This window comes from Kitasatospora sp. NPDC058444 (assembly GCF_042721415.1).
Taxonomy (GTDB): domain Bacteria; phylum Actinomycetota; class Actinomycetes; order Streptomycetales; family Streptomycetaceae; genus Kitasatospora.
Genome location: NZ_JBHXLL010000022.1, coordinates 44,529 through 99,937, shown reverse-complemented (window position 1 = coordinate 99,937; position 55,409 = coordinate 44,529). Strand labels below are relative to the sequence as shown.

General features: G+C 75.0%; 53 protein-coding genes (1 of these 53 only partly in view). 30 read left to right on the top strand and 23 right to left on the bottom strand.

Annotated features, from left to right (window positions below; translation table 11 throughout):
* The 3 genes from ACFWP2_RS23110 to ACFWP2_RS23100 form a co-directional block, all read right to left on the bottom strand.
* Window positions 1-253 carry the 5' end (the start) of a TrmH family RNA methyltransferase gene (locus ACFWP2_RS23110; protein WP_380454317.1) on the bottom strand. 320 nt of this gene lie to the left of the window's left edge, so only the first 253 of its 573 coding nucleotides appear in the window; its start codon is at window positions 251-253; its stop codon lies beyond the left edge, outside the window.
* Window positions 250-894, bottom strand: a complete 645-nt coding sequence (locus ACFWP2_RS23105) for a class I SAM-dependent methyltransferase (RefSeq protein WP_380454315.1) — start codon at window positions 892-894, stop codon at window positions 250-252. Before ACFWP2_RS23105 ends, ACFWP2_RS23110 begins: the two co-directional genes overlap by 4 nt.
* A 187-nt stretch (window positions 895-1,081) precedes the next feature.
* Window positions 1,082-1,621, bottom strand: a complete 540-nt coding sequence (locus tag ACFWP2_RS23100) for a carboxymuconolactone decarboxylase family protein (RefSeq protein ID WP_380454313.1) — start codon at window positions 1,619-1,621, stop codon at window positions 1,082-1,084.
* Window positions 1,622-1,833: 212 nt separating this feature from the next.
* On the opposite strand from ACFWP2_RS23100, the gene ACFWP2_RS23095 reads away from it, so the two are divergent.
* Window positions 1,834-2,034 (top strand): hypothetical protein, encoded by a 201-nt coding sequence (locus ACFWP2_RS23095; protein ID WP_380454311.1) that lies wholly within the window; start codon window positions 1,834-1,836, stop codon window positions 2,032-2,034.
* Window positions 2,035-2,092: 58 nt separating this feature from the next.
* Here the strand turns inward: ACFWP2_RS23095 and ACFWP2_RS23090 are convergent, their stop codons facing one another.
* A complete protein-coding gene (locus tag ACFWP2_RS23090; protein ID WP_380454309.1) occupies window positions 2,093-4,840 on the bottom strand; it encodes a lysylphosphatidylglycerol synthase domain-containing protein in 2,748 nt (915 codons plus the stop codon).
* 314 nt (window positions 4,841-5,154) lie between these two features.
* Here ACFWP2_RS23090 and ACFWP2_RS23085 point away from each other — a divergent pair, with 314 nt between their 5' ends.
* The 5 genes from ACFWP2_RS23085 (at window position 5,155) to ACFWP2_RS23065 (ending at window position 9,572) form a co-directional block, all read left to right on the top strand.
* Window positions 5,155-5,421 (top strand): UBP-type zinc finger domain-containing protein, encoded by a 267-nt coding sequence (locus ACFWP2_RS23085; RefSeq protein ID WP_380454307.1) that lies wholly within the window; start codon window positions 5,155-5,157, stop codon window positions 5,419-5,421.
* Window positions 5,422-5,632: 211 nt separating this feature from the next.
* Window positions 5,633-5,902: a hypothetical protein gene (locus tag ACFWP2_RS23080; RefSeq protein WP_380454305.1), complete on the top strand. Its 270-nt coding sequence runs from the start codon at window positions 5,633-5,635 to the stop codon at window positions 5,900-5,902.
* 271 nt (window positions 5,903-6,173) lie between these two features.
* Window positions 6,174-7,451, top strand: a complete 1,278-nt coding sequence (locus ACFWP2_RS23075) for a serine hydrolase domain-containing protein (RefSeq protein ID WP_380454303.1) — start codon at window positions 6,174-6,176, stop codon at window positions 7,449-7,451.
* Window positions 7,452-7,598: 147 nt separating this feature from the next.
* A complete protein-coding gene (locus ACFWP2_RS23070; RefSeq protein WP_380454301.1) occupies window positions 7,599-8,687 on the top strand; it encodes a sigma-70 family RNA polymerase sigma factor in 1,089 nt (362 codons plus the stop codon).
* A gap of 393 nt (window positions 8,688-9,080) precedes the next feature.
* Entirely contained in the window at window positions 9,081-9,572 is a 492-nt protein-coding gene (locus tag ACFWP2_RS23065) for an NUDIX domain-containing protein (protein WP_380454299.1), read from the top strand.
* 54 nt (window positions 9,573-9,626) lie between these two features.
* On the opposite strand, the gene ACFWP2_RS23060 is transcribed toward ACFWP2_RS23065, so the two are convergent.
* The 4 genes from ACFWP2_RS23060 to ACFWP2_RS23045 all read right to left on the bottom strand — a co-directional run bounded on the left by ACFWP2_RS23060 (window position 9,627) and on the right by ACFWP2_RS23045 (window position 13,130).
* Window positions 9,627-10,385, bottom strand: a complete 759-nt coding sequence (locus tag ACFWP2_RS23060) for a Clp protease N-terminal domain-containing protein (protein WP_380454297.1) — start codon at window positions 10,383-10,385, stop codon at window positions 9,627-9,629.
* A gap of 80 nt (window positions 10,386-10,465) precedes the next feature.
* Window positions 10,466-11,209 (bottom strand): tyrosine-protein phosphatase, encoded by a 744-nt coding sequence (locus tag ACFWP2_RS23055; protein ID WP_380454295.1) that lies wholly within the window; start codon window positions 11,207-11,209, stop codon window positions 10,466-10,468.
* Window positions 11,210-11,410: 201 nt separating this feature from the next.
* The gene (locus ACFWP2_RS23050; protein WP_380454293.1) at window positions 11,411-12,199 is read right to left on the bottom strand and encodes a VC0807 family protein; all 789 of its coding nucleotides are present in this window, start codon (window positions 12,197-12,199) and stop codon (window positions 11,411-11,413) included.
* A gap of 157 nt (window positions 12,200-12,356) precedes the next feature.
* Window positions 12,357-13,130: a hypothetical protein gene (locus ACFWP2_RS23045; RefSeq protein ID WP_380454291.1), complete on the bottom strand. Its 774-nt coding sequence runs from the start codon at window positions 13,128-13,130 to the stop codon at window positions 12,357-12,359.
* A gap of 506 nt (window positions 13,131-13,636) precedes the next feature.
* Here ACFWP2_RS23045 and ACFWP2_RS23040 point away from each other — a divergent pair.
* The 3 genes from ACFWP2_RS23040 to ACFWP2_RS23030 all read left to right on the top strand — a co-directional run bounded on the left by ACFWP2_RS23040 (window position 13,637) and on the right by ACFWP2_RS23030 (window position 17,553).
* Entirely contained in the window at window positions 13,637-14,425 is a 789-nt protein-coding gene (locus ACFWP2_RS23040; protein WP_380454380.1) for an RNA polymerase sigma factor, read from the top strand.
* Window positions 14,422-15,507, top strand: a complete 1,086-nt coding sequence (locus ACFWP2_RS23035; protein ID WP_380454289.1) for a hypothetical protein — start codon at window positions 14,422-14,424, stop codon at window positions 15,505-15,507. Before ACFWP2_RS23040 ends, ACFWP2_RS23035 begins: the two co-directional genes overlap by 4 nt.
* Before the next feature lie 402 nt (window positions 15,508-15,909).
* Window positions 15,910-17,553 carry a protein kinase gene (locus ACFWP2_RS23030; RefSeq protein ID WP_380454287.1) on the top strand — a complete coding sequence of 548 codons (1,644 nt, stop codon included), beginning with the start codon at window positions 15,910-15,912 and terminating at the stop codon, window positions 17,551-17,553.
* A gap of 210 nt (window positions 17,554-17,763) precedes the next feature.
* Here ACFWP2_RS23030 and ACFWP2_RS23025 read toward each other — a convergent pair whose 3' ends face one another.
* The 6 genes from ACFWP2_RS23025 to ACFWP2_RS23000 form a co-directional block, all read right to left on the bottom strand.
* Window positions 17,764-18,477 (bottom strand): class I SAM-dependent methyltransferase, encoded by a 714-nt coding sequence (locus ACFWP2_RS23025; protein WP_380454285.1) that lies wholly within the window; start codon window positions 18,475-18,477, stop codon window positions 17,764-17,766.
* A gap of 370 nt (window positions 18,478-18,847) precedes the next feature.
* A complete protein-coding gene (locus ACFWP2_RS23020; protein WP_380454283.1) occupies window positions 18,848-19,372 on the bottom strand; it encodes an ion channel in 525 nt (174 codons plus the stop codon).
* Window positions 19,373-19,564: 192 nt separating this feature from the next.
* Complete coding sequence (locus ACFWP2_RS23015; RefSeq protein WP_380454281.1) at window positions 19,565-20,989, bottom strand: hypothetical protein; 1,425 nt, start codon at window positions 20,987-20,989, stop codon at window positions 19,565-19,567.
* Between the two features lie 184 nt (window positions 20,990-21,173).
* Window positions 21,174-21,461 carry a Sec-independent protein translocase subunit TatA gene (gene tatA / locus ACFWP2_RS23010; RefSeq protein WP_380454279.1) on the bottom strand — a complete coding sequence of 96 codons (288 nt, stop codon included), beginning with the start codon at window positions 21,459-21,461 and terminating at the stop codon, window positions 21,174-21,176.
* Between the two features lie 221 nt (window positions 21,462-21,682).
* A complete protein-coding gene (locus ACFWP2_RS23005; protein ID WP_380454277.1) occupies window positions 21,683-22,252 on the bottom strand; it encodes a methyltransferase family protein in 570 nt (189 codons plus the stop codon).
* Between the two features lie 238 nt (window positions 22,253-22,490).
* Window positions 22,491-24,041 carry an MFS transporter gene (locus ACFWP2_RS23000; protein ID WP_380454275.1) on the bottom strand — a complete coding sequence of 517 codons (1,551 nt, stop codon included), beginning with the start codon at window positions 24,039-24,041 and terminating at the stop codon, window positions 22,491-22,493.
* 110 nt (window positions 24,042-24,151) lie between these two features.
* Here ACFWP2_RS23000 and ACFWP2_RS22995 point away from each other — a divergent pair, with 110 nt between their 5' ends.
* Window positions 24,152-24,841, top strand: a complete 690-nt coding sequence (locus ACFWP2_RS22995; protein ID WP_380454273.1) for a TetR/AcrR family transcriptional regulator — start codon at window positions 24,152-24,154, stop codon at window positions 24,839-24,841.
* On the opposite strand, the gene ACFWP2_RS22990 is transcribed toward ACFWP2_RS22995, so the two are convergent.
* A complete protein-coding gene (locus tag ACFWP2_RS22990; protein ID WP_380454271.1) occupies window positions 24,831-25,148 on the bottom strand; it encodes a cupin in 318 nt (105 codons plus the stop codon). The two genes, ACFWP2_RS22995 and ACFWP2_RS22990, sit on opposite strands and share 11 nt — an antisense overlap.
* 171 nt (window positions 25,149-25,319) lie before the next feature.
* Here ACFWP2_RS22990 and ACFWP2_RS22985 point away from each other — a divergent pair, with 171 nt between their 5' ends.
* Window positions 25,320-25,586, top strand: a complete 267-nt coding sequence (locus tag ACFWP2_RS22985) for a hypothetical protein (RefSeq protein ID WP_380454269.1) — start codon at window positions 25,320-25,322, stop codon at window positions 25,584-25,586.
* Between the two features lie 70 nt (window positions 25,587-25,656).
* Here ACFWP2_RS22985 and ACFWP2_RS22980 read toward each other — a convergent pair whose 3' ends face one another.
* The gene (locus ACFWP2_RS22980) at window positions 25,657-26,814 is read right to left on the bottom strand and encodes an acyl-CoA dehydrogenase family protein (RefSeq protein WP_380454267.1); all 1,158 of its coding nucleotides are present in this window, start codon (window positions 26,812-26,814) and stop codon (window positions 25,657-25,659) included.
* Between the two features lie 272 nt (window positions 26,815-27,086).
* Here ACFWP2_RS22980 and ACFWP2_RS22975 point away from each other — a divergent pair, with 272 nt between their 5' ends.
* A complete protein-coding gene (locus tag ACFWP2_RS22975; RefSeq protein ID WP_380454265.1) occupies window positions 27,087-28,298 on the top strand; it encodes a TetR/AcrR family transcriptional regulator in 1,212 nt (403 codons plus the stop codon).
* On the opposite strand, the gene ACFWP2_RS22970 is transcribed toward ACFWP2_RS22975, so the two are convergent.
* On the bottom strand, window positions 28,299-28,640 hold the full coding sequence (locus ACFWP2_RS22970) for a hypothetical protein (protein ID WP_380454263.1): 342 nt from the start codon (window positions 28,638-28,640) through the stop codon (window positions 28,299-28,301). It lies immediately after the preceding gene.
* 269 nt (window positions 28,641-28,909) lie between these two features.
* On the opposite strand from ACFWP2_RS22970, the gene ACFWP2_RS22965 reads away from it, so the two are divergent.
* The 6 genes from ACFWP2_RS22965 (at window position 28,910) to ACFWP2_RS22940 (ending at window position 38,901) form a co-directional block, all read left to right on the top strand.
* On the top strand, window positions 28,910-30,814 hold the full coding sequence (locus ACFWP2_RS22965) for an ATP-binding protein (protein WP_380454261.1): 1,905 nt from the start codon (window positions 28,910-28,912) through the stop codon (window positions 30,812-30,814).
* 61 nt (window positions 30,815-30,875) lie between these two features.
* Complete coding sequence (locus ACFWP2_RS22960; protein ID WP_380454259.1) at window positions 30,876-33,281, top strand: hypothetical protein; 2,406 nt, start codon at window positions 30,876-30,878, stop codon at window positions 33,279-33,281.
* A 233-nt stretch (window positions 33,282-33,514) separates the two neighbouring features.
* Complete coding sequence (locus ACFWP2_RS22955; protein WP_380454257.1) at window positions 33,515-34,168, top strand: DedA family protein; 654 nt, start codon at window positions 33,515-33,517, stop codon at window positions 34,166-34,168.
* A 206-nt stretch (window positions 34,169-34,374) separates the two neighbouring features.
* Window positions 34,375-36,102, top strand: coding sequence for a threonine/serine exporter ThrE family protein (locus tag ACFWP2_RS22950; RefSeq protein WP_380454255.1), 1,728 nt, complete (start codon window positions 34,375-34,377; stop codon window positions 36,100-36,102).
* An 88-nt stretch (window positions 36,103-36,190) separates the two neighbouring features.
* On the top strand, window positions 36,191-37,273 hold the full coding sequence (locus ACFWP2_RS22945; protein WP_380454253.1) for a hypothetical protein: 1,083 nt from the start codon (window positions 36,191-36,193) through the stop codon (window positions 37,271-37,273).
* Between the two features lie 356 nt (window positions 37,274-37,629).
* On the top strand, window positions 37,630-38,901 hold the full coding sequence (locus ACFWP2_RS22940) for a C40 family peptidase (protein ID WP_380454251.1): 1,272 nt from the start codon (window positions 37,630-37,632) through the stop codon (window positions 38,899-38,901).
* On the opposite strand, the gene ACFWP2_RS22935 is transcribed toward ACFWP2_RS22940, so the two are convergent.
* On the bottom strand, window positions 38,886-39,314 hold the full coding sequence (locus ACFWP2_RS22935) for a type II toxin-antitoxin system VapC family toxin (RefSeq protein ID WP_380454249.1): 429 nt from the start codon (window positions 39,312-39,314) through the stop codon (window positions 38,886-38,888). The genes ACFWP2_RS22940 and ACFWP2_RS22935 overlap by 16 nt on opposite strands.
* A 91-nt stretch (window positions 39,315-39,405) precedes the next feature.
* Window positions 39,406-39,729 (bottom strand): hypothetical protein, encoded by a 324-nt coding sequence (locus tag ACFWP2_RS22930; RefSeq protein ID WP_380454247.1) that lies wholly within the window; start codon window positions 39,727-39,729, stop codon window positions 39,406-39,408.
* Window positions 39,730-39,853: 124 nt separating this feature from the next.
* Here ACFWP2_RS22930 and ACFWP2_RS22925 point away from each other — a divergent pair, with 124 nt between their 5' ends.
* On the top strand, window positions 39,854-40,387 hold the full coding sequence (locus ACFWP2_RS22925) for a GNAT family N-acetyltransferase (protein ID WP_380454245.1): 534 nt from the start codon (window positions 39,854-39,856) through the stop codon (window positions 40,385-40,387).
* Window positions 40,388-40,428: 41 nt separating this feature from the next.
* Window positions 40,429-41,709, top strand: coding sequence for a GNAT family N-acetyltransferase (locus tag ACFWP2_RS22920; protein WP_380454243.1), 1,281 nt, complete (start codon window positions 40,429-40,431; stop codon window positions 41,707-41,709).
* Between the two features lie 79 nt (window positions 41,710-41,788).
* On the opposite strand, the gene ACFWP2_RS22915 is transcribed toward ACFWP2_RS22920, so the two are convergent.
* A complete protein-coding gene (locus ACFWP2_RS22915; protein WP_360343720.1) occupies window positions 41,789-42,607 on the bottom strand; it encodes a TetR family transcriptional regulator in 819 nt (272 codons plus the stop codon).
* A gap of 180 nt (window positions 42,608-42,787) precedes the next feature.
* On the opposite strand from ACFWP2_RS22915, the gene ACFWP2_RS22910 reads away from it, so the two are divergent.
* Window positions 42,788-43,369 carry a GNAT family N-acetyltransferase gene (locus tag ACFWP2_RS22910; protein WP_380454240.1) on the top strand — a complete coding sequence of 194 codons (582 nt, stop codon included), beginning with the start codon at window positions 42,788-42,790 and terminating at the stop codon, window positions 43,367-43,369.
* Window positions 43,370-43,453: 84 nt separating this feature from the next.
* Here the strand turns inward: ACFWP2_RS22910 and ACFWP2_RS22905 are convergent, their stop codons facing one another.
* Complete coding sequence (locus ACFWP2_RS22905) at window positions 43,454-43,933, bottom strand: macro domain-containing protein (protein ID WP_380454238.1); 480 nt, start codon at window positions 43,931-43,933, stop codon at window positions 43,454-43,456.
* Between the two features lie 9 nt (window positions 43,934-43,942).
* Complete coding sequence (locus tag ACFWP2_RS22900) at window positions 43,943-45,262, bottom strand: MFS transporter (RefSeq protein ID WP_380454236.1); 1,320 nt, start codon at window positions 45,260-45,262, stop codon at window positions 43,943-43,945.
* 114 nt (window positions 45,263-45,376) lie between these two features.
* Between ACFWP2_RS22900 and ACFWP2_RS22895 the strand changes: the two genes are divergently transcribed.
* Window positions 45,377-46,363: a LysR family transcriptional regulator gene (locus ACFWP2_RS22895; RefSeq protein WP_380454234.1), complete on the top strand. Its 987-nt coding sequence runs from the start codon at window positions 45,377-45,379 to the stop codon at window positions 46,361-46,363.
* 152 nt (window positions 46,364-46,515) lie between these two features.
* Here the strand turns inward: ACFWP2_RS22895 and ACFWP2_RS22890 are convergent, their stop codons facing one another.
* Window positions 46,516-47,130 carry a YceI family protein gene (locus tag ACFWP2_RS22890; protein ID WP_380454232.1) on the bottom strand — a complete coding sequence of 205 codons (615 nt, stop codon included), beginning with the start codon at window positions 47,128-47,130 and terminating at the stop codon, window positions 46,516-46,518.
* A gap of 183 nt (window positions 47,131-47,313) precedes the next feature.
* Between ACFWP2_RS22890 and ACFWP2_RS22885 the strand changes: the two genes are divergently transcribed.
* The 8 genes from ACFWP2_RS22885 (at window position 47,314) to ACFWP2_RS22850 (ending at window position 55,259) form a co-directional block, all read left to right on the top strand.
* Window positions 47,314-50,514 (top strand): SNF2-related protein, encoded by a 3,201-nt coding sequence (locus ACFWP2_RS22885; protein WP_380454230.1) that lies wholly within the window; start codon window positions 47,314-47,316, stop codon window positions 50,512-50,514.
* Complete coding sequence (locus tag ACFWP2_RS22880; protein ID WP_380454228.1) at window positions 50,511-50,711, top strand: hypothetical protein; 201 nt, start codon at window positions 50,511-50,513, stop codon at window positions 50,709-50,711. Before ACFWP2_RS22885 ends, ACFWP2_RS22880 begins: the two co-directional genes overlap by 4 nt.
* Before the next feature lie 33 nt (window positions 50,712-50,744).
* A complete protein-coding gene (gene sigJ / locus ACFWP2_RS22875; RefSeq protein WP_380454226.1) occupies window positions 50,745-51,710 on the top strand; it encodes an RNA polymerase sigma factor SigJ in 966 nt (321 codons plus the stop codon).
* A 34-nt stretch (window positions 51,711-51,744) separates the two neighbouring features.
* Window positions 51,745-52,839 (top strand): MerR family transcriptional regulator, encoded by a 1,095-nt coding sequence (locus tag ACFWP2_RS22870; RefSeq protein WP_380454224.1) that lies wholly within the window; start codon window positions 51,745-51,747, stop codon window positions 52,837-52,839.
* A 37-nt stretch (window positions 52,840-52,876) separates the two neighbouring features.
* Window positions 52,877-53,719, top strand: a complete 843-nt coding sequence (locus ACFWP2_RS22865) for an alpha/beta fold hydrolase (RefSeq protein ID WP_380454222.1) — start codon at window positions 52,877-52,879, stop codon at window positions 53,717-53,719.
* Window positions 53,720-53,823: 104 nt separating this feature from the next.
* Window positions 53,824-54,231, top strand: coding sequence for a helix-turn-helix domain-containing protein (locus ACFWP2_RS22860; protein WP_380454220.1), 408 nt, complete (start codon window positions 53,824-53,826; stop codon window positions 54,229-54,231).
* Between the two features lie 2 nt (window positions 54,232-54,233).
* On the top strand, window positions 54,234-54,788 hold the full coding sequence (locus ACFWP2_RS22855) for a hypothetical protein (RefSeq protein ID WP_380454218.1): 555 nt from the start codon (window positions 54,234-54,236) through the stop codon (window positions 54,786-54,788).
* A gap of 117 nt (window positions 54,789-54,905) precedes the next feature.
* Complete coding sequence (locus tag ACFWP2_RS22850) at window positions 54,906-55,259, top strand: DUF2516 family protein (protein WP_380454216.1); 354 nt, start codon at window positions 54,906-54,908, stop codon at window positions 55,257-55,259.
* Window positions 55,260-55,409: the final 150 nt, after the last annotated feature.

The window sequence follows — 55,409 nt, the reverse complement described above, 5'->3', positions numbered from 1 at the left end:
CGGTCGGGAAGTGCTCCACCTTCAGGTACTTGTCGGTGCCCATCGCGGCCTTCTGCGCGCCGGAGGAGCGTACCGACGGGGTGTCCCCGGTCAGGTACAGCTTCTCGGCGCCCATCGCCGCGCCGGTGCGGACCACCGAGCCGACGTTGAACGGCGACTGGAGGTTCTCCAGGATCACCGCGAGCCGGAACTCGTTGCTGCGCCGCCACGAGCGGTGCAGACGCTTCAGTTCGGTCCCGCGCAGCTGCTTCACGTCGTCGTACCTCGTCCACTCTCGGAGCCCTCGCCCACCTCGGGGCGGGGCCGCGCTTCCAGAATCCGGCACCCGTTGACCGACGTGACCCGCGTGGTCGGGTAGCCCTGCTCGTTCAGCCACTTCTGGAGCGAGTCCGAGCCCAGGTGCTTCTGCACCACCAGGAACGCCGAGCCGTCCGGGGTCAGCCGGTCGAGCCAGTGCGTGAGCAGGCGGCGCAGCGCGGCCTTGCCGATCCGGATCGGCGGGTTGGAGTAGATGGTGGCGAAGCGGACGTCCTCGGGGACGTCGTCGGGCAGGACGGCCTGGACGTTGCCGAGCCCCAGCGCCTCGGCGTTCAGCCGGACCAGCTCCAGGGCGCGCTCGTTGACGTCCACCGCCCAGACCGGGAGGCGCTTGCGGCGGCTCGCCCAGGTCAGTGCGATCGGACCGTAGCCGCAGCCGATGTCCAGGATCGGGCCGCGCACCCGCGGCTGCGGGGCGTGCTCCAGCAGGATCCGGGTGCACGGGTCGAGCCGGGTGCGGGAGAACACCCCGGTGTCGGTGGTCAGTTCCAGGGTGAGGTCCGGCAGGGAGACCGTGATCGGCCGGCGGTCGCTGGCCACCTCGGGTGCACCGGTGAAGTAGTGCGAGCCGGACATGATTTCCCCGTCGTTCGTAAGGGCCTCGGGGCCACCGGGTGGGTGTGGGTTAGCCCTTTGTACGGCACCGATCGTACCCCCGGTGGCCAGGACGGCGTTTCGGACGGCGGTGCGACCTGCGGTGCGGACGGGGGTGCGGGAGGCGGCGCGCCCTGCGGCGTGGGCGTCGGCGCGGGCGGTGGTGGGGTCAGACGGTGCCGGGGGTCTTGCGGGTGGCCACGTTGATGCGGTTCCAGGCGTTGATCGTGAAGCAGACCGAGATCAGCTGCGCCAGCTCGGCCTCCGCGAAGTGCGCGGCGGCCCGGGCGTACACCGCGTCCGAGACGCCGCCGCCGATCCGGGTGATCTCCTCGGCCAGCGCCAGGGCGGCCCGCTCGCGCTCGGTGTACACCCCGGCGGGGGCCTCCTGCCAGACCGGCAGCAGGTGGATCCGCTCGTCGGTCTCGCCGGCCTTGCGGGCGTCCCTGGCGTGCATGTCCAGGCAGTACGCGCAGCCGTTCAGCTGGGAGGTGCGCATCTGGACGAGCTCGACCAAGGCCGGGTCCAGGCCCTCGCGGGCGGCGGCGTCCAGGGCGATCATCGCGCGGAACGCCTTGGGAGCGGTGCGGGCGTAGTCGAGGCGGGCAGGGGTTCCGGCGGCGTCGGCGGCCTCGGCTGCGGCCTCGGCGGCCTTGGCGGTGCCGGTGATGCTGGTCGGGGTGGTCCGGGGGCGCTCGTTCGTCGTCATGGCCACGACCCTAGGTGCGGAATGAACCCGTCTCCTGGGTCATTCAGGATGCTGTTTCACGGGTCAATCAGGCCGGTCGACCAAGGGGTTCACGGCAGCCCCGGAAACACGCCGGAGCGGTGTCGGCACGTCGCGTCCCGGCGCCGGGCGGCGGATACTGCCAGTACGCCAGCCGGGCCCGTGAAGGCCTCCGAACAGTGAGGACGGATGCCATGCCGCAGGAACAGCACGAGGAATACCTGATCGAGGAGACCGCCGAGACCGTCGAGCCCGACGAGAAGGCACCCGAGGGCGACACGTACGACGAGGTGGCCGAACGCCGGTCCCTCGGGGCGGACCCTGCGACCGACGTCGCGGACGTCGTGGAACAGACCCGGGCGGTCCGGCACGACGAGGAGGAGTACCGGGAGTAGCCGACGGACGGGCGACGGGACCGGCCGCAGGCTCCCGGCCCCGGGCCCGCCGTCCCGGTCACAGGGCCCGGCGGCGTTGCAGCCAGACGAAGGCCGCCCAGCCCGGCAGCACCGGCAGGATCAGCGTCAGCAGGCGGTACAGCGCCACCGCCGCCAGCGCGCCGCCCGGTTCCATCGAGGCGGTCTGCTGGAGCAGCGTGATCAGCATCCCGTCCACCGCGCCGGCCCCGCCCGGCGTCGGCGCCGCGCTGCCCACCGCGTTGCCCACCAGGAACACCACCGCGACCGAGGCGAAGGACGGCTCCCGGCCGATCGCCCGGGCACAGCAGTACAGGCAGGCGATCAGGCAGATCGACACCAGGAGCTGCCCGGTCACGCCCACCGCCAGCCGGGTCGGGCTGCGGAGCAGGTCCAGCAGGCGCGGCAGCACCTCGGCCGTCAGCGGCCGCAGCCGTGTCGCCAGCCACCGCCGGGCCACCGGGATCGCCGACACCACCGCCAGCAGCGCCACCGCCCCCGCCAGTCCGGCGGCCACCGCGGGCAGCGCGTCCAGCTCGGAGCCGCCGGGTTCGAAGCCCAGCAGGTAGACGAAGGCCCCCAGCTGCAGCAGGTGCAGCACCAGACCGATCAGCGTCCCCACACCGACGCTGGACAGCGCCTGCGCGGTGGGGATGCCCGCCCGCTGCAACAGCCGGGTGTTCAGCGCGACCCCGCCGACGCCGCCGGGCGACACCAGCTTCACGAACGACCCGGCCACCTGCGCCAGCACCGCGTTGCGGAAGTCGAGCCGTTCCGGCACGAAACCGACGAAGCCCATCGCCGCGGCGACGTGGCTCGTCGTCGCCGCCACCACGGCCAGCAGCAGCCACCAGGGATCGGCGTCCGCCAGCGCGGAGATCGGGTTGTCCTCCGCCGCGAACAGCTGCGGGATCAGCAGCCAGCCGGCCACCACTCCGCCCACGACGACCAGCAGGGTCCGCGGTCGCAGCCGCTCCAGCCGCACCGGCCGGCCCACCACCTGCGGGCGGATGCGGAGGACCTCCGCGCGGATCTCGTCGAGCAGGCCGGGGGCGGGCGTCTCGGTGCTGGGCCGGGGGCCGGGTTCGGTGGTGGCTGCCGTGGTGGGTGTGCCTGCGCCGGTGGTGGGTGGGGGAGCGGCGCTGGTGGGGGCGGTTGTCGGGGCGGGCGTCTCGGTGCTGGGCCGGGGGCCGGGCACGGTGGCGGCTGCCGTGGCGGAGGCGCCGGCGGCGGTGCGTTTGGCGTGCTGTTTGAGGGCGCGCCGGGTGGTGTGGGTGAGGGCGATGGGCTGGAGGAGCGGGAGGGCTGCGCCGACCGGGTCGGGGCCGAGGACGGCGGTGGCCGTGCGGACGGAGCGGGCGGCGCCGGCGCGGAGGGCGAGGGTGGTGAGGAGCTGGGCGAGGTCGCAGCAGAGGACGAGTTCGGTGGCGGCGATGTCGCCGTCGGCGAAGTCGACCAGGTGCACGGTGCCGGAGTCGTCGATCAGGAGGGAGGAGGGGACGAGGGCGCGGTGGGCGATCTCCCGGCGCTGGAGCAGGGCGAGCTGTCGCCAGGCGTCGGTGAGCAGCTCGTCGGTGATCTCCTCGTCGGCGAGTTCGTCGAGGGTGCGTCCGGCCAGCCGCTCGTACGCGATGAGGGCGGTGTCCTGGCCGATGCCCGCGGTGGCGGCGATGCGGCGGGTGCGGACGCCGGCCGCGAGGGCCGCGTAGGTGACCAGGGCCTCGTGCTCCAGCCCGGTGCGCGGGGAGCGCAGGACGCGCGGGTCGGGGGCGGTGCGCAGGCGCAGCCGGCGCCAGGCGCGCTGGACGGCGGCGGCGGTGACGGCCTGCCGGTCGAGGAGCTGGACGTCGAGGTCGGGGCGGCCGTCGGCCTGCCGGACCCGGTAGCGGTCGGGGCCGGCCGGCTGGGCCTCGACCGGGCGCAGGCCGCTGTCGCGCAGGGCGCGCAGGACCTCGCCGGGCCGGGGGCAGGGGTCGGGGGTGCCGACCGCGTACAGCGTGCCGTGGGCGACGGTCCAGCCGATCAGCAGCCCGAGCAGGAGCGCGGTGGGGGTGGCGTACCCGCCGATCAGCCCGGCGAGGCCGGAGAGGGCGAGGACGGTCCAGGGCAGGCGGCGCTCCCGGCTGCCGGAGGCGGTCATGAAGGCCAGGACCGGCGCGAGGTAGCCGTAGACGGATTCGGTGTGTCCGAGCCCGCCGCCGGGCAGCGGCTGGGTGAGCGCGGAGACCAGCGAGTCCGGGGCGAGGGCTTCGGCCCACAGGTCCAGTCCGAGGGTGGCGCCGTACGCGAGGACGGCGGCGAGCAGCCCGTCGGAGACCTGCTGGAGGGCGCGTCGCCGGTCGGGGCCCAGCAGCCGGCGGGCGGCGAGGCCGACCGGGAGCAGCAGGACGGCGGCGGTGCTGAGCCCGCCGGCCAGGCCGGCCAGCGGGCGCGGCACCAGGGCGGCGGCCTCGGCGACGTCGGCGGCGATGCCTTCGGTGGTGGCGCGGGCGTAGTCGGCGAGCAGCAGGGTGAGGGCGATGGCGAACAGGCCGCCGAGCAGCCGGATCAGGGCGACGGGCTGCCGGACCCGGTCGGTCGCGGGCAGCGGGCGGGCCCGGAACCGGCCGGGGCCGGCCTGCTCGGGTATCCGGGCACGGGCCGTCCCGGCGCTGCCGCCGGTGTCCCTCGTTCCCGTGCCGCTGCTGCCGCTGTCACGCGTCCCCGTGCCGCGTTTCCGCTGCGCGGGCGTACCGCCGGAGTCGCCCCCGCCGGTGTCGCCGTTCGTTCTCCCCGTCACGATCGCCACGGGTGGCATGCTCCCATGCCGCCCGCGGGCACGGAGCGGGGATTCCGCAGCCGGGACGGCGTGGCCCCGCGTCTGCCGGGTCGGGAGGAAGACCAGGTGGCGCGGGACCGGGTGGCGCGGGTCGAGGCGCCGGGGTCGGCTCACGGGGGTGGCGGCGACGGGGCCGGCGGCGTTCCGGGCCCCGAACGCCGGGATGGCGGCGCGCCTGGCGAGCGGGCCGGAGCCGACCGGGCCGGAGCCGACCGGGCCGGAGCCGGGCGGGCGGGAGCGCCGTGAGCGGGCGCCGCGCGGCGGGGCGGCATAGCCTTTCAGTCATGAGCGCCTGCGAAGACCTCGCTCTGGCCCCTGAGGACATCGAGCCCCGGCCGCCCGCCGACGGCTGCGCCGACTGTCTGGAGCAGGGCCGTCGGGACTGGGTGCACCTGCGGATCTGCCTGGACTGCGGTCACATCGGCTGCTGCGACTTCTCCCCGCAGCGGCACGCGACCGCGCACTTCCACAACACCTCCCACCCGGTGATCCGCTCGTACGAGCCGGGGGAGGACTGGCGCTGGTGCTTCGTCCACGAGGTCATGGGCTGAGGCCGTCACGCGGGTGCGGCGCCGGTACGGCGCGCGCGTACGGCGCTTGCGCCCGTCTCCCGCGCACCGCGCCCGTCTCCCGCGCCCGCGCGCCGCGCCCGCCTTCCGCAGTGGCGCGGGCCCGCAACCCGGATAAAATCCGGACATAACGCCCGTGCGGCCCCTCCGGCCGGCATTCGTCCGGCCGGTGGCCGACGAAGGGAGGCCGACGATGACCAAACTGATGCTCGGCAGTACCGCCAAGCTCCGCCAGGGCACCCAGGAGCTGCTGGAGCGCCGGGGCATGGCGAGCCCGCCCGCCCGGCTCGCGCCGGTGCCGAGCGCCGGCGCGCTCTCCGGCGCCGCCGGGCGCGGCGCCGACGAGTCCTTCCGGCACGGCGGGAGGGGCGCACCGGGTGCGACGATGCACGCGGCTCCGGCGATGCACGCCGAACTCAAGGGGCACCGGCACCGTGGCGCGGAGAAGCACTCCGCCCACTGATCGGCGCCGCGCCTCACCTCACGCAGCCACGCCGCGACCTCTTCGCGGGGACGGGCGGCCGGATCGCGGCCGACCGTCCCTGATGTGCGGTCAGGGAGGTTCTCGGGGGCGGGTTCGGGGTGGCTCGGGGAGCGCTCAGGGGCGCTCCCGGATGTCCTGGCCCGGAGCGGTCCCGAAGACTCTCTCCCGTCCGAGCCACTGCCGGCCGGGCGGGCCGCCCACCGGGGTGTCCCGACTCCGGCCGGGCGAGCCGCCGTTGGAGAGTCTCCGCATGAACACCCGTACCCGCACCGGCCGTTTGTCCACCCTCGTGGCAGCCGGTGCGCTGCTCGCCGCCGCCGCGGTCGGCGCCGCGACTCCGGCTCTGGCCGCGGGGCCCGCCCCGACCGCTCCGGCTGCCCCGACCGCTCCGGCCGCCGCCGCGCTCTCCGCCGCGCCGAACACGCCCGCGACGGCCCGGCCCGGCCCGCTGGACCGGGATTCGCTCGCCGGGACCCTCCGTTCCCTGCCCGCCGGTGTCACCGGCGCGCTGGTCCGGGTCGACGGTCCGGGTGCGCGGTGGCGCGGCACCTCGGGGGAGGACGTGCCGGCGAACGCGCGGTTCCGGATCGGCAGCGTCACCAAGGTGTTCACCGCGACGGTGCTGCTCCAGCTGGCCGCCGAGGGCAGGGTCGACCTGGACGGCACCGTCCAGCACTACCTGCCCGGACTGCTGCCGGCCGGCTACCCGCCGGTCACCGTACGGCAGTTGCTCAACCACACCAGCGGCCTGCCCGGCGGCGGCGGGATGACCTCCGGGGACGGCAGCACGGCGTGGTTCGCCGCGCACAGGGCGACCTACTTCAGCCCGCAACAGGTGGTGACGGACATGCTCACCCAGCCCATGGGCTTCGCGCCCGGCACCGCCCAGCAGTACAACGGCAACAACTACTTCGTGGCCGCGCTGGTGATCGAGAAGGTCACCGGTGACGACTACGCGGACCAGGTGCGGCGGCGCATCACCGGTCCGCTCGGTCTGCACGCCACCTACGTCCCGGCCGCCGACGACCTGACCATCCGCGGCCCGCACGCCGCCGGCTACGTGGACGTCCGCAACGCCGACGGCGGCACCGACCGGGTGGACGTCACCGAGCAGAGCCCGTACCCGTGGGCCGAGGGCGGCATGATCTCCTCCGCCGCCGACCTGGAGCGCTTCTTCGAGGCGCTCTACCGCGGCCGGCTGCTGCCGCCCGCCCAGCAGGCCGAGGTGTTCGCCGTCCCGGACCTGCCGAACGACCACAACAAGAACTGCGAGATCGGCCCGACCGCCGGCCACGCCTGCTACAGCACCGCCGGCCTGCTGCGCACCGTCCTGCCGAACGGCACCGAGGTCTGGGGCAAGAACGGCTCCCGGCCCGGCTACACCACCGGCGTCTTCGCCACCCGCGACTTCTCCCGCAGCGTGGTCGTCGGGCTCAACCCGACCGGCATCACCGGAGAGGAGTTCCCCACCCTGTGGAAGCTGGTGACCACCGGCTTCGGCTCCGGGCAGGCGTACGACCGGCACTGAGCGGACCGGTCCCGGCAGGGCCGGTGCCACCGGCACCGGCGGCCGGGGGCACCGATGTCAGTGCTGTGCGCTACGTTCGTCCCGCTCACCAGGGCAGGCACAGGCACAGGCACAGGCACACGGCAGGACGACGGGGGCGGGCGCACCATGGCCGACGTGATCACGGAGGAGCCGGTAGAGCTCCAGCTGGAGCGGCACCGCACCGAGCTGACCGGCTACTGCTACCGGATGCTCGGCTCGGTCTTCGAGGCCGAGGACGCGGTGCAGGAGACCATGGTCCGCGCCTGGCGCGGGCACCAGGGCTTCGAGGGGCGGGCCGCGCTGCGCTCCTGGCTGTACCGCATAGCCACCAACGTCTGCCTGGACGCGCTGAACGGCCGCAACGGGCGGGCCCGGCCGATGGACCTGGCCGGGCCGGTCACGGTGGCCACGGCGCACGACACCCGGTTGCCCGAGGTGACGTGGATCGGTCCGGCGCCGGACGGCCGGGTGCTGCCCGAGACGGGGGACCCGGCCGAGGTGGCCGCCCAGCGTGAGTCGGTCAAGCTGGCCTTCGTCGCCGTGCTGCAGCGCCTCGCGCCCCGCCAGCGGGCGGTGCTGATCCTGCGCGAGGTGCTCGGCTGGAAGGCCGCCGAGGTGGCCGAACTGCTCGGCGTCACGGTGGCCTCGGTCAACAGCGCGCTCCAGCGGGCCCGGGCGGTGCTCGCCGCCGACACCGCGGCGGCCCGCCCGGCCCCCGAGCTGGACGAGGGCCAGCGCGCGCTGCTGGACGGCTACGTCCGCGCCTTCGAGGCGTACGACATGGACGGTCTCGCCGCGCTGCTGCACGAGGACGTCACGCTCAACATGCCGCCGTTCTCGATGTGGCTGTGCGGGCGGGACGAGCTCCGGGCGTGGATGCTGGGCCCCGGACACGGCTGCCGCGGTTCGCGGCTGCTCCCGGTGACGGCCAACGGCGGCCCGGCCTTCGGCCAGTACCGGCCGAGCCCGGAGGGCGGGCACGAGCCGTGGGCGCTGATCGTGCCGGAGGTGTCAGAGGGGCGGATCACCGGCTTCACCAACTTCCTGGACACCGACGTGCTCTTCCCGCTCTTCGGCCTCGCGCCGCGGCTGGAGGGCGAGCCCGTCGTGGAACTCGACGCCGAGGGCTCCGAGGGCGCCAAACCCGTCGAGCCTGTCGAACCCGTCGAGCCCGTCGAGCCCGTCGTGGCCACCGTGGGCTCCGTCGCCGAGTAGCTCCGCGAGGTCCGGGGGGCCGGCCGCGCCGGGCAGCAGCGCCGAGAGGCCGCTGAACGCCAGCAGTCCGCGCAGCGGGCCGTCGGCGTTCAGCAGCACCACGGCCACTCCGTGCCGGGCGGCGGCCAGTCGCAGCCGGGCGAGCGCGTCGACGACGGCCAGGTCGGGGGCGGTCAGCGCGCCCAGGTCGCAGGTCAGTACGGGACTTTCCGGTACGGCTTCCATGATGTTCATACCGGAGAGGACTGCCGGGACGGCCCCGACTCATCGGCCCCGACTCATCGGTGCCTACTCATGGGTGCCTACTCATGGGTGCCGATTCATCGGCCTGGACTCGTCGGCCGGGTGGCAGAGTGGGGGCGACCTCAACCACCCTGTCCCAGGAGGAGCACCGTGACGGCTGAGCCGCTGAAGTCCCGCGAGGAATGGCTGGCCTCCCTGCCCCGGATCTACGCGGCGGCGGGGTGCCTGCTGCGGGACGAGTCCGGCCGGATCCTGATCGTGAAGGCCGGGTACCGCGAGCACTGGCAGTTCCCGGGCGGCACGATCGACCTCGGTGAGGGCCCGGTCGAGTGCGCCGCGCGCGAGCTGGAGGAGGAGACCGGCCTCGTCCGGGAGGCGGGCGAGCTGCTGGCCATCTCCTGGACCCACGCCTCGGCCGAACTCGACCACCCCGCCCAGCACTTCATGTTCGACTTCGGCACCGTCCCGGACGGCACCCCCGTGACCGTCCCGGCCGGCGAGCTGGACGACTACCGCTGGGCGTCGGTCGAGGACGCCCTGGAACTGCTCGGCCCGGCCCGGTCGGCCCGGCTGCGGGCGGCCCTGGAGGCGGCCGGGGACGGCCGGGTCCGTATCGTCACCACGCACGTCTCCGGATTCTGAGTGCGGGTCCTGGTCCGGGCGGGAGCTCCCGCCCGGACCAGGCCGCGGAGTGCCTCACTGCTGCGGGTCGGACTCCGGGTTCCGGGCCGCGATGATGGCGGCGATCGCCTCCGAGACGAAGCTCTCCGTCTCGGACTTGTCCACCCTCAGGCCGGCCAGCACGCCCCGGCCGTTCTCCAGTTCCAGCAGGGCGAGCAGGATGTGCTCGGTGCCGACGTAGTTGTGCCCGAGCTTGAGCGCCTCGCGGAAGGTCAGCTCCAGCGCCTTCTTGCTCTCGGCGTCGAACGGGATCAGCGCGGGCAGTTCGTCGACGGCGGTCGGCAGGGCGGCGGTGGCCACCGCCCGCAGGGCCTCCGTGGTGACGCCCTGGGCGGCGAGCGCCTTCGCGCCGATGCCCTCGGGCTCGGAGATCAGGCCGAGCAGCAGGTGCTCGGTGGTGATCTCGGCGTTGCCCGCCTTGCGGGCCTCCTCCTGCGAGGCCACCACGACCTTGCGGGCCCGGGGCGTGAACCGGCTGAAGCCCTGGCTGGGGTCGAGGTCGTTCGGGGTGCCCGGGTCCTTGGGCACGAAGCGCTTCTGGGCGGCCTGCTTGCTGACGCCCATGCTGCGGCCGATGTCGGTCCAGGAGGCGCCGGAGCGGCGGGCCTGGTCGACGAAGTGGCCGATGAGGTGGTCGGCGAGCTCGCCGAGGTGGTCGGCGGCGAGGACCGCGTCGGAGAGCTGGTCGAGCGCGTCGGGGTGGACCTTCTTGATCGCGGCGATCAGGTCGTCGAGGCGCAGCGGAGTGGTGTTGGGAACGACGGGATTCTCCATGCGTCAACCGTAGGTTGTCGATCCGGGGATCGTCAACCATCGGTTGACGATGGTCTCGGGGGTCTTCCCGGAAGCCCGCGCTACGCGGTGGGCAGCAGCCGCTCCCGGACGGCGGCGATCCGCGCGGGCGTGACACCCGCCGCCAGCAGGTAGCCGGCCGGGTCGAACCCGTCGAGCGCGGCCGCCAGGGCGGCCTCGGCGGTGGTCCCGGCCTCGGCCAGCACCGCGTCGATCCGGCGGTACGGATCCGGCAGGCCCAGCATCCCGTACAGCGGACGGACGTTGGGGCCGCTGAGCAGGTAGTCCTCGGTGATCGCGGCCCGGTCGACCCCGGCCAGGGCGAGCAGCAGCAGGACGGCCAGGCCGGTGCGGTCACGGCCGGCGCCGCAGTGCACGACCACGCCACCGGGGCGGGCGTCGGCGAGCGCGGAGACCAGCGCGGCGGCGGCGTGCGGGCAGTGGTCCAGGTAGGGGCGGAGCGCGAGCGGGGTGCCGTCCAGCCGTCCGTGGGCCTCCCACCAGGCGGGGCCGGCCAGTTCGTCCAGCGGGACGCGGACCAGCTCGACGTCCTCGGGGAGCGGGAGGAGCGGCTTGTACTCCTCGGCGTTGCGCAGGTCGACCACGGTGCGGACGCCGTGGTCCAGCAGGGTGTCCCAGCCCTCGGCGGTGAGGCGGTCCAGGTTGTCCGCCCGGACGACCGCGCCGCGGGCGGTGAGCCGGCCGGAGGCGGTGGGCAGGCCGCCCAGGTCGCGGACGTTCAGGCAGCCGTCCCAGACGAGGGTGCGGTCCTCGGTGCTGCTCGGCGCGTACGTCGTCCGGTTCATGGGGTCCCCGTTCTCCTCGAGGGGGTCCCGTTACCCCCTCGTTATGAACGACTCCCGGGGGATCCGGATGGTTCCTCGCTGTTCGAGTCCGGGGAACCGGCTGTTCAGGCAGGCGGCGGCCCGGCTGTCCGGGCACGCCGCGGCCGGACTGTTCGGGGAAGCGGCGGCCCGGCTGTCCGGCGAGGACGTGGTCCCGGACGTTCAGGCGGCCGTCGGAGCCTCGGCCTCGGCGCGGACCAGCCGCTCCATCGGCTCGACCGCGACCTGGCCGAGCATGGAGCCGGCCACGATCGCGCCGATCAGGAGGACGGTGGACAGCCAGGCCATGGTGGACACCGGCAGGGTGAAGGCGCCGGCCACCCGGGCCGCGCACTCGGTCAGCAGCGCGGTGCCCCAGATGCCCGAGAACAGGCGCTCGTGGCGGCGGAAGGCCCGCGACCCGGCCGCCCGGCCCTCGACCAGCCGCTGCCAGGCGGCCGCGCGCTCCGTCCGGCCCTTGGTGAGGAAGGGCATCAGCATCGGGGTCATCACCGGTCGGCCGATCAGCGCCGAGACCAGGATCGCCAGCGCCAGGGTGCCGCTCAGCAGGCCGTCCTTGGCGATCATCAGGCGGGCGTCGCCGGTGACGAAGGTCAGCGCCAGGCCCGCCAGGTTGACGGCCAGCATCAGGGCGGCCCACAGGTTGAGCCTGCGCTCGCCCACCAGGCCGAGGACGGTCCGGGCGGCCGGGACGGCGCTGCTCCAGGCCAGTGCGGCGAACTCGCTCAGGCCGAGGGCCGAGTGCAGCAGGTAGTAGCCCGCCAGCGGGGCGGCCACGTCGAGGGCCAGCGGCCGCAGGCCCTCGACCAGCGGGTTGGGTGCCTTGGCGTGGGTGGCGCCCGTGGTGGCGCCCCGGGCGGGAGCGGAGGCCGGGGCCTTGGCCTTGGCGCGGGTGGCGCCGGTGAGGGCGACGGTGCTGGTGACGGCAGCGGCACTGACGGTCTGGCTCACGGTGGGTTCCTCCCCGGCTGGCGGCTGCGGGCCGCTGCCCGCGTCGTGCCTCCAGTCTTTCCGCCGGACCCTCCGTCAGAGCAGTGCCGTCCGTTGCGTCATCCGCGTGACAGTTGTCATGGTGCGCGCCGTGAGACCACCTCCGACCTGCGGTTTCCTACCCGCCGTCGGGGAAGGTCCACAGCTCGCGGCCCAGGGTGTCCAGGCACCGGACGGCGCCGAAGCGCTCGTCCCCGGCGGACAGGAAGCCCTGGGCGACGCCCGCCAGGACGGTGCGGGTCACGCCGTCGCCCCGGGTCCAGGCGCCGGTCAGCACCAGCGCCCCGTCGGCCAGCTCGGCACGCTGCACCCGGGCCACCGCGGCGGTCAGCAGGGCGGTGTTGACCGCCTCCAGCTCGGCGGGGAGGAGGTAGGCCTCCCCGGTGGGGGTGCGGTCCGCCGCGGCCCGGCGCCGCAGCTCCGGCAGGCCGTAATGGCGCACGGCGGCGACGGCGTCGTCCAGCGGGAGCTGCCAGCGGGGCCCGGGCAGTACCTCCCACCAGACGTCCTCGCCGACCGGCAGCACCTCGCCGATCCGGGCCCGCCAGGTCTCGATGCCGTACCGGGTGCGCGGGTCGGGCCGGTGGCCGGGGAGGGCGGCGAGGGTCCAGTCGGTGCGGCGGACCACGCTGAGGTCGAAGGTGAAGGACACCCGGCCGGCGGCGGGACGTTCGACCAGGCCGAGCAGCAGCCAGTGGGTCTCGTCCGGCAGGCTGAAGGTGCGGCGCCACCCGAGGAGGCCCAGGGCGCGCAGGGCGGGTGCGAGGTGCTCGCGCAGGCCCTTCGCATGGAGCTCACGGAGCTCACGGAGCTCACGGAGCTCACGGACCTCGTGGAGCTCGTGGAGCTCATGGAGCTCATGGAGCTCACGGAGCTCGCGGGCGGTCGTCATCGCGGTCTTTCCCTGCTGGTCGTGGTGCCGGTGGTGCCGGTGGTGGTGCCGGTGGTGGCGCTGGGTCGTGCTGCCGGGCCCGGTGCCGGAGGTGGTCCCCGTCAGTGCTGGTCCCCGGCGGGACGGCTCAAACCAGGCAGGGGCGTGCGACCGGGGCCCGCACGGGTCGTGCGTGCGCCCTCGGATGCGGAGGGGTACGTCGGCGGGCCGGGCGCGTCGGCGGACCCGGCGTCGGGCAGGGCCGGCGGCCCGGACTGCTTCGCCTACCGACAACGTAGGCCGGGCGGGCCGGTCCGGGCCGTGGGCGAACGACCGCAGTCGTCGGGACCTTGGCCCCGGCCGGGCCGGTCGTTCGGCCGGAGCCGAAGTGTTCGCCCGAATGGCGCATCATGTGGCGGGTGCAGAGTGCAGAGCGCCCCGGAGCGGGCACCGACGGCCCCGTCGGCCGGTCCGGACCAGTCACACCCGCCGGCCCGCCGCCCGGCCCGGCCCCCGCTCCCCCCGATCTGACCGAGGCGGTCCGGGCCGCGCAGGGCGGGGACGAGGAGGCGTTCCGGCTGCTGTTCCGGACCGTCCAGCCGGGCCTGCTGCGTTACCTGCGGGTGCTGGTCGGCGGCCGACCGGAGGACGCCCAGGACGCCGAGGACATCGCCTCCGAGACCTGGCTGCAGATCGCCCGTGACCTGCGCGGCTTCTCCGGCGACGGGGACGCCTTCCGCGGCTGGGCCGCCACCGTCGCCCGCCACCGAGCCCTCGACCACCTGCGCGCCCGGCGCCGCCGCCCGGTCACCGACCTGCCGTTCGAGCAGCTGGTCGGGCTGGCGGCGGGGGACGACACCGCGCGTGCGGCGCTGACCACGGTCGGCACCGCCGACGCGCTGGCCCTGATCTCCCGGCTGCCGCGCGACCAGGCCGAGGCCGTGCTGCTGCGGGTGGTCATGGAGCTGGACGCGGAGAGCGCCGCCCGGGTGCTCGGCAAGCGGGCCGGGAGCGTCCGGATGGCCGCCCACCGGGGGCTGCGGCGGCTGGCCAAGCTGGTCGAGCCGCTCGCGTCGGGGGGCGGCATCCCGGCCGCCCGGGGCGGGGCCGAGGCCGGACCGGGCCCCGAGGGCCCCAACGGCGCCAGCGGCCCCAAGGGCCCCAACGGCGCCAGCGGTCCCGGGAACGCCCCTGGAACGGCGGCCGGAGGGAGCGCGGGCGAGGCCGCCGGGCGCCCTGCGGGGAAACCCGCGAAAAAAAGTTCTCCGCAGGGTGTGACAGAACGCCGGGCCGCGACGCTGAAGGACATGAGATGAGCACCAACCGATCCCGTCGGATCGACCGTGATGCCGCCGAGCAGCTGCTCGGTGGTGCCGTGGGCGGCCCGTCGGCCGGGCAGGACGCCTCGCTCACCGGACCGGACGGCGGTCCCGGGCACCTCGCCCGGGTGCTCGCCGCGGCCGCCGCCCCCGCGACGGCCGGCGAACTGGCCGGGGAGGAGGCCGCCCTGGCCGCGTTCCGGGAGGCGCGTCTCACGCCCGACCCGACAGTGACCCCCGTCCGGAGACGATCGATGGCAACCGCGGCGCTGGCCAGGGCCTTCAGCACGAAGGCCACTGCCGTCGTGCTCGGCACCACCGCGCTGTGCGGTGTCGCCGTAGCCGCCGGCACCGGCAACCTGCCCGCCGCGCTGGGCGGCGGCCCGTCCGTGCCGGAGCACGGGCTCGCGGAGCAGGGCGGCGCCACCGGCCCGGCGGTCGTCGGGTCGTCCGCGGGCGTGGCCCCGTTCGGCGGCGCGGTGTCCGGCTCCGCCCGTCCGTCCGGCACCGCCTCCGCCGGGCCGCAGGCGGTCGTCCCGTCCGACCCCGCGCGGCCCGGCACCCCCTCGGCCGAGGGGCGTGGTGGCCGTTCGGCCGTCCCGCCCGCGTTGCTCGGCCTCTGCACCGGCTTCGCCGACCGTACGGCCAAGGGCGAGCGCCCGAGCCGGCTGGCCGGCGAATCGCTGTACGGCCCGCTGGTCGCGGCGGCCGGTGGCGCGGACCGCGTGACGGACTACTGCCGGGCCGCGATCGACGGCGAGGACGACGAGGACGGCGACCACCAGGGCGGCGCCGCCCCGACGCGCGACCCCGGTCGTACCGGCACCGGGAGCGGCACCGCGGCCGGCACCGGGTCCGGCAAGGGGAACAGCGACGGCGGCCGGACCGGCGGCAGCGGCAATGGAAGCGGTACCGGGAGCGGCAACGCCAACGGCGACGGCGATGACACCGGCGGCGCCGGGACCAGACCGGGCAAGCCCGGCGTGACCGTCCCGCCCGTACCGACCGTCCCCGCCGGGCAGGACGGCCGCCCGGGCAAGCCCGACCGGACCGAGAACGAACAGTCGGCCGGGAGGTAGCCCCCAGAACTCCGGGTGGGCGGCGAGCGACTCCCCCCGGGCTCGCCGCCCACCCGGAACAGCACCACCCGCAGGACCTGCCCCACCGGCAGGAAGCAGTACCACCCGAAGACCCCGGGTGGCCGGTCGGCTCCCCCGTGCCCTCCGGTCACCCGGCCGGCCCCGGCCGGACCGGTAGGCGCACCCCGGACGCGCCGCCGGCCCGGCCGGCCCGGAAACGTGCGGCCCGCCCGCCCGCAGTCAGGGCGGGCCGCACCCCCGTGCCGGCGGCCGGGGGACCGCTGCCCGGTCCCCCGACCGCCACCCTCCGCCCCTGGTCGGCCCGTTCGGCGGTGCGGCTATCGTGCACGGGTGCACGAGGCGGCCCGGGACCCCGGGCGCGGCACGTGAGGGGAGCTCCAGGTGATCGGACGGGCGCTGAACGGGCGTTACGAACTCGTCGGCATGCTCGGCGTCGGCGGCATGGCCACCGTCTGGCGCGGGGTGGACCGGGTGCTGGGCCGTCAGGTGGCCGTCAAGGTCCTCAACGGGGGCCTCGCCGACGACCCCCGCTTCGCCGAGCGCTTCAGCCGCGAGGCGCAGCACGCGGCCATGCTGGTGCACCCGAGGATCGTCATGGTCTTCGACTCGGGCGTGGACCAGGGCACCCCGTTCATCGTCATGGAGCTGGTCAGCGGCCGTTCGCTGGCCGCCCTGCTGGCGGAGCAGCAGTCGCTGCCGGTGGAGCGCGCCGTCGGCATCGCGGCGGCGGTCTGCGAGGCGCTGTCGGTCGCGCACGCGGCCGGGCTGGTGCACCGGGACATCAAGCCCGGGAACATCATGATCACCGACGACGGCGGGGTGAAGGTCGTCGACTTCGGCATCGCCCGGGCCGGCTCCTCCAGCAACCTGACCCAGACCGCGAGCGTGCTCGGTACGGCCGCATACCTCTCGCCCGAACAGGCCACCGCCTCGGCGCTGGACGGGCGGACGGACCTGTACGCGGTCGGCTGCGTGCTGACCGAGATGCTCACCGGCGCGACCCCGTTCACCGCCGAGACCCCGGTGGCGATCGCCTTCAAGCACGTCAGCGAGCAGCCGCTGCCGCCCTCCGTCCGCCGCCCGGGCCTGCCGCCCGCGCTGGACGCGGCGGTGCTGCGGCTGCTGGCCAAGAACCCGGCCGACCGCCCGGCCGACGCGGCCACCGCCCGGGGCGAACTCCTCGGCACCGTCCCGGGGTTGATGGTCACCGACCCGACGGCGGAACTGCTCGCGAACACCGCCGGGACCGCCACCCAGCTGCTGCCGCCGGTGCCGGGCTTCCCGTCGCCGAACCAGCCGCACCAGCCGCACCAGCCGAACCAGTCGGTCCAGCCGAATTACCCGAATCAGCCGTATCGGCCGGACCAGCAGCACACGACCGTGCTGCCGCCCCAGCCGGCGGCCGCCACCTCGGTGATGGCGCCGATCCCCGTTCCGGCGGCGCCCGTTCCCGGTCACGTTCCCGGTCCGGTCGCCGCGCCCGCGCCGGCCCGCAGCCGCCGAAAGCCGCTGGTGCTCGGGGCGTTGGGCGTGGCGGGCCTGGCCGGTGTCACCGCGCTGGCCCTCACCGCCTTCGACGAGCCGGCCGGCAACGCGGCCGCCGCCAAGCCCGCGGCGGCCACCGCGCCCTCCACCACCCCGGCCGCGACGCCCACCCCGAAGGCTTCCGCGACCTCGGCGGCGCCCGCCACCCCCTCGGCGCCCCCGGCCTCCGCCCCGGCCGTCCCGCGCAACCAGCCCGCGGCGCTGCAGATCCAGTCCTTCCGCCAGGCCGTCGCCCAGGCCCAGGTCGGCAAGGAGCGGGACAAGCAGGCGGACCTGCTGAGGATCCTCGACACCACCGCCGCGCGCCTCAACGAGGGCAATCCGGACGACGCCGCGCAGGAGCTCAAGGACGCCCAGAAGGTGGTCAAGGACATGGGTAAGAAGCACGCCATCGACGTCGCGACGTACGCCAACTGGAACGCCCGTCTCTCGGCCCTGTTCGCCACCCTGCACACCGCCGTCGACCTCCAGGACGACTGACGGGCCCGGGCCGCGGTAACCGCGGTAACCGCGGTAGCCGGGGCGGCCGGATCGGCCGGATCGGCCGCTCCTGGGTGCACAGCACTGTCCACAGCCTGTGGACAGTGCTGTGCGTCGACCGCACTGACCCCGGTGTCCGAGGGACGGGGGTGCGGGAAGCCGGCCCGGCCGACTTCCCGCGTGAGGGGCGACGGAACCCCCGGGTGGTTCCTACCTGGCGGCGGCGGTGAGCGGCTTGCGGGCCCGGGTCAGCAGGGAGACGCCCGGCAGGCCCTGGACCGGCAGGTAGCGCTCGGCGGCGATCACCGTGCTGAGCGCCGTGTTGATGAGGGTCGGCACGTCGTCCAGGTCGCTGCCGGTGCTCTTCTTGCGGCGCCAGGCGGCGGCCGGGCGCAGCAGCACGTTCCAGCTGTCCAGCGTTTCCATGGTGAAGCCGCTGCCGACGATCACCTCGCGCAGGGTGTCGCGGGTGTAGCGGCGGACGTGGCCGACCGCGACGTCGTGGGCCGACCAGAGCCGCATGTCGCTCGGCACGGCGATGAGCGCCACCCCGCCCGGGCGCAGCACCCGGTGGATCTCGGCCATCGCGGCGTCGTCCTCCTCGATGTGCTCCAGCACGTCGAAGGCGACCACCAGGTCGACCGCGCCGTCGGCGACCGGGAGCCTGCGGGCGTCGGCCCGCATCACGGCGAGTCCGCGGTCGCGGGCCACCTGGGCGCCCTCCTCGCCGTACTCGATCGCGATCGGCTTCCAGCCGTGCGCCTGCAGCACCCGGGTGTTGCCGCCGCCCGCGGCGCCGATGTCGAGCGCGGTGCCGGCCTTGCTGAACTTGGCCAGCTCCCGGCCCAGCAGTATCCGCCGTTCCTTGTACCACCAGTGCCGGTCTTCGAGTTCGGCGAGCTTGCGCACCTCGTGGCCTTCCACGGACCCTCCCAGACTTCTGCGTCTCCCCTGGTCGCCGCGGAACGAGTTATCCGACCGACCGAAAAGATGAGAATTGCGTGTGGCTACTTTACGGGTACCGCATCCTCGCATCTCCGGGCAGTCCGATCGGCCGGATCGCGGCCCCGGCAGGGGTGTAGGAGGGGGTGTCGGAGGGATGTCGGCAGGGTGCGGGCGGGTGGCCGGGAGCCCTCGGCGGAGCGGCCCTCGCGACCTCAAGCGGCCGCGCTTCGACATCGTCTGACGGCTCGTCTGGCGGCACGTCGGACCGGCGGCGCGAAGCGGCATCCGCGCAGGTCATCGCAGGTGGGGCGGGGCGCGGGAAGGCGGGCGCGGGTCCGCCGTGCCGGACTCAGTCCTGCCTGCGGATCCTCCGCTCGACGTTCCCGCGGATCGCCCGGGACGCCGTCCCGGCGGCCGCCGCGAGGAACACGAAGTTGTACCCGATCTGGAGCGTCACCACGAGCCGCGCGGTCTGCCCCGCAGGGGTGATGTCCCCGTACCCCACCGTCGCCATCGTCACGACCGTGAAGTACAGCGCGTCCAGCCGGGTCTCCAGCCCGGCGAACTCCGCCTTGTGCGAGCCGAGCACGTAGTACGTCGCCGCGAAGATGGTCAACGCCAGGAAGATCAGGAAGATCAGCCAGACCACCGGTCGCTTGGCGGTGCCCCGCATCACTCCGATGATCTTGGCCAGCATCAGCCAGCTCATCCCGACCAGCGCCCCGATGAACACCAGCCAGCTCAGCCGCGGTCGGCGCTCGCCCAACCACTCCACCGGCAGGGTGAAGTACCCGACCATCAGCAGCGTGGACGCGGCCAGCAGCCAGAACCAGGCCCGCAGGTCGGCGGGTGGCGGAGGAGGGTTCTCGGACATCCTGCTCAGCCTCCCCGGGCCCGGGCCGGCTCGCCCGCCCGCCTGCTCCGATCGGGCGAGTCCGATCGGGCGAGCCCCTGCCGGAGAAACCGTCCAATCCCCTGCCGGAGGAACGGTCCGGGCCCCCGCCGGAGGAACCGCCCAAGCCCCCACCGGAGGCCGGCGGGGCCGCGCGCCCCGCGCGACCGCCCCTCAGGCCGGGGCCCGGGCCGTTCCTTCCGGCCGCTCGTCCCGGCCCGGCCCCGGCTCGTCCAGCAGCTCCAGCACCGCGAGGACGGCGACCAGCCCGAGCGCGAGACAGAGCGTCACCAGCACCGTCGGGTGGCTCCACAGCACGAAGGCCAGCGCCGCGAGGGCGACCGCCAGCCAGCCCAGCGGGGCCTTCCGGCGGTGGACGAACCGGCCGACCGGCCCGAGCCGCAGCCCGGCCCGCGCGGCCACCCGCCGCACCGCGCCCAGCGCGGCGCGCCAGCCGTCCCGGACGGTGCGCGCCCACCGCCCGGGGCCGATCACCCAGGCGCCGAGCGCGACCAGCAGGCCGAGGGTGACCACCACCCGGACGGCCGAGCGCAGGTACCGCACCAGGGTGTCGTACACCGCCTGGGCGGCCGCCTGGTCGACGTCGGCCGGGAGCCGGTCCAGGTAGACGGCCCGGAACACGCTCAGCCCGAGGCCCAGCAGCAGCGCCCCGCCCGCCATGCCGAGGGCCGTCGCCACCACCGCCCGGCGGCGGCGGGTCGCGAGCAGCACGCCACCGAGCGCGCAGGCCCCGGCCAGCACCGGCACCCAGAGGCCGGCCAGGTCCAGGACCCGCAGGGCGGTACGGACCTTGGGGAGGGCGTCGGAGCGGACCAGCGGGTAGGAGGTGTGGATCTCCGGGATCCGGGAGGCCAGCGGGAGCCCCCGGTCCACCAGTTCGGACTTCACCCGGGCGATCACCGGGGCGAGGTCGAGCACCACGGTGTCGTCGTGCACCTCGACGGCGCCGCCGCCCTGCCCGGTCACCATCTTCTCGACGGCGGCGTGGGCGTCCCGGTTGACGTCCGTCCAGAGGGTGACGAAGGCGTCGCTGTCCACGATCCGTTCGACCTGGGTGTGGACGAAGCCGCCGAGCCCGTCGTCCAGGGCCTGGCCGATGCCGCCCAGCAGGGCGCCGAGCCTGGGCTTGTCGTCCGGGGCGAGGCCGTCGAGCAGTGAGTCGAGCGGGAGCTTCTTCATGATCTCGGCGGTCACCCGGTCGGTGACGGCCGCCTTGATCCGGGGGTCCTCGGCCAGCGGGGCCATCGTGGCGAGGTAGCGGTCGGTGTCGCCGATCTCGGACCTCGCCCAGAGCGCGAGGGCGCCGAGCGGGGTGAGCAGGCAGGCCAGCACGATCAGGAGGGCGGCGAGGAAGGAGCGCACCCGGTGCCGGGGCGGTGGGCGGTCCGCCGCAAGCCGCGCCGGGCGGGCCGCCAACTGGTCGGCGAGCCGCGCCTCCTGGGCCTCGACGGCGCTCAGCCGGGCCCGCAGCTCGGCCAGTTCGTCGCCGGGACCACCCTCGGGCCCGGTGCCGGGCTCGCCCTCGGGCCCGGTGCCAGGCTCGCCCTCGGGCCCGGTGCCGGGCTCGTCGGTCGGCATGCCGCGACTCCGTTCCTCCGGTGGGTGCATACCAGGAGACAACGGATCAGATCGGACGGCCAGTCGGGAGCGGCGGTGGCCGGGACGGCCCCGGACCAGGTCCGGGCCCGTCCCGGAACCGGCCCCGGAACGCGGAAAGCCCCTGGCGGTTCACCAGGGGCTTTCCGGAAGGCGGAGGGCCGGATCAGGCGGTCGTCTCGGGCCGCTTGGTCTCGGTGGCCTTGGTCACGTTGGTCGGCGTGACGGCCGGGCGGTCGGCGCTCTGCTGGGGAGCGGCGGTGCTCTGCGCGGTTCCGGCGGCGGCGTCCGCGGGGGTGTCGTCCTCGCGCATGGCCTTCGTCTCGGCCTTCAGGATGCGCATGGACTTGCCCAGGCCACGGGCCATCTCGGGCAGCTTCTTCGATCCGAACAGCAGGACTACGACCGCCAGCACCACGAGAATGTGCCAGGGCTCAAGACCGTTCCGCAGCATCCCTGGCCACCGGTCCCTTCTTGTCTAGAGTCATGGCGGGCGCTAGCGCCCGTGCTCGCCAGTATGCCTGGCCCTGACGGCGAACGGATACACCAGTCGGGAAACGCTGGCCAAAAACCAGGTGCCGTTCGCGCGGATCGCGAGCGCGGCGGCAGCGCGGCGCACCAGCCCGGCCGGACGCGGGTGCCGAAGCTCACACCCGCCGACCGGCGTCGGTGCGATCAGTAGACGAACGGCACCAGGCGCTTCGACCCCCGGCGGTACCGCGCGTACTCGCTCCCGAAGGCGTCCAGCAGCAGTCGCTCCTCGGCGGAGATCCGCCAGCCGTACGCGGCGAACAGCGGTGCCGCGACCACCAGGGCCGCCGCCCAACTGCCGGTGCCGACCGCGTAGCCGACCCAGACCAGCAGGCTGCCGGCGTAACCGGGGTGCCGGATCAGCCGGTACGGGCCGGTGCGGACCAGGCGCTGGGTGTCCACGGTGCGCAGGGTGCGGGTGTAGTAGCGGCCCAGGGTGCGCATGCCCCAGGCCCGCAGCGCGAGCCCGGCGGCCACCAGGGGCACCCCGAACCAGGCGGCCCGGGTGGGCAGTTCGCCGATCCCGGCGCGGTCGAACACCACCACGACCAGGGCCGACAGGAGGTAGCAGCCGAGCAGCAGCCGGGTCGACCCGCGGTCGCGGCGGTCGGCGTGCCAGGTGCCGGCGGAGGCGTCCTCACGCCGGCGCAGCAGCAGCTCGTAGGCGGCCCAGCAGAGGACGCCGAGGAGGGAGAGGAGGGCGGGAAGGGACATGCGGGGCTCCCGGAGGTCGGGTCCGAGGTGTGCTTCCACGGTCCTCCCGGCGGGCGGCCGGCACACGCACCCGGGGGTGGACCGGGCGCGGTCCACCCCCGGGTGGAGGCGTGGAGGCGCCCGGTACGGCGGAGAGCCCCCGCCCGGGGTGGGCGGGGGCTCTCGATGACTCGCGTGGATCGGGCCGGACGGGCCGGAGGGGTCAGACGGGCCGGAGGGGCCGGACGGGCCGGAGGGGTCAGACGGTGGCGGGCTCCGGGGTGGAGGTGGGGGCGGCGGCCGGGAGGTGGCGCATCAGGCGGTACGCCAGGACCGCGGCGCCCAGGGCGAAGACCAGGCCGACCACGGCCGCGACGTGCAGGCCGTCGGTGAAGGCGGTGCGGGCGGTCTCCAGCAGGTCGGCGCCGAGCCGGCCGGGCAGGTGGGCGGCGGCGCCGACCGCTCCGCCGAGGGTGTCCTGGGCACTGCGGGCGGCCTCGCCGTCGACGCCGGCCGGGAGGGCGCCGTCCAGCCGGTGGCGGTAGACCGCGGCGCCGGCCGCGCCGAGCAGGGCGATGCCGAGCGAGCTGCCGAGCTCGACGGCGGTCTCGGAGGTGGCGGAGGCGGCGCCGGCCTGCTCGACCGGGGCGGCGGAGACGACCATCTCGGCGGTCATCGTCATGGTGCCGACCGTTCCGGCGGCCAGCACGCCGGCCGCGGTGAGGACGAGCGCCAGCGGGGAGTGCGGGCCGACCGTGATCATCATCGCGAAGCCCGCCGAGCCGACCACGAAGCCGCCACCCATCAGCACCGCCGGACGGACCTTGCCCGCCAGCGCCGAGCTGATCCCGACCGCCGCGCCGACGCCCAGGCTCGGCACCAGCGACCAGAGCGAGGCGGTCAGCGGGCTCATGCCCTTGACCAGCTGGAGGTACTGCGAGGTGAAGAGGGAGAAGCCCATCATCGCGAACATCGCGATGCTGTTGACGCTGATCGCGCCGCTGAAGGTGCGGATCCGGAACAGGCTCAGGTCGAGCAGCGGGTTCGCGGCGGTGCGCTGGCGCCACACGAAGGCGCCGGCGAGCAGCAGTCCGGTGGGGACGGACAGCCCGGGCAGCAGGCTCCAGCCGTCGACGGCGAGCGTCTTGACGCCGTAGACCAGCGGCAGGATCGCGGCCAGCGAGAGCGCGGCGCCGAGCAGGTCGAAGCGGCCGGCGCGGCCGGTGGAGCGGTACTCGGGGAGCAGGGCGGGCGCGGTCAGCAGCACCAGGGCCATCACCGGGACGGCGAGCAGGAAGGCCGAGCCCCACCAGAAGTGCTCCAGCAGCAGGCCGCCGGCGACCGGGCCGAGGGTGGCCCCGGCGGTGAGGACGCCGCCCCAGGCGCCGAGCGCGATCTGCCGCTGCTTGGGGTCGTGGAACATGTTGCGGATCAGCGCGAGGGTCGAGGGCATCACGGTCGCCCCGGCGGCGCCGAGCACCGCCCGCGCCGCGATCAGCTGGTTCGCGTCGTGCGACCAGGCGGCCAGCAGCGAGGCGCCCGCGAAGCCGACGGCGCCGATCATCAGCAGTCGGCGGCGGCCGATCCGGTCGCCCAGCGCGCCCATCGTGACGAGCAGTCCGGCCAGCAGGAACGAGTACATGTCCATGATCCACAGCTGCTGGGTGCCGCTCGGCGCCAGCGTGCCGGAGATGTAGGGGACGGCGAAGAAGAGCACGCCCATGTCCATGGTGAGGACGAGGGTCGGGAGCAGGAGGACGGCCAGGCCGATCCATTCGCGACGGCCTGCGCGGCCGGTGGTTGCGGTCATGGGGAAGACGGTACGGATGACTCAGACACTTGTCTAGTACATATGTGCAAGACGAGCGAGTGAGACGATTGTGCGAGACATCCGTCCAGGACTTCCGTAGGATCGGGGGCATGGGAAACCGCGAAGACCTGATGGGCGGCGCCAAGCGCTGCCTGTACGAGAAGGGCTACGGGCGCACCACCGCCCGCGACATCGCGACCGCCTCCGGCGTCAGCCTGGCCGCGATCGGCTACCACTTCGGCTCGAAGGAGGCGCTGCTCAACGCGGCGATGATCGAGGCGATCGGGGAGATGGGGGAGGCCCTGGGCGCGGTGGTGATCGCCGCCAACCAGGTGTCGGACGACCCGGAGGTGCGCTTCGCGGCCGTCTGGGACGGCCTGCGGGACGTCTTCGTCGAGCACCGCGGGCTCTGGGCGGCCCAGTTCGAGGCGCTCGCCCAGGCGGGGCACGCCTCCGACCTCGCGGACGCCTTCGCGGCGGCGCAGAAGGAGGGCAGGCTCGGACTGGCCGCGGTCTTCCAGGGGCTGCCCGAGGTGCCGGACACCGAGGAGGAGATCGCCCGCGGATCCTTCTACCAGACCCTGCTGGCCGGCTACTGCGCCCAGTGGCTGGCCGCGCCCGAACTCGTGCCCGGCGGACAGGACTTCCTGCGCGGACTGCGGCTGGTCAGCGACAGCGTGTTCACCCCCGTGGAGCGCTCGCCGGAGCCGTCGCCGGAGTCCTCGTCGGAGCCCTCGCCGGAGTCCTCGCCGGAGTCCTCGTCGGGGCTCTCGCCGGAGTCCTCGCCCGCTACGCGGTGACGGCGGTCAGCAGCACCACCGAGTCGACGTGCGCCAGCAGCCCGTGCCGCTCCTGCGGGACGGGCTCCAGGTGGCCGGCCGGCAGTTCCAGCCGCCGGCCGGCGATGGTCAGCGAGACCCGGCCGCGCAGCACCTGGACGCTGCCCGCGGTGGGCGGGGTGTGCTCGTCCAGCGCGGTGCCCGCGGTCAGCGCGATCACGGTCTGCCGCAGGATCCCGTCGTGCAGGACCAGATGGGCGCTGCGCCCGTGCGGGCTCTCCGCCGCCCGGGCGGCGTGCTCCACGGCGAGCTGTTCGAGATCGGGCACCGCGCCTCCTCCTGGCTCCGGGCGCACTCCGTGTGCCCAGGGTCGCGGACGCCCGGGCGGCCCGCACCCGGAGGCGGCACGGGTGGGCGGTGGCCCGTACGTCGCCCCCGGATGCGGCACGCGCGGGGTGCCCGAGGTGCAGGCTCCGCCGACTGCCCGCATCGTGGAGGCATGGCGACCAACGACAGAGTCATTTCCGGGTTCCAGGTCAACCGCCCGCTGCTGACCGGCGGCGTGGCGCTCGCCGCGATCGGCACCGTGCTCAGCGCGACCGGGACCGTGATGGTGTGCGCCGCGCTGCTCGCGGCCGGGCGCAACTGGGTGCGCGGCCTGGACACCCCGCCGACCGCGCTCGCCCAGCGGGCCCTGCGCGAGGCGAAGGTGGCGTCCACGGCGGGCTGGGAGGCCTGGCGCACCGAGCACAGCTCACCCAACTGATCCCGCCCGGCAGCGGCACGGCGGGCCGCCGCGCACCCGCGGACGGCCCCGCCGTCGGACCCGAACGGCCCTACAGCCCCATCGACTTGGCGATGATGCCGCGCATGACCTCGCTGGTGCCGCCGTAGATCCGGAACACCCGGTTGTCGGTGTAGAGCCGGGCGATCGGGTACTCCAGGATGTAGCCGTAACCGCCGTGCAGCTGGAGGCACTTGTCGATCACGGTGGAGGCCGACTCGGTGCAGAACAGCTTCGTCGCGGCCGCGTCCGCGACGGTCAGCTCGCCGTTCTGGTACAGCTCCAGCGCCCGGTCCACCATCGACTGCTGCGCCACCACCTGGGCCTCGCAGTCGGCCAGGGTGAACTTGGTGTTCTGGAACTCGGCCACCGCCTTGCCGAACACCTTCCGGTCCTTGACGTACCCCACCGCGAACCGCACCGCCGCCGCGGCCGCCGCGTACGCGCCGACGGCGATCGCCAGTCGCTCCTGCACCAGGTTGTGGGTCAGGTAGGAGAAGGCCTTGCCCTCCTCGCCGAGCAGGTCCTCCACCGGCACCCTGACGTCGCTGAACGCCAGCTCGGCGGTGTCCGAGGTGCGCAGGCCGATCTTCTGGAGCTTGCGGCCGACGGTGTAGCCCGGTGAGGTGGTGTCCACGCACAGGATGGACAGGCCGGCCCGGCGGTTCTCCGGGTCGTGCGGCGCGGTGCGGCAGACCACCAGGACGAGGTCGGCCAGCACGCCGCCGGTGATGAAGGTCTTGGCGCCGTTCAGGACGTAGTGGGTGCCGTCCTCGGAGAGCCGCGCGGTGGTGGAGATGCCCGCGAGGTCGGAGCCGGCGCCCGGCTCGGTCATCGCGATCGCGGTCATGATGTCGCCGGACACGAAACCGGGGAGCCAGCGCCGCTTCTGCTCCTCGTTCGCGTACTCCAGCAGGTACGGCAGCACCAGGCCGGTGTGCACGCCGGAGGAGCCGAAGCTCACGCCCGCCCGGGCGGTCTCCTCGGCGATCACCGCCTGGTACTTGAAGCCGCTCTCGCCCGCGCCGCCGTACTCCTCCGGCACCTCGATGCCGTAGACGCCGAGCTCGCCGAGCTGCCGGTAGAAGTCGCGCGGCGGGTGGCCGTCGGCCTCCCAGCTCTCGTAGACCGGGACGACCTCGTTGGCGATGAAGTCCCGGATGGTCTCCCGGAAGGCCTCGTGGTCCTCGTTGAACACGGTGCGGCGCACGGCGGCGCTCCCTTCGACGGCGCCGGCCGGGGCTGTCCGGCCGGGGCGGAACCTGCCTGGTGATGGCCCCACAAGTTAATCCGGGGTAGCTTCGGCTGTCCAGAGTCGGCCGGGGGCGCCGAGGCGGTGGGGGCACGGTCGCCGAGGGTGTGAAGTGAATCCTTGCTAGCCTTCCGTCGATGCCGGTCGCAGTCCCGTTGCGGGTGCGGTTTGCGGTCCCGGCCGCGGGTCGGTGCCGGGCCGGTGCCCGGCCGAAGGGAGGGAGGCTCGCGATGGTGGTCCGACGGCCGCCCGGGCGGCGCGCCCAGATCCTGGCCGTGGCCGCCGACCGCTTCCACCGCAGCGGCTACCACCAGGTCTCGATGACCGAGGTCGCCGCCGGCGTCGGCATCACCGCGCCCGCGCTCTACCGGCACTTCCGCGGCAAGCCCGAACTGCTGGACCGCGCCGTACGGTTGGGCCTGGACGCGCTCGCCGAAGGCCTGCGCCCGGCCCGCACCACCGCCGACCTCGGCGCCGCGCTGGCCGCCGTCGCGGTCGGACACCGCCCGCTCGGCACCCTGGTGCAGCGCGACGCCCGGCTGCTGCCGCCGGCCCGCCGTGCGGCGCTGCGCCGTGAACTGCGCGCCGACGTGGCCCTGATGCGCGCGGTGCTGCGCGCGGAACGGCCGGAACTCGCCCCCGCGGACGCCGAGTTGCTCTGCTGGTCGGCGCTCTCGGCCTGCGCCGGGCTCTCCTACCAGTCGACGGCGCCACAGCCCCGACGGGCCGAGGCGCTGCTGCGTGAGCTGGTCGCGGCCGTCCTGGCGGTCGACCTGGACGGTACGGCCGTGGCGGGGGACGGCGCGGTGCCGGCACCGGACGCGCCCGGGGCCGCCTCCGTACCCGCGCCCGTGTCCGTGCCGGAGCCCAGGCCGCGGGCGCGCCGGGAGGAGCTGCTGGCGGCGGCCGTCCGGCTGTTCCACCAGCGCGGCTTCGACAACGTCAGCACCGACCAACTCGGCGCCGCCGTCGGGATATCCGGCCCCAGCGTCTACCGGCACTTCGACAGCAAGGCGGAGCTGCTGGCCGCCTCGCTGGTGCGCAGCCGCGAGCGGCTCTGGCACGAGGTGGACGGCGCGATCACGGCCGCCGCCGGGCCCCGGGCGGCACTGGAGGCCGGGCTGGGCGCGTACGTCGGCTTCGCGCTGCGCAACGGGGACTACCTGGGCGCCATGCTGAGCGAGACGGAGCGGCTGGCCCCGTCCGACCGCCGGGCCGCGGTGGACTTCCGGCGGGACTTCCTGCGCACCTGGATCGGCCTGCTGCGGCAGGTGCACCCCGGGCTCGATCCGGTGGCCGCCCGGATCCGGGTGCACGCGCTGTTCGCGCTGGTCAACGACGGGGTGCGGAACCGTCCGCACAGCGCCCGGCCGGACCTGCGGGACTGCCTGCTGCGGCTCGGCCGGGCGGTGCTGGGGACGGCCGGGGACGGGGCGCCCTAGCTAGCGGTCGCCCCGGGCGTTCCCGGTGTCGCGGGTGGCGCCGCCGCCGCGGGCGTTCCCGCTGTTGGCCTGGGAGGCGTCGGGGTTCCCGCCGTTGTTCTGGGTGCCGCTGACGCTCCCGGTGTTGCCCGTCACCGCGAGGGTGTTGTGCTGGTTTCCCACACCCGAACCGGTGGCCGTCTGCTGGGTGTCGACCACGTTTCCGTGGACGCTGCCGATGATGTTGCCGGAGCCGGCGTCGCTCACCGAGCCGGTGTCGTCGGCGTGCGCGGTGGCGGCGCCGACGCCGGCGAGGAGGAGCGCCCCGAGGGCGGTGACGGCGGCTGCGCGGATACGGGACACGCTGGTCTCCCTGGCGAGAAGTGCGAACGGTGGCGCCGTCCGGGGTGGCCGCTGCGGGGCGCCGTGGCCTGCGGGGGCGGGCGGCTCGCCGGACGTCGCCGGTTCAGCATTCACCAGTGGGGTGGACGAACTCCACCGAACGGGTGGCAATTCCCCCGGTGGTGGAGGGCCGGTCAATTCGGAGTTGACGGCATTCCGTCATTTCGCCAGGAGAGACCCAGGGAGAAAGAAATGGTCGCCCGATAGTCGCACTGGCACACTGGGGACCCATGTCTGATGGTGCCCCGCCCGAGCCCACCCCCGCCGAGGAGCTGCGCACGACCGAGGTCGATCTCGGCGGCCTGGTGAACGTCCTCGCCACCCACCTCTACTCCACCCCGCTGGTCGCCCTGCGCGAACTCGTCCAGAACGCGCACGACTCGCACACCCGCCGGCGCCTGGAGGACCCGGACGGCGACCACCGCCCGGTGATCCGGGTGCGCGCCGACGCCGCCCGGCGGACCGTCGCCATCGAGGACACCGGCGCCGGCCTCACCGAACCCGAGATCCACGCCTATCTGGCCACCGTCGGCACCGGCTACACCCGGATGCTGCGCGAACTGACCGGCAACCAGGAGCTGATCGGCGCCTTCGGCCTGGGCTTCCTCTCCGCCTTCTCGGTCGCCGACGAGGTCACCGTCACCACCACCTCGCACCGCGAACCGCACCTCGGCCACCGCTACCGCAGCCGCGGCGGCGAGCAGTACCAGGTCGAGCCGGTGCCCGCCCGGCCCCGCCCGGGCACGGTGGTCGAACTGACGCTCAAGGCCGAGCACGCCCACCTCGCCGACGAGGACGTCCTGCGCGACGTGCTCGCCCGCTACTGCGTGCTGCTGCCGATCCCGGTCCACCTCGGGGACGACGAGCAGCCGGTCAACTCCGTCGAGGTGCCGTGGCGCGGCCCCTCCGACGGCGACCGGTACGCGGCCCGGATGCGCTTCGCCGCCGCCTTCGGCCGCCGCTTCGAGCCGCTCACCGCCTTCCCGGTCGACCCGGTCGAGGGTGCCACCGACGCCGTCGGCCTGCTCTGGGTCCAGGACGGCGGCACCTACGGCAGCAGCGACAACCGCGACCTCGCCGTCTACCTGCGCGGCATGCTGCTCGCCGAGGACGCCCGCGACCTGCTGCCCCGCTGGGCCGGGTTCATCGGCGGCGTGGTCGAGTCCGACCGGCTCACCCCCACCGCCAGCCGGGAGGACCTCCAGCGCGACGAGCACTACCACGCGCTGCGGAAGGCCCTCGCCGACGCCATCGTGGACGGCCTGTACGAGACCGCCCGGCTGCGGCCCGCCGCGTGGCGCCGCATCCTCACCCGGCACGGCAGCGACCTGCTCGGCGCCGCGCTCTGCGACGAGCGGCTGTTCACCCTGCTCGCCGACGACGTCCCGGTGCCCACCTCGCAGGGCGACCTCACGGCCGGCGCGCTGCGGGCGGCGGGCGGCGGCGCGGTGCACGTCGCGCTCGGCAGCGGCGGCGGCTTCGAGGAGATGCTGTACCGGGCGATGCGGGTGCCGATCGCGCGCGGCGACCGCTACGCCGTCCTGCCGTTCCTGCGCCGCTACGCCCAGCTGCGCGGCTGCCGGGTGGTCGAGCTGGGCAGCGAGCAGGGCAACCGCGAACTGTTCCGCGACCCGGAGCGCCCGCTGCCCGAGCACGAGTCGGCCTGGCTGGCCGGCGCCCTCGCCGACCCGGGCGAGCAGCTCGTCCCGGCCCGCTTCGACCCGCCCGGCCTGCCGCTGGTGCTGGTGCCGGACCGCGAGGCGGAGCTGAAGGCCCGGATCGAGGACGACCAGGCGGATGCCCGGATACCGTCCGCCGCCCTGCGGCTGGCCCGCGCCTTCACCGCCCGCACCGACGGCGAGGTCCGGGCCCGGCTCTACCTCAACCTGTCCAGTCCGGCGGTCCAGGACCTGCTGGCCGCCTACCGCGGCGGGCACACCGGCAGCGCGACCGCGGCCGGGCTGCTCCGCTCGATCAAGGTGATCATGGCCGCGGCCTCGTCCGGCCCGTCCGAGGGCGACCTCACCGCCGCGCTGGCCGGCGTCGGCACCGCGGTCTCGGCCCTGACCGCCGCCGTCCCGGCCGGGCTGCCGGAGGTCCCGGACAGCCCGGGCGCCCTCTCGGAGGAGCCGTGACGGACGGATTGTCAGTGGGGTGCGGTAGACAACTCATCAGCACGACGCAGGGGGAACAGGCATGACCACCGACATCTGGGCCTGGGTGCGCGACACCCACCGGCAGCTGGCCGAGGCCGGCCACCACCGGCTGGCCGACGCCATCGTCGAGCTGCCCGAGCACGCCACCGAGGGGCGCAACGAGCAGCTGGACGCGCTCTACCCGGAGGCGGTGGCCGCCGCCCGGGCGCTCGGCCTGCCCTGGGTCGAGGTCTACCTGCGGCACTGGCGGATGCAGAACCTGCTGAACAAGCGCCAGCAGGGCGAGGCGGTGCTGCCCGAGGCGGTCGACCTGCTGGACTTCGCGCACCGCGAGGAGACGGCCGGCTGCCCGCAGTCCGTCTGCGTGGTGCAGGACTTCGCGATCTGCCACGCCCGGGTCGACGGGCCGGGGTACGTGGCCGAACGGCTCGCCGTGGTCGGCGAGACGCTGGAGCGGATCGAGCCCGACCGGGCCTGCTACGACTGCCTCTCCCGCGAGTACTCCGACGCCCTGGAGGACGACGGCCGGGCATCCGAGGCGCTGGACCACCTGGACTCCGCGGCCAACCGGATGCGGGCGGCCGGCCAGCCGGTCTCGCTCCGCTTCCACCAGGCCCGGGCCGGCACCCTGCACCTGCTGGGCCGGCACGAGGAGGTGCTGGAGCTGCTGGAGACGGCCGAGCGGGCCGAGCAGGCGCAGGGGCGCCGGCTGGACGAGCGCGACCAGCGCTGGGGCGCCCTGCTGCGGTCCCGCGCGCTCGCCTCGCTCGGCCGCACCGAGGAGGCGCTCGCCCTGCTGCCCGAGCGGGCCGAGGCCGAACGGCACGCCGACCTGCGCCCCGCCTGGACGCAGACAGTCGAACTGCTGGTCGCGGCCGGCGCCCGGGAGAACGACGCCGAACTGGGCGCCGTGCTGGCCGGCTGGGTCGGGTACCTGGACACCGTCGGCGCGCACCGCCCGTGCGTGGACCTGCTACTGGCGGCGGGTCGGCTCGCGCTCGCCCGCGGCGCTCGTACGGTGGCGCTCACCCTCGCCGCGACGGGAGAGCGCAAGCTCACCCGGTTGCGTCGCACCGACGGCGTGTCGGAGCAGGTCGCGGCCCTGCGCGCGGCCGCCGAGGCACTGCCGGAGCCCGAGCTGCCCGTCCCGCCGGGCGAGCTGACGGCGCACCTGGCCGAGGTCGGGGTGCCCTACGAGACCGGTGCCGACCTGCTCTCCGTCGCCCTGGACCGGTACCGGGGTGAGCAGGCCGGCGCCACCGAACTGGCGGTGCTCCTGGCCACGGTGCTGGGCGGCCTCGGCCACGCCCGCGCCGCGGCCGACCTGCTCTGGCGGCACCTGGAGGACGACCCGGCGGACCGCGAGCTGACCGGCGCGCTCGGCGAGCTGCTGATCGAGGCCCGGGACGCCGAGGGCATCCGCCGCCTCGCCGACCGGGTGGCCGTCTCCGCCCCGGCCGACGGGCACTGGATACGCGCCCGCTGGGCCGCCGCCGAGGGCCGCTGGGACGAGGCGCTGGAGCAGTGCCGGGCGATCCTGGCGCTGGACGACGAGGTGCTCAACACCCGCCGTCTCGCCGCCCGCGCCGCCACCGAACTGGGCGACCACGCCACCGCGCAGCGCATGTACCAGGAGCTGCTGGAGCGCGCGGCACCGGCCGGGGACGCGTCCGTGTCGGGGGACACGGACGGGGACGAGGACGAGCGCGAGGACGGGGACGAGGAGGACGGCCACCGGACGGTCCAGGAGCCGGACCTCTGGCACCTGATCACCGCGGCCACCGCCAACCGGGACTGGGCCGTGGTCCGCTCCACCGGCGCGCTGCTCGACATCGAGTTCGACGAGCCCGAGGGCCCGGTGGACGAGGAGTGGCAGCTGGTCACCATCCGGGCCACCCGCACCAACGGCGCGACCTCCGACCTGCCCGCCCTGCGGACCGGCCCGGCCACCGCCCGCATCCTGCCGGTGCTCGGGGACGACCTGACGCTCAACCACGGCGACGTGGTGGTCTTCGCCCCGGCCCTGCTGGAGCGCCCGCCGGCCGAGGACGCCCCCGAGGAGGAGCGGCAGCGCTGGCGCCCGGCGTTCGAGCTGCTCACCCTGCTCGACCCGGCCGGGTACACCACGTACTGGATCGACGGCGGCTGGCCCGGCGACGAGCCGTGGTCGGCCCTGCGCGAGGACCTGCACGAGGCCGGGTACGCGGTCTGGGTGTACAGCGGGGACCAGTACCGGATCACCGACCCGGCGGACGGCGGCGACACCCTGCCCGGTGTCTACGCGGCCCTCGGCGTCCCGCCGACCGCCTCGGCCGCCGAGGCCGACGCCCTGCTGCTGCGGCTCACCGACGGCTGGGCGCACCCGCTCGCCTGGGCGGAGCTGGCCAAGGCGGCCGGCGCGGACCTCACCCGGCACGAGGAGATCGTCGAGCGCTACGGGCTCTGACCGCCCTCCACCGCGCGGCCCCGGCGGGTCGGCCCCTCCGGGCCCCGCCGGGGCCGCGCGCGTTCGGGGCCGCGCCGGGGCCGCGTGCGCCGCGGGACCGTCCGCCTGCGGTGCGCGGCTCCCGGGCGGGCCCGCGAGCGCCCCGGGCCGGGAACCAATCCGCCCCGAACCGAGTCTTTGTCAATGCTTTACTGTTGCATTGCCAAGACTCGACCTCCCGGAGTGCCCGCACCGTGACCAGCCTCGCCCTCGGCCCGTCCTGGCTCGATCCGACCACCCTGATCTCCACCTTCGGCCTGATCGGCATCCTGGCCATCGTCTTCGCCGAGTCCGGTCTGCTGATCGGCTTCTTCCTGCCGGGTGACTCGCTGCTGTTCACCACCGGCCTGCTGGTGGCCGGCGGCACCTACCTGCACCAGCCGCTCTGGCTGGTCTGCGCGCTGATCGTGGTCGCCGCGGTGGCCGGGGACCAGGTCGGCTACCTCTTCGGCCGCAAGGTCGGCCCGAGCCTCTTCCGCCGTCCCGACTCCCGGATCTTCAAGCAGGAGAACGTCGAGAAGGCCGCCGCCTTCTTCGACCGGCACGGGCCCAAGGCGATCGTGCTGGCGCGCTTCGTGCCGATCGTGCGCACCTTCACCCCGATCGTCGCCGGGGTGAGCAGGATGAACTACCGCGGCTTCGTGCTGTTCAACCTGGTCGGTGGCGTGCTGTGGGGCGGGGGAGTCACCGTGCTCGGCTACTTCCTGGGGCAGATCCCGTTCGTCCGGGACAACATCGAGGCCATCCTGGTCGGCATCGTGCTGGTCTCGGTGATCCCGGTGGCGATCGAGCTGCTGCGGGCGCGCCGCTCCGGCACGGCGGCCGCCACCCGCCACCGCGCCGGGTAGGCGTCCGCCGCTCCGGCCACGTGACGCCGCGTACATGTGCGTCCGGCTGTTCGATCAGGCAAGGTGTAACCCGAGATCGAGCGGTGGCCGGCGGCCACCAGGGGCGGCAAGGAGCGGAAGTGCCTAAGCGGGGCCGACCGGGTGCGGGCAAGCGGGCGAGGGGAGGCCGGGCGGTCCGACAGGCGCGGCAGACACCCCCGACGCCGGTGCACCCCTCCGACGCGCCGCCCACCGAGGGCCTGCTCGGCCACCCCGCCCCGCCGGCCGAGCCCACCACGGTCGTCCCGCTCGTCCCGCCCGTCCCGGAGACCAGGGGCCTGCTGGCCCCCGAGCCCGAGCCGGCGGCCCGCGCCGCGACCGGAGCGGGCGCGACCGGACGGGCCGAGGCCGAGCGCCCGGTCCGTCGCCGTTCGGTCGCCGAGGACACCCTCACCCCCGAGGAGTGGCGCGCGGCCGGCTACACCCCGCCCACCGGCATCCCGGTCCCGGACCTCACCGCCGGCGCCCCCGGCGAGGTGCCCTGGCCGGACCGGATGCGCACCCTGCTGCGCACCCCGATGTCCGAGCGGCCCGCCTTCGAGCGCACCGCCCGCGAGATGCACCCCTCCGCGGCCGTCACCCGCAACGTCCCGCGCATCCTCGACCTGACGCTGCGCATCGGCGAGCTGCTGCTGGCCAGCGGCGAGGCCGCCGAGGACGTCGAGGCGGCGATGCTCGGCATCGCGCACGCCTACCGGCTGGACCGCTGCGAGCCGCAGGTCACCTTCACCCTGATCGGCATCTCGTACCAGCCCTCGCTGGTCGAGCCGCCGGTCACCGCCGACCGCGTGGTGCGCCGCCGCACCTCCGACTACACCCGCCTCGACGCGGTGTACGCGCTGGTCGCGGACATCACCGCGGAGAACGTGACGGTCAACGACGCCTACCGCCGGCTCGCGGTGATCCGCCGCAACCGGCACCCGTACCCGGCCTGGTTCCTCGCCCTGACCACCGGCCTGCTGGCCGGCGCGGCGACCTTCCTGGTCGGCGGGCGGCTGGACGACAAGGCCTGGCTGGTGTTCGCGAGCGCCTTCGTCGCGGCCGTCCTCGGCGACCGGCTGGCCTCCGCGCTGGCCCGGCGCCGGCTGCCGGAGTTCTACCAGTTCGTGGCGGCCGCGATGCCGGCCGCGGCCTCCGGCATCATCCTCTCGTTCAACGACTGGGGCCTGCGCGGCTCGGTCGTGATCACCGGTGGCCTGTTCGCCCTGCTGCCCGGGCGCGCCCTGGTCGCCGCCGTGCAGGACGGCCTGACCGGCTTCTACATCACCGCCGCGGCCCGCCTGCTGGAAGTGATCTACCTGGTCGCGGGCATCGTGATCGGGGTGATGGTGATCCTCTACCTGGGGGTCGGCTTCGAGGCGAACCTGCGCCCGGACGAGAGCCTGGTGGGCGTCAGCTACCCGCCGGTCCAGATGGTCGCCGCGATGCTGCTGACCCTGGCCTTCGCGACGCTGCTCCAGACCGACCGCCGTACGCTGGCCCTGGTCACCGTCAACAGCGGCATCGGCTGGGCCAGCTACGGTGCGCTGGTGTACAACGCGGGCGTCAACCCGATCGCGGCGACCGGCGTGGCGGCCGGACTGGTCGGCCTCTTCGGCCAGCTGATGGCGCGCTACCGCAACGGCTCGGCGCTGCCGTACGTGACCGCCGCGATCGGTCCGCTGATGCCCGGTTCGGCGCTCTACCTCGGCATGCTCGCCTTCGCCCAGGGGCACTCCAGCGCCGGCCTGGTGTCGGTCTTCCGGGCGGCGGCGATCGCGATGGCGCTGGCGGTCGGGGTGAACCTGGGCGGGGAGATCGCCCGGCTGTTCCTGAAGCTGCCGGTCGGCGCCGAGCGCCCGTCGCTCTACCCGGCCGTGCCGCGCCGGGCGGCCAAGCGCACCAGAGGGTTCTGACCGGACGTCGGCCGGTGTCGGGGGCGATGTGGGCCCCGGGCCACGTCACGGCAGGCAGGACGCAGGACCAGGAACGAAGGTAAGGCCCATGACGACACTGCTGGACGGCTACCGCGAGCACATCGTCGCCACGCACAAACAACCGCTGTTCCTGCTGCTGGTCGGATTCATCACCTCCTTCGTCTGCATCCGCTTCAGCGTCCGGATGATCCGTGCCAAGGTGCGCTGGTGGCCGGGCAACGTGACGCCGGGCGGCCTGCACATCCACCACATGGTGTTCGGCCTGGGCTTCCTGCTGGTCGGCGGCATCGGGGTGTTCGCCACCTACGGCGGGCACCCGTGGATCGACCTGTTCGGCCTGCTCTTCGGCATCGGCTGCGGCCTGGTGCTGGACGAGTTCGCGCTGATCCTGCACCTGGACGACGTGTACTGGAGCGAACAGGGCCGCAAGTCGGTGGACGCGGTGATCTTCGGCATCCTGTTCACCTCCCTGCTGCTGGTCGGGTACGTGCCGCTCGGCGTGGTGCCCGGCGAGGAGACCAGGTGGGGCCTGATCACGATCATCTCGGTGAACTCGCTGGCCTCGGTGGTCACCCTGATCAAGGGCAAGATGTGGACCGGCCTGCTCGGGATCATGATTCCCGGCCTGTCCTGGATCGGGGCGATCCGGCTGGCCCGCCCGAGCAGCCCGTGGGCCCGCTGGCGGTACGCCACGCGCCCCCGCCGCAGGGCGCGTGCGCTGCGGCGCGAGCGCCTGCTGCACCGGCGCGGGGACCGGGCCCGCACCTGGCTCTTCGACCTGATCGCCGGGGCCCCCGACAAGGTGCCCGCCAACCACCCGGCCGCGCACCGGGTGGCCGAGCGGATGGCCGCCCGGGCCACCGCCCACCTCGACGCGCACGCCGCCCGGGCGCTGGCCCGCCGTCAGGCCCGGCTGGCCGACCGCCGCTCGGCGGCCGCCGCCGGGGCGGCCGGGAGGACCGGCGGCGCGGCGGATCCGGCGCCCGGGGCGGCCGGGGCCGGACCGGACCGCTCCCGCCTGGCGCGGCAGCGGCGCCGTACCGTCCGGGCCGGGCGCAGCCGGGCCGTCGCCGTCGGTCCGACCGGGGTGGAGCGCCGGCCCGAACGGCACCACCGGCTGCGGACGCACACCCGTCGGATCGGCCGGTAGCCCGCCCTCCCGGTGCCGGTGGTCCGGCTTCCGGGCCGGTGGTCCGCCTTCTCGGCGCCCGTCGACCGCCTTCCCGGCCGGTGGTCCGCCTTTCCGGCCGGCGGACCGCTCCTCCGGCCGGCCCGGCGGCGAAGGCCCGGAGCCGAGACTTGGTCGGATCATCCGATGGTCACCCGACCGGCAGAGCACAATCCGGGTGTGAAGGCCGCCGGAATTGAGAACATGAGCGTCATGTGACCGTTCTGTCACGTGATGGGATGATTCATCGGATCCCCGCCGACCCCGGGCCGCCGTCCGCCCGTACGCCGCGCGCCGTCCGACGCCGTCCCCTCCGGACCCGTCAGAAGGGATGTCGCGTGGTGCGCAGGATCCTGCCGACCCTCCTGTTGTCCCTCACCGCCCTGCTCGGGCTGCTCCCCGCCGCCCAGGCCTCCCCGGCAGATCCGGAACCGACGGCCGGCCGGACCGTGGGCGAGGACCCGTACCCGACCACCGAGGAGATCGACCAGGCCCGGGCCGAGGCCGAGGCCAAGGCCGCCGCGACCGCCGCCCTGGAGGCCGCGCTCACCGCCGCCCGGGCCGAGCTGGACCGCGCCGGGCGCGTCGCCGAACAGGCCGTCGAGGCCTACAACGGCGCCCAGCTCGCCCTCACCCGGGCCCGCGCCGAGGAGGCCGCCGCCGCGCGGCGCGCCGCCGTCGCAGAGACCGAGCGGGCGGCCGCCGCCGAGGACGCGGCCCGGCTCGCGGCCGAGACCTACCGGCAGGGCGCGGGCGCCGAACTGTCCGCCCTCGACGCCCTGCTCGGCGCCCACGGCGCGCGCGAGGCGGGCGACCGCGCCGCCGCGGTCGCCCAGGCCAGCGAACGCACCCGGCAGATCCTGGACGCCGCCACCTCCACCGCGGCCGCCGCCCGCAGCGCCTCCGCCGCCGCCCGGGCCGCCACCGAGGCCGCCGGGAGGGCCGCCGCCGAGGTCGGCGCGGCCAGGGCCAGGGCGGAACAGCGGCTGGCCGCCCAGCAGGACCAGGTGGCCGCCACCGGGCGGCGCCGCGAGGAACTGCTCGCCGAGCTCGCCGCCGCCCGGAACACCACCGTCGAGCTGGAGCGCCGGCGCCGCGAGGCCCTGGAGGAGATCGCCGCCCGCGAGGCCGAGGCCGCCGCCCGCGCCGCCGCCGAACAGGCCGCCCGGGAAGCGGAGGCCGCGGCAGCGGCGGCCGCCGCCACCAGGGCCCACCCCGCGCCGCCCCCCGCCCGCCCGTGGTCCGCCGAGGGCGCGGCCGCCGCCGTCGCCTTCGCCAAGTCCAAGATCGGCCTGCCCTACGTGTGGGGCGGCGAGGGCCCGGGCGGCTACGACTGCTCGGGGCTGACGATGATGGCCTGGCGCGAGGGCGGCCGGCGGCTCAACCACTTCGCCGCCGACCAGTACGCCCAGAGCACCCCGATCGGCTACCGCCAGCTGCGCCCCGGCGACCTGGTCTTCTGGACGGACACCGGGCGCGCCGCGGACATCTTCCACGTCGGGCTCTACATCGGCGACGACCAGATGATCGAGGCCCCGCGGGCGGGCATGCCGGTCAAGCAGGCCAGCCTCTGGATCATGGGAACCCCGGACTTCTACGCCAGGCCCTGACCCCCGGGCCGACGGCCGCCGGTCAGCACCTCGACGGGGGCGACCGGCACCACCCCCTCGGCGGCGGCCGCGAGGACCGGGTCGAGCGTGACCAGGGCGTCCCCCTGGAGCCGGGTCAGCGCGAGGTACTCGGCACCGAGGGTGTCCGGCAGGCCGAGCCGCTCGGCGATCCGCCAGGCGGTGGCCTGGAGGACGCGGTCGCCGAGCAGCCGGATCCGCAGCGTCCGCACCCGGTCGAGCGCCCGCGCGGCCTCCCGCTCCGTCAGCTCGCCGCGGCGGGCCGCCCCGTAGAGCAGCGACAGCACCTGCGAGCGCAGCGGCGTCGGGGCCAGCAGGCTGTGCCCGGCGGGGGCCGCGGCCCCGTCCCGGACCAGCAGGAGGGCCACCTCCGGAGTGATCACGTACCTGGCCACGGGCGGCCGCCTCCTCGGAACGCGGGGAACGCCGACCAGTCAACTCCCGGGAGCGTCCCGCGCGGTGGACGCCACGCAGGCCCTGGCCGGGCTACCGACCGGTCACGGCGGCCAGCGCCTTGCGGCCGTCGAGCAGCCGCACGACGGTCCAGCCCCAGAGTGCGGCGAGCGGGAGCGACACGAGGAAGACGGCGACCGCGCCGCCGATCCGGCCGATCATCTCGGAGTCGCAGGCCTCCGCCATGTGGAAGCCGGTCGGCTCGTAGAAGGCCGGGGAGCCGCACAGCCCGTTGCCCGGGGCGAAGACCAGCCAGAGCGCCCAGAGCCAGCCGGCGACGGTCAGCCCGCCGACCACCTTCGCCACCAGCGCCCGGCTCTCGTACTCCTTCAGCCGGCGGACGTACTCGTCGTCCATGGTTCCCCCCGAAGCGGACCGTTTGTACCTGAACCGGCACGAGGATGCCAGGTCGGGCGGCCCGGGCGCCAATGTCAGTGGCCCGCGCTAGCGTGACCGCGCGGACCGGTACCGAGGAGGCGTCATGCGACTGCGGAACGTTCGGGCGGAGGACGTCGAGGCGTACGTCCGGATGCGTTGTGACCCGGCGATGATGGCCGAACTGGGCGGCCCGCTGCCCCGGGAGCGGGTGGAGCGGCGGCTGCGCACCGACCTGGCCCTGGTGGCCGGGGACACGGCCTGGATCAGGATGATCGTGCCGGACGGCGCGGATGGCGGCGCGGAGGACGGCGAGGCGGCGGGCGTCGTCACGCTCTGGTCGGACGAGGAGGACGGCGAGACCGTCTCCGAGATCGGCTGGATGGTGCTGCCCGAGTACCAGGGCCGCGGCCTCGCCAAGACGGCCGTCCGCCGGGTGCTGGACGCCGCCGCCGAGGACGGCCGCTGGGGCGAGGTGCACGCCAACCCGGGGACCACCAACGGACCGTCCAACGGGATCTGCCGGGCGCTCGGCTTCCGGCTGCTCGGCGAGCGGGACCTGGACTTCTCGGACCGCATCCTGCGCACCAACCACTGGGTGGTGGTGCCGGGCGAGCACCTCGGATCGGGCACGGAATAAATCGGATGCCGCCTCCCGGAGGGCCGCCGTACGGTGACCCCATGGGCAACAGCATCGATCACACGGCCGTCGACAGCGTGAGCGGGCTCCAGGTCCGGGCCGTCTCGGTGGACGAGGTGGCGGAGTGGAACCGGGCGCTCAACTTCGGCTTCCTGCGCCCCCACGTGGCCGTCGCGGAGGACCTGCGCCGCCGGCAGTGGGAGCCGGGCCGGATGCTGGCCGGCTTCGACGGCGATCGCCAGATCGCCACCTTCCGCAGCTTCGACACCGAACTGACCGTCCCCGGCGGGTCCGTCGTCCGGGCCGACGCCGTCACCAACGTCACGGTGAGCTCCACCCACCGCCGCCGCGGCCTGCTCAGCGCGATGATGCGCCGGGACCTCGCGGCCGCGGCCGAGCGCGGCTGCGCGGTCGCCGTGCTGATGGCCGCCGAGTACAACATCTACGGCCGGTTCGGCTTCGGTCCGGCTACCCACGGCAGCGGCTGGAAGATCGATCTGCGCCGCACCCGCGGTCTGCGCGACGGCCTGCCGGGCGTCCCCGGCGGCCGGATCGACTTCGTGACCATGGCGGAGCTGCGCGCACTGGGAGCGGACCTGTACGAGCGCTGGCGGCGCACCCAGCCGGGCGCGATCGAGCGCGACGCGCTGTGGTGGGAGCGCACCAGCGGCGAAGTCCGCACGCCCGCCGACGACTTCAAGGAGCCGTTCGCCGCCGTCCACCGGGACGCCGCCGGCACGGTCACCGGCCTGGTGCTCTACCGGATCGACCCCAAGTGGGACGGCGCCTACCCCGACGGCACGCTTTCCGTGGACGAGTTCATCGCCCTCGACCTGCCCACCGCCGTCGAACTCTGGCGCCTGGTGCTGTCGGTGGACTGGATGGCCCGGGTCGAGGTGCGCAACCTCGGCCCGGACGACCCGCTGCCGCTGCTGCTCCAGGACCCGCGCGCGGCCACCCCGCACGAGGACAACGGAGACCTCGTCTGGGTGCGGGTGCTGGACGTCGAGGCCGCGTTCGGCGCCCGGAGCTACGGTGCCCCCGGCCGGGTGGTGCTGGAGGTCGACGACAAGCTGGGCTACGCCTCCGGCCGTTGGGCGCTGGAGGCCGCCGGGGACGGCACCGGCCGCTGCACCCGCACCACCGACCCGGCCGACCTCGCGCTCGGCGCCTCGGAGTTGGGCTCGCTCCACCTGGGCGCCGAGACGGCGTCGAGGCTGGCCGGGGCCGCCCTGCTCACCGAACTGCGCCCGGGCGCGGCGGCCGCCGCCGACCTGCTGCTGCGCACCCCGGTGCGGGCCTGGACGCCGACCGAGTTCTGAGCGCGCTCCCACGACGGAGGCTGGCCCGTTCGCGGGCCGGCCTCCGCCGTCGTGATCGCCATCGCGGGTGTCGCGGGCGCTACTTGACCGCCGTCTTGCCGATGGTGGGCAGGATGAAGTCCTGGATCAGGCCCTTGGCGTCGCGGACGATCGGCCGGAACACCCGGTAGCGGGACAGGTTGATCACCCGGGCCGCCATGGGGGTGGACCGGCGGACGAACTCGCGGGTCCGTTCGGTGTCCTCGGTCCGGTCGAAGACCCAGTAGAGGACCACGATCATCAGGTACAGCCAGAGCACGTCGGGCAGCAGCTCGACCAGCTCGGCGTCCAGCTTCGGTGCCAGCTCCGAGCCCTGCAGCACGTCGCGGAAGAGTTCCACGGCGGTGGCCCGGGCCGGGTGGGACTCGTTGGAGAACGGGCTCAGCGAGCTGGTCGGGTCGGCGGCCGTGCGGAAGAACTGCGCGGCGAACTCGTGGTACGGCGCGGCGGTGTCGAGCCAGGAGGTCAGCGCGATCTCCAGGCGCTCGGCGAAGTCCCGCGTGCCGGCCATGCGGTTCCTGGCGTCCGCCGCGTGGTCATAGGTCATCCGGTCGTAGAACCCCTGGATCAGGAATTCCTTCGCCGAGAAGTAGTAGTACGCGTTGCCGACCGAGACGCCGGCCTCGGTGGCGATCGCGCGCATGGTGGTCTTCTCGTAGCCCCGTTCCTGGAACAGCCGCATGGCCGTTTCCAGGATCAGGGCCCGGGTCGCCTCACTCTTGTCGGTCTTGGGCTGTGCCCGGCCGCCGGGCAGGGGCCCGCCCTCCGGTCCGGGCCCGCCCTCCGGTCCGGGCACGGCCGGAGCCCCGGCCGTGCCGTTCTCGCCGTCCGTTCGCTTCGTCGCTGCCAGGTCGTCCACGAGCACGAGCCTAGCCGGAGACGACGTTCCATCCGGTGTCGGTGTTCGTGTCACCGGATGCCCCCTCCGCATCCGGTACCACGACGACCCCCCAGATTTCGAACGCGTTCAAAAGCTGAGCAGTACTGTAGCCGTATCGGTTGAACATGTTCAACTCCATCTCTGTGGGAGGCTGGTCGCATGATCAGCCCAGGGCAGACCGTCATTCGGCGCGGCGGAGTGCAGGATGCCGAGTCCGTCGCGGAGCTGCACGCCCGCAGCTGGCGCACCACCTACCGGGGGATCGTCCCGGAGGAGGGGCTGGGCGACGGGATGGTCGGCCAGCGCCGCGAGCTGTGGAAACTGCGCCTGGACCCCGAATTCGCCGACTACGGGGAGCCGGAGAACACCCCTGAGCTCCTGGTCGCCGAACGAGCGGGTGTGATGGTCGGATTCATCTACCTCGTCCCGCAGCCGGACGGCGGGGTGCTGATCGACAACCTGCACGTCCGCCCCGGCCTGAACGGCGGCGGCATCGGTCGCGAGCTGCTGACCGCGGCCCGCGCCCATGTCGCCGAGCGGCACCCCGGGGCCGGACTCTCCCTGGAGGTGCTGCGGGACAACACCCGCGCGATCGCCTTCTACGAACGCGAGGGCGCCGAGCGGGTCCGGGCACAGGAGGGCGAGTTCCCCGGTGGATTCCTGCTGCCCGAGTACGTGTACGCCTGGCCGGCCGCGCGGGTGGCGGTCGGATCCGGCCGGGCGGAGCCGACGGATCGGTAGGACCCGATCGGTGGGGACTGGTCGGTGGATGTGGACCGGTGGAAGTGGACCGGTGGACGGTGAAGACGTGCCGGAGCGGACCGGTCAGTCGATGTCGTAGACGGTCACCGGTACGCCCCGGGCCGTCAGCCGGGCGGTGACCAGCGGCTCGACCCGCTCCCAGCGCCCGCCCGCCAGACCGCAGCCGATCCGCGGCATGTGGACGGAGGCGCCGAGCCGGAGCGCGTGCTCACCGAGCGCGGCCAGCCCGGTGTCGATCGCCTCGTACCGCACCGGCACCCCGGTGGAGCGCCCCGTGCGGATGCCGCGCTGGCCGACCAGGTTGGCCACCCAGACGTAGGGATCGACCGGCACCAGTTGGACGGCGCCCAGGCCGAAGTCGTTCTTCGCCCGCTCCCGGTGCCAGCGCCGGTACGCGGCCTCGGGTCCGGGCCAGCGTCTGGAGAGCGCGAGCACGAAGCCCTTGCCCCAGCCACCGAGATCGTTGCAGACGTGCGCGATCACCTTCACGCCCTTGCCCTGGGGCGTGGTGGCATCGCCTCGGACGTACGTGATTTCCCCCATGCCTCGACGTTAGAGGGTGGGACTGACAATCGGCTCGGCATTTTCCGGCGCCTCGCTCGGCGCCTCGCCCAGGGCCTCGCCCCGGGCCCCGCCCCGAGCCGGGCGCGCCGTCAGGTGCCGCCGTCCCGCCAGTGCGATCAGCAGCGCGAGCCCGGCGGCCGCGGCGGGCAGGGCGTAGCCGGTGCCCGGAGCGGCCCGCTCGGCGACCGTCCCGGCGAGCGCCGCCCCGGCCGAGATGCCGACCACGATGCCGGACACCGCCATCGCCATGCCCTCGTTGAACTGCCGCCGCGGCAGCAGCTCCTGGACCAGCGTCATCCCGGTCACCATGGTCGGCGCGGTGGCGGTGCCGGCCGCGAACAGCGCCACGCCGAGCAGTCCGAGACCGGCCCCGCCCAGCCCGGCGGCGAGCGGCAGCAGCAGCACCGAGGCCATCGCGGTGACCCCGAGCAGGAACCGGGTGCCCGGCGCCCTACGCGGGGTCAGCAGCCCGAACAGCAGCCCCGCGACGCAGGAGCCGCCCGCGAACAGGGCCAGCAGCAGCCCGGCCGAGGCCTTGTGGCCGAGCGCGTCGGCGTACGCCACGGTGGTGATCTCGGTCGCGCCGAAGACCATGCCGGTCGCCAGGAAGGTCAGCACCAGCACCCGCAGTCCCGGCACCCGCAGCGGGGAGCCGTGCCGCGGGCCGGCCGGCTCCCGCCCGTGCGTCGCGGCGGCGGGCAGTGGGGGTTCGGTGCGCCGCTGGGCGGCGAACAGCAGGGCGCCGGTGGTGCCGAGGGTGCCGGCGGTGATCAGTCCGGCCTCCGGGGCGAGCGTGGTGCAGAGCAGCATGGCGAGCACCGGGCCGGCCATGAAGCAGAGTTCGTCCAGGGCCTGCTCCAGGGAGTTGGCCAGGTGCCGGGCGGCCGGGTCGTCCCGGTACAGGTGCGCCCAGCGGGAGCGGGCCATGCCGCCGAGGTTGGGTGCCGCCGAGCCGGCCGCGGAGCAGAGGAGCAGGGCCCAGTCGGGCGCGCCGAGCCGGACGCAGAGCAGCAGTCCGGTCAGTGGGACGGTGTTGTACAGCGCGGCCGGTACCGTCACCCGGGCCTGTCCGTACCGGTCCACCAGCCGTCCGATCAGCGGCATCCCGACCGCACCGGCGACCAGCCCGACCGCCGAGACCGCCCCGGCCAGCCCGTAGGAGCCGCGCCGCTCGGAGAGCAGCACCACCAGTGCGACGCCGTTCATCGACAGCGCCAGCCGGCCGAGCAGCCCGGCGAGGGTGAAGGCGGCGGCGCCGGGGGCCGAGAACAGCCGCCGGTAGGAGGTGAGGAAGGCGCGCGCGGGCATCGGGCTCCTGTGAGCAGGGGGAAGGGGGGTGCTCACAGCCTGGTGCCGAGGGCGGGCGGCCGTCCAACACCTGTTTCGCCGCACTCACAACACACTGTTGTTAATCTGCCGCCCATGCCCCGTGACCTGCACCCCCGACTGCTCCGCGGCTTCGTCGCGACCGCCGAGGCCCTGCACTTCGGCCGGGCCGCCGAGCGGCTGCACATCGCCCAGCAGGCGCTCAGCCGGGACGTCCGGACGCTGGAGGGCCTGCTCGGCGGCGCGCTGTTCACCCGCACCACCCGCAACGTCGAACTCACCCCGGCCGGAAGGCGGTTGCTGCCCCGGGCGCGCCGGTTCCTGGCCCTGCACGACGAGATCCTCGCCGAGGCCGGCGCCGGATCCGGGGCCACCGCCCGGCCGCTGCTGGTCGACCTCAACAGCGACGTCACCGGCCCGGACCTCACCGCCGACCGGGTGCTCGAACGGGCCCGCGCCGGCTGGCCGGAGGGCGAACTGCTGGCCCGCTTCCACGGCGGACTGGCCGCGGCGGCCGCCGAACTGCTGGCCCACCGGCTGGACGCCGCCTTCGGCCGCTTCGCCGGGCTGCCCGCCGCGGTGCGCGGCCAACTCGTCCAGCTGCCGGTGCGGTTGGAGCGGATCTCGGTGATGATGGCGGACACCCATCCGCTGGCCGACCGCTCCGCCCTGCGCCTGGCCGACCTGGCCGGGCACCCCGTCGACGTCTGCGCGGGCAACCCGGCCACCACCGAGTGGGCGGACCTCGGCACCAGGCTGCTGCGGGAGCACGGCCTGGCGGCGGCCGCGCCGTACACGCCGCCGGTGGGCGTGGACGAGACCGCCCGTTACCTCGCCCGGCACGGCGATCCGATGCTGACCACGGTCGGCGGCCCGCGGATCCCGGGGACGGTGAACGTGCCGCTGGTGGAACCGGTGCCGCTGAGCCTGGTCAGCCTGGTGCACCGGCCCGGCGAGCGTCATCCGGGGCTGCGGGCGCTGGCCGACGCGGCCGGTGCGCTCGGTGCGGCCGGGGGCTGGCTACGCCGTCCGCCGGGCGGTTGGCTGCCCTCGGCGGACGCGGCGCTGCTGCCGCGGGGGTAGGCGGCGCGGCCGACCGGGGGTGCTGCCGCGGGGACGGGCGGAGCGGCCCTGGGCGCGCTGCCGTCGGTGTGGGCGGAGCCGCCGCAGGGTGAATGAAGACCGCCCCTGCCCCGGGGGGAAGGGCAGGGGCGGTGCTCGTGGGCGAGGCCGGCTCAGGCCGCCTTGACGGCGGAGATGTCGAAGCTGAGCTTGACCTTCTCGCCGATCAGCACGCCGCCGGTCTCCAGCGCGGCGTTGTAGGTCAGGCCGAACTCGGTGCGGTCGACGACGGCCTTGCCCTCGAAGCCGACCCGGTTGGCGCCGTACGCGTCGGTGGCGCTGCCGGTGTACTCGAGGTCCAGCACGACCGGGCGGGTGGTGCCCTTGATGGTGAGGTCGCCGGTCATCCGGTACGAGTCGCCGTGCACCAGCTGCGCGGAGGTGCTGCGGAAGCGGATCTCCGGGTGGGTGTCGACGGCGAAGAAGTCGCCGGTGCGCAGGTGCTCGTCGCGCTGGGCCTGGTTGGTGTCGATGCTCGCGACCTTGATCACCAGCTCGGCCGAGGAGTTGCCGGGGTGGGTGCCGTCCAGGTGCAGCTTGCCGTCGTACTCGGTGAAGCGGCCCTTGACGTTGGTGACCATCGCGTGGCGGACCGAGAAGCCGATCTCGCTGTGGGTGGTGTCGACGGTCCAGTCGCCGGTCAGGTGGGCGAGGTCCGGGCCGGCCGGCGTCCGGACGGCGGCCGCGGCGGGGGCGGTGACGGTCTTGGTGCGGTTGAACAGGCCCATGGCTTCCTCCTTGGTTCGAAGCCGGTTGTTTAGGCTTCAACTTGTTGGCTCCACTGTAGGACAACTTCGTTCAACTTTCAACCATGCTCGTCCGGGTTCCTCCGAACGGCTCAGCCGACCCGCCCTGTCGGACCTCCCGGATAGGCTGCGAAGGACGGTCCCACCCCGCCCGGAAGGCCCCCGATGTTCGTCCTGCACGCGCTCTGGCGGGCGGACGGGCAGCTGGCGCTCTGGGCCGAGGACGCCCGCGCCCACCCCGGCGCCGTCGAACCCCAGCCCGACCGGCCCGCCCCGCGCGCCCACCCCTACGCCTGCCCGGCCGGGGAACTGGCCGCCGTGCTCGGCGGCATCGGCCCGGGCCTCGGCTGGCTCGCCGGGCAGGCCCCCGAGCGCTGGGCCACCCTGCTGCTGCCCACCGTCGGCACCGTCCCCGCGCCCTCGCCCGACCTGCCGGTCACCCCGCCGCGCGGCGGTGCCGTGCTCACCCCCTGGCGGGTGCCGGCCCTGCTGTTCGGCGCCGCGGCCGCCGCCCAGCTGCTCGGCGAGGTCTTCGACCCGGTCTGGGCCGTCACCAGCAGCGAGCTGCCCGGCGCCGGGCGGGTCGAGGTGGTCCACGGCCCCTCGCTGCGCTGGCTCACCGGGGTGCACGACCTCGCCTGGCGGACGGTCGGCCGCGGCCGGGTGCAGCCGCTGCCGGTGACCGGCGCCGACGGCCGCCCGCAGGCCCGGTGGCGGCCCGACCCCACCCCGGCCGGGCGCCGCGAGGCCGCCGCCCTGGCCGCGGGCTGCCCGCCCGTCCTGCTGGGGGAGTGGCCGCACGGCGCCGACGGCGGCGAGGCGCTGCTGGGCGCCGCCCTGGGGGCGCTGGTGGACGCCGAGGCCCGGGCCGCGCTGGCGGACGCGCCGCCCCTCCTTCCGGCCGGGAGCGGGGCCGGACCGGACGGGACCGTCGCCGAGCGCTGGCTGCGCGCCCTCACCGCCCCCGACGCCGGGTTCGACGGCTCCCCGCCCGAGGAACTCGCCGAACTGCGCCGCCGGCTCGGCGCCTGGTACGCCGCCGCCGAGCCCGTCGATCCGGCGCTGCGGCTCTGCTTCCGCCTGGTCGAGCCGCTCGGCCCCGACCCGGACGACGCCGAGGGCCGCCCCTCCGACGACGCCTGGCAGCTGGAGTTCCTGCTCCAGGCCGTGGACGAGCCCTCCCTGCTGGTCCGCGCCGCCGACCTGCACGAGGGCGGCGCCGCCCACGCCGCGCTCGCCCGCAAGGCCGCCGACCCGGTCGACGTCCTGGTGGCCGAACTCGCCCGCGCCGCCCACCGCTGGCCCGCCCTGGACGCGCTGCGCCACCGCTCCCGCCCGTCCGCCCTGCCGCTCGACCGGGCCGGCGCACTCGACTTCCTGCGCACCGCCGCGCCCGTCCTCGCCGAGGGCGGCTTCGGGGTGCTGCTGCCCGCCTGGTGGCGCCGCCGCCCCCGGCTCGGGCTCGCCCTGCGCGCCACCACCCCGCCCGCGCCCGGCTCGCTCGCGGTCGCGGCCCAGGTGGACCGGGACGCCGTGGTCGCGTTCCGCTGGCAGGCCGCGCTCGGCCCGGAAGGGGATCCGCTCACCGAGCGGGAACTGGCCGAACTCGCCGCCGCCAAAGAGGGGTTGGTCCGGGTGCGCGGCACCTGGCTGGAGGCCGACCCGGACCAGATCGCCGCCGCGCTCGCCTTCCTCGCCGACCGCCGCGACGGCGTGCTCGCCGCCGGAGAGCTGCTGCGGCTCGCCCTCGACCCGGAGGCGACCGTCGCCGGGCTGCCGGTCACCTCGGTGCGCGCCGACGGCCCGCTCGGCGAGCTGCTCGCCGGGCAGGCCGGCACCGCCCCCGCCCCGGAGCTGCCGGCGGACTTCCGGGCCGTGCTGCGCCCCTACCAGGAACGCGGACTGGCCTGGCTGCGGACCATGTCCGGGCTCGGCCTCGGCGCCGTGCTGGCCGATGACATGGGCCTCGGCAAGACCGTCCAGACCCTCGCCCTGCTCGCCTCCGAGAAGGCGGAGAAGGCGGAGGGGGCGGAAGGCGCGGAGGGTGCGGAGGTGGCGGAAGGCACGGAGAGCGGCCCCACCCTGCTGGTCTGCCCGATGTCCCTGGTCGGCAACTGGCAGCGCGAGGCCGAGCGCTTCGCCCCCGGCCTGCGGCGGTACGTCCACCACGGGGCCGGCCGCCTCGACGCGGAGCGGCTCGCCGCCGCCGTCAGCGGCGTGGACCTGGTCATCACCACCTACGGGCTGGTCCAGCGCGACCTCGCCGCCCTGCGCGCGATCCGCTGGCGCCGGGTGGTCGCCGACGAGGCCCAGCACGTCAAGAACACCGGCACCGCGCAGTCCCGGGCGATCCGCGCGCTGCCCGTCGCCCGGCACCGGATCGCGCTCACCGGCACTCCGGTGGAGAACCGGCTCTCCGAACTGCACGCCGTCCTGGACTTCGCCAACCCGGGCCTGCTCGGCCCGGCCGAGCGCTTCAAGGAGCGCTACGCGATCCCGGTCGAGCTGCACCGCAGCCCCGAGCGCACCGCCGAACTCCGGCGCCGCACCGCCCCGTTCGTGCTCCGCCGGGTCAAGTCCGACCCGGCGGTGGCGGCCGAGCTGCCCGCCAAGCAGGAGATGACCGTCTGGTGCAACCTCACCGCCGAGCAGGCCGGCCTCTACCAGGCCGTGGTCGCCGACCTGCTGCGCCGGGTCGAGGGCGTCCGGGGCGTGGAGCGGCGCGGCACGGTGCTCGCCGCGATCGGCAAGCTCAAGCAGGTCTGCAACCACCCGGCCCAACTGCTGCACGACGGTTCGGCGGTGGCCGGACGCTCGGGCAAGGTCGCCCGGCTGGCCGAACTGCTGGAGGAGGCCCTGGCCGAGGGGGACCGCACGCTGGTCTTCACCCAGTACGCCGAGTTCGGCGCGATGCTCCGCCCGTACCTGCGGCGCCGGCTCGGCGAGGAGGTGCTCTACCTGCACGGCGGCCTGTCCCGGGCGCGCCGCGAGGAACTGGTCGAGCGCTTCCAGTCCCCGGACGGGCCACGGGTGTTCCTGCTCTCGCTGCGGGCCGGCGGCACCGGCCTCAACCTGACCGCCGCCAACCAGGTGATCCACCTGGACCGTTGGTGGAACCCGGCGGTCGAGGAGCAGGCCACCGACCGGGCCTTCCGGATCGGCCAGCGCCGGGACGTCCAGGTCCGCCGGCTGGTCTGCGTCGGCACCGTCGAGGAGCGGATCGACGAACTCCTCGCCGCCAAGCGCTCGTTGGCCGAGACGGTGGTGGGGGAGGGGGAGCGCTGGCTCACCGACCTGCCGGTCGAGGCGCTGCGCGAACTGGTCGCCCTCACCCGGGAGGACGCCGTGGCCGAGGAGGACGCGTGACCGACGAACCGAAACCGCCCGTGGTCAACGTCGCCGCCTACTGGCGCGGCGAGTTCGCCCTGCGCCCCGCGCCGGCCGAGGAGGAGGACGGCCCGGGCGAGCCCTCGCTGCGCCGCCTCGGCCGCGCCGGCATCACCGTGCGGGGCCGCGACCTCGCCGCCGTGCTCGCCCCCGCCTACGAGGCCTTCCGGGGCTGAGCACGGCGGCTACCGTGCGGTAGCGTCGCACGGGTGACCGACACCCACGACGCGCCGTCGGCCGACGCCCGGCTGGCCGAGTTCGAGCAGCACCGGCGGATGGTCTTCGGCATCGCCTACCGGATGCTCGGCAGTGTCGCCGACGCCGAGGACCTGGTCCAGGACACCTGGCTGCGCTGGAGCGGTGTCACCGGCCCGGTCGCCGGCCCCGGCGGCTTCCTGGCCCGTACGGTCACCAACCTCGCGCTCAACCGGCTGGACTCGGCCGCCGTCCGCCGCGAGTCCTACGTCGACCCCTGGCTGCCCGAGCCGCTGGTCAGCGAGCCGGACGCGACCGACGGCGTCGAGCGGGCCGAGACCGTCTCGGTGGCCCTGCTGGTGGTGCTGGAGAGCCTCTCCCCGCTGGAGCGGGCGGTGTTCGTGCTCAAGGAGGCCTTCGGATTCTCCTACCGGGAGATCGCCGAGGCCCTGGACCGCACCGAGGCCGCCTGCCGTCAGGTCGGCAGCCGGGCCCGGGCGCACGTGCGCGCCCGCCGGCCGCGCTACGACGCCCCGCCCGAGCTGCGCCGCCGCGCCACCGACGAGTTCCTGGCGGCCTGCGTCGGCGGCGACCTCAACCGGATGCTCGAACTGCTCGCCCCCGACGTCACCGGCTGGACGGACGGCGGCGGGGTGATCAGCGCCGCGCTGCGGCCGCTCGTCGGTGCCGAGAACGTCGCCCGCTTCGTCCTCGGGGTGCTGCGGAAGCTCGGCGAGGCGGTGGGCGCCCGTCCGGTCCTGGTCAACGGCGAGGCCGGTCTGATGGTCACCGTGGACGGAGCCGTCGACTCCGTCTCGGTGTTCGAATTCGCCGAGCAGCCCGACGGCACCGTGCGGATCGCCGAGATCCGCAGCGTCCGCAACCCGCGGAAGCTGGCCCACCTCACCCGCCCCGCCCCCGACGCCCCCGACGCCCCCGACGCCCCCGGCGACGGCGCCGGCCGGCCCGACCCGGCTTGACCCTCGACCAGGTCGAGCCCGCAGAGTCACCCGCATGGAGAGCGAGCTGCACAGCATCGGCGAACTGGCCCGCGCCAGCGGCCTGGGCGTCGGTACCCTGCGCTACTACGACGGCGCCGAGGTGCTCACCCCCGCCTGGGTCGACCCGCGCACCGGCTACCGCTGGTACCGGCACGGCCAGCTCGCCGACGCCCGGCTGCTGGCCAGGCTGCGCCGGGTCGGTCTGCCGCTGACGGCCATCCGCGCCGTGCTCGGCGCCGCACCCGGCAGCGGGCAGGCCCGGCAGGTGCTCGACGCGCACCTGCGCCGTCTGGAGGACGGCCTCGCCGACGCCCGCCGCGAGCTCTCCCTGATCCAGGCGATGATCGACGAGAGGGAGCAACCGATGACCACCACCCCCGCCGCACTCCGGCTCACCGTCCCGGCCGAAGGGCTCGCGGCCGCCCTGGACGCGGTCCGCTTCGCGGTCTGCGCGGACCCGGAGCTGCCCGCGCTCGCCGGCGTGCTCTTCGAGCCCGACGGCCCGGTGCTGCGCCTGGTCGCCACCGACCGATACCGGATGGCCCTCGCCGAGGTGCCCGCCACCGGCGCGCCCGAGCGGCCGGTGGCCGGCACGGTCGTCCCGACCGCGCTGGTCGACGCACTGCGCGCGCTGCTCGGCGCGGGGGCGGCGGAGGTCGCGCTCACCCTCGGGGGAGGCACGTTGCGGGCCGAGGCCGGGGAGCACCGGGTCGAGGGCGCCGCGCCGGCCTTCGACTACCCCGACCACCGGGCCGTCACCCGGCTCGAACCGGAGCACCGGATCACCCTCCCCGCCGCCGAACTGCGGGCGGCCGTGGAAGCCGGTGCCACCCGCACCCTGCCCTCCGGCCCGGCCGGCGCCGACTGCGAGGTCACCGTCCTGACCCTGACCGGGGACGGCCGCCTGGCGGTCGCCGAGGACCCGGCTCCCGAGGGCTACCGACTGGCCGTCAACCGGGACTTCCTGCTCGAAGCCCTCGACGCGGGGCGGCCCGGACAGCTGCTCCTCGAACTCGGCGGCCCGATCGCCCCGTTGGCCGTCCGCTCGCCCGATCGTTCGGGCACCTTCTCGGTCCTGATGCCGATCCGGCTGCCCGAAGCCGGCTGACCGGCCGGCCCCGCGGGGGCTCTGGAAGGATCACCGCATGAGCCCGCACCCCGATGCCCCCGCCCCCGACGCCCCCGACGCTTCCGCCCCCTCCGAGCACGTCTCCGTGGTCCACGTCCCGGCCCCCGGTGGTGGCCGGCTGTGGGCGGAGCGCCGGGGCGCCGGCAGCCCGGTGGTGCTGCTGCACGGCTCCGGCATGGACTCCCGGCTGTGGGACGCCGTCGTCCCGGCGCTCTCCCGGCACCACGACGTGATCCGCTACGACGCCCGCGGCCTCGGCCGCTCCAGCGCGCCGGAGCAGGCCTTCGACGACGTCGCGGACCTGGGCGCCGTACTGGACCACTTCGGTCTGCCCGGTGCCGCGCTGGTCGGTCTGAGCATGGGCGGGGAGACGGCGCTGGACTTCGCCCTCGCCCACCCCGGCCGGGTCGCCTCGCTCGCCCTGATCGGCGCCTCGGTCAGCGGCCACGACTGGCCGCCGTCCCCGGAGACCACCGCCTACGCCGAGGCCCGGCGCCGTGGCGACGCGGCGGCGCTGGCCGAGCTGGAGCTCTCCGTCTGGGCCGCCCTGGGCCGCGGCGCACCGGGCGGCGAGCTGATCGCGGCGATGGTCGAGGAGAACGCGGCCCGCCGGATCGTCAGCGAGCACCACCTCGCCGGCGCCCCGGCCCGGGCGGCCGAGCCGCTCCTGGGCACCGTCACCGCGCCCACCCTGGTCGTCCACGGCGACCGCGACCACCCGGAGATCGCGGCCATCGCCCGGCGGCTCGCCGAGGACGTCCCCGGTGCCTGCGGCCACCTCGTCGCGGACGCGGACCACTACCTCCCGCTGCGCACCCCCGAACGGCTCACCGAGCTCCTCCTCGCGCATCTGGCCTGAACACCCGGTCCGCCCGTCTCCGGAGCGGTCCCGGCGGGGCTCGCGCGTTTGCTGCCGTTAGCACCCTGCTTGCATCTGCAAGCGGGGTGCTGCAGGCTGTCCGCATGGCCTCACTGAACGTCGGCTCGCTGGGCGAGTACATCCGCGAGCAGCGCCGCAACGCCCAGTACTCGCTGCGGCAGCTGGCGGAGGCCGCCGGCGTGTCCAACCCGTACCTCAGCCAGATCGAGCGCGGGCTGCGCAAGCCGAGCGCGGAGATCCTCCAGCAGATCGCCAAGGCGCTGCGGATCTCGGCGGAGACGCTGTACGTCCAGGCCGGGATCCTGGAGGAGAGGCGGGGCGAGGGCCTGGAACTGCGGGCCTCGATCCTGGCCGATCCGCTGATCAACGAGCGGCAGAAGCAGGCGCTGCTCGCGGTCTACGACGCCTTCCTCAAGGAGAACGCCGCGTCGGCTTCCACCCCGACGGCGGACGGCCCAGCCACCCAGAACACCCACCGGGAGGACCGGTAACCATGCCCATCACCGACGAGATCAAGAAGACCCTCGGCGACCCGACCCCGCTGTACGCCCTGGCCGGCGCCGGGGACCTCGCGTACGAGAAGCTGCGCGAGGTGCCGGGCCGGGTCGAGGCGCTGGCGGCGGACCGCAAGGGTGCGCAGGAGAAGGCCGCCGCCACGTTCCAGGAGGCGCAGTCGCTGCTGACCGGGGCGCAGGCCAGGGTCACCGAGACCGTCACCACCCTGCCGACGGACCTCAAGACCCTGCAGGAGCGGGCCCAGGGCTTCGCGCTGCAGCAGGTGGCCCGCGCGGTCGAGCTGGCGGTGAAGGCCAAGGAGACGTACGACGAGCTGGCCGAGCGCGGCAAGGTCGTGGTGGACAAGGCCCGCCCTGGCGCCTCGGAGGAGACCGAGCCGTCCGAGCCGTCCGAGCAGCCCGAGCTGGGCGTGGAGCCGGTCGAGTCCGTGGAGCCCGTCGAGTCCGGGTCGACGGCTGAGCCGGTCGAGGCCGAGTCCGCCCCGAAGAGGTCCGCCCGGGCCCGCAAGGGCGTCGCCGACGCCGCGGAGTGACGTGGCGCCCGCAGGGGCGCAGCAGGTGACCGTGGGACGTTGACCCCGTCGCGGACGGTCGTCGTGCCAGGATGGGCGGCGGACGCAGCGCCGGAGTCGAGAGCAGAGGAGATCGAAATGGTCGGAGTGTTGCAGATTCTGGCCTTTTCCTATCTGAACCCGATCTGGTGGGCGACCGTCGCCATCCTCGGCTACAAACTCTTCGCCCTGGCCGACGCGGCCACCCGCCGGGAGGACGCGTACCGGGCGGCCGACAAGAAGACCAAGGGCTTCTGGGTGGCGATCCTGGGGATCTCCTTCGGCTGGGACCTCCTGTTCGGGGTGAACTTCTTCACCGGCATCGGCACCCTGGCCGGCCTGGTCGCCTCGATCGTCTACGTGGTGGACGTCCGCCCGGCGATCCGCGCGCTGACCGGTGGCGGTGGTGGCCGGGGCGGCCGGAGCAACACCGGTCCGTACGGGCCCTGGTAGGTCGGGCAGTGGACAACGCGGCGGCCCGGGCGGGGAGTTCACCCGCCCGGGCCGCCGCCTGTCCGGCCCCCTGTGCGGGCCGCAGTAAGGCCCCCTGGACGGGCCCCTGTCGCAGCGGCAGGCCGGTTTCGTCCACGAGGCCCGTCACGG

What these genes read in the sequence shown, in the direction of transcription:
- ACFWP2_RS22925 (WP_380454245.1), top strand. Translation starts at nt 39,854, where the DNA reads ATGCGACTGCGGAACGTTCGGGCGGAGGACGTCGAGGCGTACGTCCGG.
- ACFWP2_RS22905 (WP_380454238.1), bottom strand. Translation starts at nt 43,933, where the DNA reads ATGGGGGAAATCACGTACGTCCGAGGCGATGCCACCACGCCCCAGGGC.
- ACFWP2_RS22890 (WP_380454232.1), bottom strand. Translation starts at nt 47,130, where the DNA reads ATGGGCCTGTTCAACCGCACCAAGACCGTCACCGCCCCCGCCGCGGCC.
- ACFWP2_RS23075 (WP_380454303.1), top strand. Translation starts at nt 6,174, where the DNA reads ATGAACACCCGTACCCGCACCGGCCGTTTGTCCACCCTCGTGGCAGCC.
- ACFWP2_RS22850 (WP_380454216.1), top strand. Translation starts at nt 54,906, where the DNA reads ATGGTCGGAGTGTTGCAGATTCTGGCCTTTTCCTATCTGAACCCGATC.
- ACFWP2_RS22995 (WP_380454273.1), top strand. Translation starts at nt 24,152, where the DNA reads ATGGGAAACCGCGAAGACCTGATGGGCGGCGCCAAGCGCTGCCTGTAC.
- ACFWP2_RS23055 (WP_380454295.1), bottom strand. Translation starts at nt 11,209, where the DNA reads ATGAACCGGACGACGTACGCGCCGAGCAGCACCGAGGACCGCACCCTC.
- ACFWP2_RS23060 (WP_380454297.1), bottom strand. Translation starts at nt 10,385, where the DNA reads ATGGAGAATCCCGTCGTTCCCAACACCACTCCGCTGCGCCTCGACGAC.
- ACFWP2_RS22945 (WP_380454253.1), top strand. Translation starts at nt 36,191, where the DNA reads ATGACGACACTGCTGGACGGCTACCGCGAGCACATCGTCGCCACGCAC.
- ACFWP2_RS22900 (WP_380454236.1), bottom strand. Translation starts at nt 45,262, where the DNA reads ATGCCCGCGCGCGCCTTCCTCACCTCCTACCGGCGGCTGTTCTCGGCC.
- ACFWP2_RS22975 (WP_380454265.1), top strand. Translation starts at nt 27,087, where the DNA reads ATGGTGGTCCGACGGCCGCCCGGGCGGCGCGCCCAGATCCTGGCCGTG.
- ACFWP2_RS22865 (WP_380454222.1), top strand. Translation starts at nt 52,877, where the DNA reads ATGAGCCCGCACCCCGATGCCCCCGCCCCCGACGCCCCCGACGCTTCC.
- ACFWP2_RS23085 (WP_380454307.1), top strand. Translation starts at nt 5,155, where the DNA reads ATGAGCGCCTGCGAAGACCTCGCTCTGGCCCCTGAGGACATCGAGCCC.
- ACFWP2_RS23000 (WP_380454275.1), bottom strand. Translation starts at nt 24,041, where the DNA reads ATGACCGCAACCACCGGCCGCGCAGGCCGTCGCGAATGGATCGGCCTG.
- ACFWP2_RS23045 (WP_380454291.1), bottom strand. Translation starts at nt 13,130, where the DNA reads ATGACGACCGCCCGCGAGCTCCGTGAGCTCCATGAGCTCCATGAGCTC.
- ACFWP2_RS23105 (WP_380454315.1), bottom strand. Translation starts at nt 894, where the DNA reads ATGTCCGGCTCGCACTACTTCACCGGTGCACCCGAGGTGGCCAGCGAC.
- ACFWP2_RS22930 (WP_380454247.1), bottom strand. Translation starts at nt 39,729, where the DNA reads ATGGACGACGAGTACGTCCGCCGGCTGAAGGAGTACGAGAGCCGGGCG.
- ACFWP2_RS22920 (WP_380454243.1), top strand. Translation starts at nt 40,429, where the DNA reads ATGGGCAACAGCATCGATCACACGGCCGTCGACAGCGTGAGCGGGCTC.
- tatA (WP_380454279.1), bottom strand. Translation starts at nt 21,461, where the DNA reads ATGCTGCGGAACGGTCTTGAGCCCTGGCACATTCTCGTGGTGCTGGCG.
- ACFWP2_RS23005 (WP_380454277.1), bottom strand. Translation starts at nt 22,252, where the DNA reads ATGTCCCTTCCCGCCCTCCTCTCCCTCCTCGGCGTCCTCTGCTGGGCC.
- ACFWP2_RS22960 (WP_380454259.1), top strand. Translation starts at nt 30,876, where the DNA reads ATGACCACCGACATCTGGGCCTGGGTGCGCGACACCCACCGGCAGCTG.
- ACFWP2_RS22965 (WP_380454261.1), top strand. Translation starts at nt 28,910, where the DNA reads ATGTCTGATGGTGCCCCGCCCGAGCCCACCCCCGCCGAGGAGCTGCGC.
- ACFWP2_RS22855 (WP_380454218.1), top strand. Translation starts at nt 54,234, where the DNA reads ATGCCCATCACCGACGAGATCAAGAAGACCCTCGGCGACCCGACCCCG.
- ACFWP2_RS22870 (WP_380454224.1), top strand. Translation starts at nt 51,745, where the DNA reads ATGGAGAGCGAGCTGCACAGCATCGGCGAACTGGCCCGCGCCAGCGGC.
- ACFWP2_RS23035 (WP_380454289.1), top strand. Translation starts at nt 14,422, where the DNA reads ATGAGCACCAACCGATCCCGTCGGATCGACCGTGATGCCGCCGAGCAG.
- ACFWP2_RS22895 (WP_380454234.1), top strand. Translation starts at nt 45,377, where the DNA reads ATGCCCCGTGACCTGCACCCCCGACTGCTCCGCGGCTTCGTCGCGACC.
- ACFWP2_RS23100 (WP_380454313.1), bottom strand. Translation starts at nt 1,621, where the DNA reads ATGACGACGAACGAGCGCCCCCGGACCACCCCGACCAGCATCACCGGC.
- ACFWP2_RS22860 (WP_380454220.1), top strand. Translation starts at nt 53,824, where the DNA reads ATGGCCTCACTGAACGTCGGCTCGCTGGGCGAGTACATCCGCGAGCAG.
- ACFWP2_RS22885 (WP_380454230.1), top strand. Translation starts at nt 47,314, where the DNA reads ATGTTCGTCCTGCACGCGCTCTGGCGGGCGGACGGGCAGCTGGCGCTC.
- ACFWP2_RS23020 (WP_380454283.1), bottom strand. Translation starts at nt 19,372, where the DNA reads ATGTCCGAGAACCCTCCTCCGCCACCCGCCGACCTGCGGGCCTGGTTC.
- ACFWP2_RS23070 (WP_380454301.1), top strand. Translation starts at nt 7,599, where the DNA reads ATGGCCGACGTGATCACGGAGGAGCCGGTAGAGCTCCAGCTGGAGCGG.
- ACFWP2_RS22985 (WP_380454269.1), top strand. Translation starts at nt 25,320, where the DNA reads ATGGCGACCAACGACAGAGTCATTTCCGGGTTCCAGGTCAACCGCCCG.
- ACFWP2_RS23015 (WP_380454281.1), bottom strand. Translation starts at nt 20,989, where the DNA reads ATGCCGACCGACGAGCCCGGCACCGGGCCCGAGGGCGAGCCTGGCACC.
- ACFWP2_RS22910 (WP_380454240.1), top strand. Translation starts at nt 42,788, where the DNA reads ATGATCAGCCCAGGGCAGACCGTCATTCGGCGCGGCGGAGTGCAGGAT.
- ACFWP2_RS23080 (WP_380454305.1), top strand. Translation starts at nt 5,633, where the DNA reads ATGACCAAACTGATGCTCGGCAGTACCGCCAAGCTCCGCCAGGGCACC.
- ACFWP2_RS23095 (WP_380454311.1), top strand. Translation starts at nt 1,834, where the DNA reads ATGCCGCAGGAACAGCACGAGGAATACCTGATCGAGGAGACCGCCGAG.